Consider the following 57,178-nt stretch of genomic DNA (forward strand, 5'->3'; position numbering starts at 1 on the left):
AGGTGAGCTCGCCTTTTTCAATCTGCTCGACCAGTGCCAGTTTAAAAGTCAGCGAGTAATCGCGCTGTGTCCGTTTCACACCTTGTCCCATCGGGTTCTCCATTTATTGGGGGGAAAGGTGTAAACCATATTCAGGACGGGACAAACGCACAATAAAAAGCCCGGGATGAACCCGGGCTTTTTATTGCCTGCTGTGCGGAGAGTTACTTGCCGATGCAGAATGTAAATAATTTATTATCTTCAATATGTTAGTGACTTTTCGGGGGCCACTTGGGGTAAAAGTAACTAAAACAGCATATTGAGAGGCCGCTCACGGGTTTCTGCCATCGTGCAGCGTTCCCACATAGTCCATTCTCGATCGTGCAGCCTTCCCATATGAATCAACGCGATGCCACCACACGCAGTCAAAGCCGCCTTTTAAGTGAGTTTTGAACATATTTTGAACCGACTATAGCATCGTCCGGTGCCTGGAAAGCCGCTTTACTCTTCGAACCGTGCAAGTTTCCCATAGGTAGTTTGGCTAACCGTGCAGTCATCCCACATACCGCCAATTTAATCCCAACCCTTTATCAGCCTGGCTGAGCGGGCTTTTAGGCCCTCTAGAATGGTGCTGCTGATGGTATCGGGGAAGTCTGCTGGCAATTGCTGGGTAACGCGCTCAATAACATCATCAACAGAGTTGGCCAGTTCTGTCAGGATCTCTTCCATAGCAGAACGCTCAAATCCCACAGTTTTTGCCGTTTGGAAGAAATGACGCGGGAATATCTGCTCAATGGAGTACTTCTTTCCCTTGCTGCTTGCTAGGCCCATAGCGAGCTTGGCGTCCCTTCGGTTGAGGCCTCGGCCGCCAAACACTGGATAGACAGATAGGATGTCGTAAAAAGGGGTCAGGCGAAAACGCCCTTCCGGTTCAATAAAGACCGAGAAGTTCTTTGCATGGCCATCGGTGGCTGCCAGCAGCCAGAACAGGACCTGAGATTTCATGAACAGGTAGCGATCCTGTTCTGGTGTCGCAGAGCCCAGCAAGGTTTTCATGATGTCAGTGATCCCTGGTCCTCCATGGCTCTCGTATTTCCGTGCTGACGGAACATTCAATACCTGACAGAAATCTTCTTGGGGAAGGCGCATTATCCAACTGCGATCGGCAGCGTAACGTCTGTCGAAGCGTTCCACAGCCAGTGCTTTGACCTGGCCAACCTGCATCATGAAGCAGTGAGGTACGGGTAGACCAAACTCCTTGGCAATCAGAGTGCAGAGATATTCGTTTTCTACGCTCTGGGAGAGGTCTATCGAGTAGGAGTGGCTTTCAATCTTGCCGATAGGGAGTTTGATAATGTGGGTTGTCGGCGTTGCTTTGAGTGGCAAGTACCAACGGCCATCGATATAGAGCAGCGCAGTCTTTTCTTGCGCCCCGGCGATAGAGATCCGGAACTCCTCTTGCTCCCTGACCATCCCCAAAGGGATTCCTGATTTGTAGCTGGTCAGGATCTGCTCGAGCTCGTCATCGGAAAGTGCCTTGTAGTCGATTCGCCTGACATCTGGAACATCGTGCCCTTCGGTAACCAGCTGTAATGCCCCTACGCTATCCTGGCCAATGCAACGGAGCAGATCGAAGGGCTGGGTTGATGCCGCTTGATAGCGTGCTACAACCCTGTTTCTCACCTCCGTATTATCTGGCAGCAGGTTGTCGAAGAAGTTATAGGCTTCATCGCCCCGGTAGGCCTGATGGCGCAATGGCATGGAGAGTGAGATCGGACGGCTGCCCGGTTGTGCTAGCCATGACTCATGGTACTGAAACTGATGGGCGCCGCTGGTAGTTTTGGTGAATGTGCCTACCCGATAGCCGTTCATGTAGACAGCCAGATTGGCCATTACCACTCCTCCTTCCAGCCCGATGCCGGACTCTCGGATGACTCATTGCGGGGTTTGATATCCACTGACAATTCGAGTGCTGCGAGGATCTTGAACAGGGTTTCCAGCTTGGTGGACTCAGGATTGAGCTCGAAGCTGGAGACTGTGTCTTGCCTAATCCCCACTTTCTCGGCCACTTTGCCTTGAGAGAGCTTTTGAGAAAGCCTGGCATCCTTGATACAGGCGCTCAGCTGCTTGGCGCTGGTTACTTTCATGATTCGACAACCTGGTAGCGTGCCTTCTTCCAATTTACACGCTATGGCAGGTATATCAATATTTACCTGTTATAGGGGGTAAATGTAACTTACACGCTGTAGGCGGTATCTAACATTTATCCCCTATAGCGGGTAAGAGAACAGCAGACGGGGAGATTACCAAGCCATGGGGTAAAGAACTGCCGCGCTACGCTTGGCTGCTGGCTTGTTCAGTGAGTCGAAAAGATGACTCACCTCAAAGCCCAGCTTCTGTAGATTTCCTCCTTTGGCATCCCATTCAGCAGATCAGGAATGGTGAGCAACGTCGCTTAAATACTCAAATACAACTCAAAAGCGACTTTGTGATGACGGATCACACTTAAAGTTTGTGCTGTCAGATCAAAAGGCTATCGAAAGGTTGTGTTTCGATCGTCATGTGGTGGTTCTAAAAAGGTATACCCCATTAAAACCACTTAATACCCTCTCGAAAATCATATTGAAACCACTTATATTGAACCAATAATTAGGAACCACTTTAAACAGACTGATAGGGGTTTCAATGTTCATACGGGCGTATTTACGTGCATCGACTATGGAACAGGATGCTGAGCGGGCACGAGAGCTGCTGATTGGTTTTGCTGCTGAGCATGGCCATCAGATTGCCAGTTTCTATGTAGAGAATGAGTCGGGGGCGACGCTGGACAGGCCTGAGCTTATGAGGCTGATCCGCGACGCTGCAGATCGTGACATTGTGCTGGTAGAGCAGATTGATCGTCTGGCTCGCCTCAATCAGACGGATTGGCAAACACTGAAGCAGCTTTTGGCACAGAAACAGCTCTCCATCGTTTCTCCTGAGCTTCCGACTTCCTGGGTGGCATTACAGGGGGACAGCCGCTCCGAGTTCACCAGCGCCATCTTGCAGGCTGTAAATGGCATGCTGTTGGATATGCTCGCAGCCGTCGCTCGTAAAGACTATGAAGATCGCCGTCGCAGGCAGCAGCAGGGTATTGCCAAGGCCAGGGATGAAGGGAAATACCGTGGTAGGCAGAAGGATGAGAAGAAGCGTCAGCACATCGCTAGGCTGTTGGTGACAGGCCACAGTTATTCCGTGATTCAGGAGATGCTTGGTTGCTCAAGGTACCTTATCGCCAGTGTGGCCAAGGAGACACGCAGTTAGCTCCAGAAGTAGTAATTTTTGATGACCGGCCCACCCTTGCGCTGTGGGCGTGGGGTTGTCTTGAGGGTTTTCGCTGTCCAGATGAGTGCGATGCTCAGCGCAGTGAACAGCCCGGCGGGCCAGTGCCAGCAGGTGAGTGCAGCAAGAGCCATTAACTGCAACCTGGCCGTGATGGGGCGCCTGGTGGCCCAGGCCAGTATTGGCCAGCACCAGTAAACCGGTGGCAGGCAGATCAGCAGCCATGCAAACACCGTGTCGCCAAGTGCCATCAAGCCCAGCGCAACCACCGCCATGAGGGCGATATCAGCGATCGGTTTCATGGTGTCTCTCTTTTGCATGCGCCTTGTAGCTATACAGACTCCACACGAAGACAAGCGTGAAGAAGGCCAGCAAGCCTACCATTCCCCAACTGAACGCATCCATCGTGTTACTCCACCAATGAACATGATTTCAGCATGGCACTGAAGGTCTTGGTATTCAATCAACTTATTGAAAATGTTGACTTTGTTCGTTCGTGACAAAGTTGGAGTACTCGAATCCAGTGGCTTATTGACCAGTGGAATCAGCGCCCTTATCCCCGGCCAATCCCTGTCCAATTCCTTTCCACATAACTATCTATCTGGAATATTGGTGCGGATATTCCAGATAGTGGAATGTCGCTTCAGAACGAGCACCTGGAATATTGATAGGGGCCTTCCCATCTATCTGGAATGTTCGTGCTGTTTTTCGCTCTGGAATGTTGGCCACTCTGTCTGAGGTGAGTTGGAAAACCCGGTGTGCTGGAATTGATGGGGGCAGATTCCTATCTATCTGGAATCTTGGCCTCTGCATTCAGCGAGAGCCAAACCGGCTGACTTGCTATGGGACTAACTCAAGCGATGCCCTTCAACAATCATTCACTACGACCTAGTTACGCCATTGCCAGACGTTTCCTTGACCCGAAGGCATGCCATCAAGAGCTGCACCCATTTTGCTTTATGAGTCTGAAATCAATAATACCCGGCTGAATTTATGAGAGAATCTTGAGCAATATTGTCCCCTGACCGGAAGAGTGCTCATGGCCGAGATCAACAAAGCAACCCTCACCGAAGCCGACATCATCTCGAAATACCTGCTGCCTGCTATCAAGGCTGCGGGGTGGGATGACCTGACTCAGGTTCGCCAAGAGGTGAAGCTGCGGGATGGCAAGGTGGTGGTGCGCGGCCAGATGGCGGCACGCAAGAAGGTCAAATCGGCCGATATCGTGCTCTATCACAAGATGGGCTTGCCACTGGCGGTGATCGAGGCCAAAGCCAACAAGCATGAGATTGGCAAGGGGATGCAGCAGGGGCTCGATTATGCCCGTCTGCTGGATGTGCCGTTCGTATTTGCCAGCAACGGCGATGGTTTTGTATTTCATGACAAGACCAATCCGGCCAAGCTGGAATCCGAGATCGCGCTGGAGGACTTCCCCAGCCCCGGCCAGCTTTGGGACAAACTCTGCACCTGGAAGGGCTACACCCAGGCACAGCTGCCGGTCATCAGTCAGGACTATTACTCGGATGGCAGCGGCAAATCTCCCCGCTATTACCAGCTGCAGGCCATCAACAAGACCGTAGAAGCCATATCGAAAGGCGAGGATCGGGTATTGCTGGTGATGGCCACCGGCACCGGCAAGACCTACACCGCATTCCAGATCATTTGGCGTTTGTGGAAGGCGGGCGCCAAGAAGCGCATCCTGTTTTTGGCCGATCGGAATGCGCTGGTGGAACAAACCAAGCGTAATGATTTTCAGCCTTTTGGCTCGGCCATGGCCAAGGTCACCGGGCGTACTGTCGATCCTGCCTATGAGATCCACCTTGCCCTCTATCAGGCGCTCACCGGACCAGAAGAGTCACAGAAAGCCTTCAAGCAGGTCTCACCCGGTTTCTTCGACCTGATCGTGGTGGATGAGTGCCATCGGGGCAGCGCCGCCGAAGACAGCGCCTGGCGCGAGATCCTCGAATACTTCTCATCGGCCACCCAGATTGGTCTCACTGCCACGCCCAAAGAGACCGCAACCGTCTCCAGCACCGATTATTTCGGTGACCCTGTTTATACCTACTCCCTCAAAGAGGGGATCGAAGATGGTTTTCTTGCCCCCTACAAGGTGGTGCGGGTCGATATCGATGTCGATCTGCAGGGGTGGCGTCCCACCAAAGGGCAGATCGACAAACAGGGCAACCTGATTGAAGACCGTATCTATAACCAGAAGGATTTTGACCGCACTCTGGTGATCGATGAGCGTACCCAGCTGGTGGCCGAAACCATCACCAACTACCTCAAGAAAACCGACCCGATGGCCAAGACCATCGTGTTCTGCAACGACATCGATCATGCCGACCGGATGCGACGGGCGTTGGTCAACCTCAACCCGGAACAGATGGCCAAGGATGAGCGCTATGTGATGAAAATCACCGGCGATGATGAGTTGGGTAAGGGACAGCTTGAGAACTTCATTGAGCCGAAAAAGCCCTATCCGGTCATCGCTACTACCTCCGAGCTGATGACCACCGGCGTCGATGCCAAAACCTGCAAGTTGGTGGTGCTGGACCAAAACATCCAGTCCATGACCAAGTTCAAACAGATCATCGGCCGTGGCACCCGTATCGACGACAAGTACGGCAAGCTCTGGTTCACCATTCTCGACTTCAAGAAGGCCACCGAGCTGTTTGCCGATCCCCGTTTCGACGGTGAGCCGGAGCGCGTCATGGTGATCAAATCGGCAGACATCAACAATCCGGATGAAGGCTTGGGCGATATCATCGGCGATGCCGATCTGCTGCCAACCGATGAACCCGGCGACAATGACGATCCGTTTGCTCCCGGAGTCGATGAACAACCCGGCAGCTACACAACCGGTAGTGATGGTGGCCAGTGTGGCACTGAGTGCGGCGCAGGGGGGCAGAGCGCAGGCCCGCTGGGTGGCCCCGAGCCCGGGGTCAGCAAGTATTATGTCAACGGCGTGGCGGTCAGCGTCATCGCCGAGCGGGTGCAGTATTACGATGCCGATGGCAAGTTGGTGACCGAATCCTTCAAGGACTACACCAAAAAGACCCTGCTCAAAGAGTTTGCCACCCTCGATGCGTTCACCAAACGCTGGCAAGCCGCCGAACGCAAGCAAGCCATTATGGATGAATTGGCTCAGGCGGGCGTGCTGTGGGAGGTGTTGGAGCAGGAAGTGGGCAAGGAGCTCGACCCGTTCGACCTTATCTGCCATGTGGTATACGATCAGCCGCCACTGACCCGCCGCGAGCGGGCCAACAACGTCAAAAAGCGCAACTACTTCACCAAGTACAACGACACCGCCCAGCAGGTATTAACCCGCCTGCTCGACAAGTATGCCGATCAGGGGGTGACCGAGATTGAGACCAAGGATGCGCTAAAAGTCGCCCCCTTTACCGAGTTGGGGCGCCCGCTGGAGTTGGCCAAGAAGGGTTTTGGTGGCCCCAAACAGTTCGAGCAAGCCATCACCGAACTGGAACAAGAAATTTACCGTGAGCAGCAGAGCGCCTGACGACCTGACTGCTTCTGAACTACCATGCGGCCATTCCAATGATGGCCGCTTGTTTTATCGATACTCCTGACGTATTCGCCCCTGTATTCGTCACCATTTTTGTAAAAAGCAGAGAATCCCATGTCATCCATCAGCTCAGTCATCAAATCCATTCAGGACATCATGCGCAAGGACGCCGGTATCGACGGCGATGCCCAGCGCCTCGGCCAGCTATCCTGGCTGCTGTTTTTGAAAGTGTTCGACGCCCAGGAAGAGGAGTTGGAGTTTGAGCAGGATAACTACCGCTGCCCCATCCCCGAGCGCTTCCTGTGGCGCAACTGGGCGGCCGATAGCGAAGGGCTGACCGGCGATGCTCTGCTCGATTTCGTTAACAACGATCTGTTCGACAGCCTGAAAAACCAGCCTGCCAACATCGAATACAACCCCCGTGGCTACGTGGTAAAAGAGGCATTCAGCGATGCCTTCAATTACATGAAGAACGGCACCCTGCTCAAGCAGGTGATCAACAAGCTCAACGAGATCGACTTTACCGACAGCAGCGAGCGCCACCTGTTTGGTGATATCTACGAACAGATCCTGCGCGACCTGCAAAGTGCCGGTAATTCTGGCGAGTTCTACACCCCCCGCGCCGTCACCCGCTTTATGGTGAACCGCATCGACCCCAAGCTTGGCGAGCGGATCATGGACCCGGCCTGCGGCACCGGCGGCTTTCTCGCCTGCGCCTTCGATCATGTCAAAGAGCACTATGTCGAGACCTCAGCCGACCATCAGACCCTGCAACAGCAGATCCTGGGGGTCGAGAAGAAACAGCTGCCGCACCTCCTTTGCACCACCAATATGCTGCTTCACGGCATCGAGGTGCCGGTGCAGATCCGCCACGGCAACACCCTCGACAAGCCGCTGGCGAGCTGGGATAGCGATATCGATGTGATCCTCAGCAACCCGCCCTTTGGTGGCACCGAAGAGGATGGTATCGAGCAGAACTTCCCTGCCGATCTGCGCACCCGAGAAACCGCCGACCTGTTCCTGCAACTGATCATTGAAGTTCTGAAAAAGGGTGGTCGCGCTGCCGTGGTGCTGCCCGATGGCACTCTGTTTGGCGAAGGGGTCAAAACCAAGATAAAGCAACTGCTCACTGCTGAGTGCAACCTGCACACCATAGTGCGGCTGCCCAACGGCGTGTTTGCCCCCTATACCGGCATCAAGACCAATATCCTCTTCTTCACCAAGGGCCAGCCGACCAAGGATGTCTGGTTCTACGAGCACCCCTATCCGGCTGGGGTGAAGAGCTACAGCAAGACCAAGCCGATGAAGTTCGAGGAGTTTGAAGCCGAGATTGCCTGGTGGGGCGATGAGGCGGACGGCTTTGCTGCCCGGGTTGAGAACGAACAAGCCTGGAAGGTCAGTATCGACACCATTATTGAGCGCAACTTTAACCTCGATATCAAAAACCCCCATGTCGGCGAGCAGATAAGCCATGACCCCGACGAGCTGCTGGCGCGCTATGCCACAGAGCAGGCCGAGATCCAGACCCTGCGTGACCAGCTAAAAGCCATTCTGGGTGAAGCCTTGAGTAAGGACGCGGTCAAGCAAGGGGGGCAGGCATAATGGCGATCGAGAATCTGATTACCGACCATCTGGATCTCTGGACTGCGGCGGTGCGCCCGAAAAGCAGTGCCGGACGCGGAACGAGCAGCAAGCTGGAACTCACCGGTATCAAAAAGCTGCGTGAGCTGATCCTGGAGCTGGCCGTGCGCGGCAAACTGGTGCCGCAAGACCCGAGCGATGAACCCGCTTCCGTGCTGCTGGAACGGATTGCTGCCGAAAAGGCGCAGCTGATTAGAGAGGGAAAAATTAAAAGTGAGAAACAATATCCTGTCATTAGCGATACTGAGCTGCCCCATAGCAAGCCTGATGGTTGGGTCTTCGAACGGTTTGGAAATGTTTTAATTAACCGAGATTTCGAACGTATCCCTCTAGCTGTTTCTGAGAGGGAAAAAAGGAAAGGTGGTTATGATTATTATGGCGCATCAGGAGTCATCGATAAAATAGATGGCTACTTGTTTGATAAACCACTTCTATTGATTGGTGAGGATGGTGCCAATCTAATTAATAGGTCATCTCCAATTGCATTTATCGCCAGGGGGAAATACTGGGTAAATAATCATGCGCATGTTTTGGATGGACTTAATGAAGACCTTTTAAAATATGTTTGCTTGCATATCAACGCGATGTCATTGTTACCGTATATTACTGGTACTGCCCAACCAAAAATGAATCAAGCGAAGATGAATGCAATTGTTCTTGGCATTCCTCCTCTCGCTGAGCAAAAGAGGATTGTTGCCAAAGTGGCTGAGCTAATGGCCCTCTGCGACCAGCTGGAGCAGCGCAGCGAGTCGCAGCTGGCGGCGCACCAGACGCTGGTGGAAGCCCTGCTGGCGACCCTGACCGACAGCACCGACGCCGATGAACTGGCACAAAACTGGGCGCGGCTAAGCACTCACTTCGATACCCTCTTTACCACCGAGGCCAGTATCGACGCCCTGAAGCAGACCATCCTGCAACTGGCGGTAATGGGCAAGCTGGTACCGCAAGACCCGAGCGATGAACCTGCCTCCGTGCTGCTGGAACGTATTGCTGCCAAAAAGGCGCAGTTGGTCAAAGAGAAGAAAATCAAAAAAGAGAAACCGCTGCCTGCGATTAGTGAAAACGAAAAGCCATTTGAGCTACCACAAGGATGGGCGTGGTGCCGACTAAATGACTTAGCATTATCTTCAGAGGCAGGTTGGAGCCCACAATGTGAACCAACATCCCGAGAATGCAACAAATGGGGTGTATTAAAAGTTAGTGCGGTTACATGGGGGATATTTAAACCGGAAGAGAATAAAGAGCTGCCAGAATCTCTTGAGCCTAGACCTGAGTATGAAGTGAAACCTGGTGACTTTCTCATTTCCCGTGCAAATACAGCGGAGTTAGTTGCGAGAGCTGTTATTGTTCCTCATGATGCGCCGATTCATCTGATGATGAGTGATAAGCTTATTAGATTTAAATTTTCAAAATTAGTAGAGCCTCATTTCGTTAACATGGTTAACAACAGTGTGTTTTCTAGAACTTACTATGCAAAGGTCGCTGGTGGAACAAGTAGTTCTATGAAGAATGTCTCTAGGAGACAGATTCAAAATCTAGTTGTTGCACTTCCACCTAGATCTGAAGAACTAAAAATTATCGATAAAGTGAATGGACTGATGACTATCTGCGATCGACTTAAATCCCGCCTGCAAACCAGCCAGCAGACCCAGCTTGCCCTGGCCGAGTCGCTGGTGGAAGGAGCCCTTGCCTGAATGTTGGCAGGGCGTCCGCAATGGCGCCCTGCATCCTGCTTTACGCCATCAATTTCTCTCTCCCCAAACCCTATAACAGATCGATTTACCATGACCCTCTTTCATATCGCCAATCAACAGCTGACCCCGTTAACCCAAACCACTTTCGCTGCCGAAGGGCTGCAAGAGCGCCAGGATCTGCAGGAGGCGTTAAAGCGCAATATCGCTGCCATCGCCCCCGATTGCCTGGTGATTGCCGATGAGTTTTCCGACTGGGAAGATAGCCGCCGCCGTATCGATCTGTTGGCCATCGACCGTAATGCCAATCTGGTGGTGATCGAGCTAAAACGTGATGAAGTAGGCGCCCATATGGAGCTTCAGGCCCTGCGCTATGCCGCCATGATCGCCAATATGACCTTTGATAAAGCCTGTGAATACTTTGCGGCCTATATCGAGCAAGAAGGGCTACAAATCGATGCCCGCAACACCTTGCTGGAGTTTGTCGATCTGGACGAAAACCAGCTCGATGATTTCGGCAACGAGGTGCGCATTGTGCTGGCGTCGGCTGACTTTGGCAAAGAGCTGACCACCTCTGTGTTGTGGCTGCGGGACAAGGGCATCGATATTCGCTGTGTGCGGCTGACCCCGTTCCGCTATCAGGGAGAGGTGCTGATTAATGCTGCGCAGATCATCCCGTTAGAAGAGGCGGAGTCCTATCAGATCCAGTTTCGAGAAAAGCGTGCCGAGCAACGGGCCAGCCAGCAAGGTACCAGAGACTACAGCAAGTACCGCTTTAACGGCGGGGTTTACAACAAACGCCATTTTGCCTTGGCGGTACTCAGCCATTGGATAAAAGACCGGCAACTTGCCGATCTGGCCGGGATCACTGCCTATCTGGCGCAACTTGATCTGGCCAGAAAGGTAACGCCGGTTGACCAGATCCCGGAAAAAAACCTTAATCGCTGGCATGTAGGCGAGGGCAACCTGATTGAGCTGCCATCGGGTGAGCTGATCGCCATCTCCAACCAGTGGGGAACTGATACCGAACAGTTGCTGCAGGGGATGACACAGTTGGGCTACCAGATTGAAAAGCTCTAGCAATGTGAGGGGATATTGAGGTTTAACGGGCCATCCATCCGATGGTGGGCTGGCCGTGATATCGTCGATAAGCAAACCACGCTGGCAGGCCAAAAACCGTCAAACAACAACCCCGGCGTAAGTTGCAACGCAACCAAGCGGCCGGGGTCATGTTGCGGGCAACCTTAAAGAGACGCCCTCTTTCAGTCAAACATTTTTACCCCATTTTGTGACGGATAGGGTGGTAGTCGAGTGGGTATTGTCGCAGGATCTCGAAGGCTCTTCAGTTACGTGAGAGCCTGCTTGAAATATCAACATTACAAGGAGTTTCGATGTTACATGCCATTTTGCATGGCAAGGCTGGCCGGATCGAGCGGGAAGGGGAATCCCTGCGCTGGCGCGACCTGTTCAAAGGCAGCGAAGATCTGCTAACTGCTACTTTCTTTGGCCGTCTACCCCACCTCTCGGACGGTGCTCTGGGTGCCGTGCTGCGCTTTCTACTCGGTGACAATCCGCTAGACCCGGCCACCTTTCAACGGCTGGAGCTGTGGCCAAAACTGGCATCGCTGCAGGATCGCCGTTATGTTGAGCCCGATGTGCTGCTCCACTTTGACGACGCGCTGGTGGTTATCGAGGTGAAGCCCCCGTTCGGTGGCGACCAGTATCGGGAGCAGTGGCTGGCCCAGGTCAAGGCTGTGGTCAGCGAAGCCGAGTTTGATGACTATGAAGACCGGCTCTATTACGTTGCGCTTGGCAATATCCCTGTCGCCCCGCTGATTCGCCCAGAGCTGCCCGAACGCTTTGTCCAGATGACCTTGCGTGAATGGGAGCCACTGCGCCGCTATCTGCAAACTGCCTCCGAGTTTGAATCCTGCCGTCAGGATCGCGCCATCCGCGATGAGTGGCTGCAGGCGTTTGAGCTGTTTGGCATGGCCCCGGTGGTGCCTGAATGGGCGCCGTTGTTTGCCTACGCAGGGCAGCTGGACCTGGATTGCGGGGTGATGTCTGAGCGGGAAACTCCCCCACCGGCTGAACCTACTGGTTGGGCTGCTCTGCTCGACTATGCCGGGACATTGCACCTCTCTCGCCCCGATTTCTCTTTTTTGAATCACTGACTTTGGCTAAGGATGCCGCCATGCAACACGATCTTGAACAGACCACCCAGCTGGTGACCCAACTGCAACAAGCCCACCGACTCGCAGCCGGTTTTTATCAGCGTATCCTCCCACTATTCGATCAGATCGCCAGTCAGGCGCTTGACGCCGAGTTCTGGTATTGGGAGCCCAGCGAAAATAGCCGCCCCTGCCGCTCAGGAACCCGCCCTTCCAGCAGCTGGGCATGGGACTATCTGCCACTGTTTGCTTCTACCCATTGTTACCGTGATTGGGGTGGCGATACTGCCGAAAAGAACGATATCACTCTGGCTTTCCGCCTTTACATTGATAGCGATTTTCGCCATACCTCAGTGCTGCGGGCAGGGGTAAAAGGCCAGCCAGACCCTCTGCAACTTGATGGCCAAGCCATTGTTGAAGTGAGTCTGTTCCGTTGTCTGGAAGATAGCGACAAGCATTTCGATGAGCTGTGGCGCCCGGTGCCTTGGCCCCTTCATCAACCGAATTGGAAGCAAAGTGAGGAGTGCGGCCAGCTCGCCTTGTGCTCCAACCATCTGCCGCTCGCTCAGCTGCTTGCCGATCCTGATGGCGTTGGCCGTTGGATCGAAGAGATGAGCCATCGTTGATCCTGTGGTTGGCTTGGGATAGCCAACCTAGTGGAGCCTGATGACTTTACTGGCGGTCTCTCGCCAAAGTGTCATTTGCCCCCCCCCCCTTCCTGTTTCCATCTTAAATTTCACATCCGAAAATTTTCCAGAAAACGCTGTAAGTGCCCAAAACGGGCACTTACAGCGGTCTGGATTTCGTTAGGTCCCCGGTACGCTCTTGCATGCTGATGTTTGTAACTAGGAGACAATCTGCATGCGCGAACAAAATTCGTCAGTTTTCAGTGATCCGAATGGGGCAATCCTGAAAGAGCTTTATGAGCTTAAGCAGTTGGTAATCCAGCAAGGACAGGCGCAAAAAGAGGTGCTTTCTGCCGAGGAGTGCGCTGAGTTGCTGGGGGTTTCTGTCTGCTATGTGTACCGGCTGACCAGTGAAAAGCGTCTGCCGCATTACAAGCCACAAGGCAAAAAGATCTACTTCAAGCGCGTTGAGCTGCTGGACTGGCTGCTCTCCCACCGCATTTCACCGGACGCCGAACTCACTGAGCATGTAACCAAGCGTGTGCGGCAAGCTAGCCATGGGCGGTTGTGAGGTGGGTATGACACAGGATCTGATTACATCTCTCTGCCCCCAGGATCTCCGGTCGGCTTTTGTTGAGCCTCCAAAACCCCTCGATTTTGTCCTCCCGGGGCTGCCTGTTGGCTGCGTTGGTGCTTTGGTGTCACCGGGAGGGGTGGGCAAATCGATGTTGGCATTACAACTGGCAATGCAGATATCCGGTGGGCCGGATTGGATTGGGCTTGGCAATCTGGGCAGGGGAGCTGTGCTCTACCTGCCTGCCGAGGACCCTTGGCCTGTACTGCACCAGCGCTTGTTTGCCTTGGGCAGAGGTCTTGATGCTGAACTTCGTGCCAACGTTGAACGATACCTTCGTTTGATATCGCTTCAGGGTGCCAGCCCGAATGTGCTGGATAGCCATTGGTGGGAAGCGATTGCCATTTGGGCTGAGGGGGTCAGGTTGGTGGTTATCGATACACTGAGACGCTTTCACGATGCTGATGAGAATGCAGCCTGTGCTATGACACTGGTGCTGGGTCAGCTGGAACGGCTGGCCATGCTGAAGGGATGCGCTGTGTTGTTTGTACACCACACCAGTAAATCTGCGGTATTCCAAGAAGCTGGCGATCTGCAGCAGGCAAGCCGTGGTTCGTCGGTACTGGTGGACAACGTTCGCTGGCAGGCCTATCTCGCCACTATGACCAAGAAAGAGGCGCAGAAGCTGGGCGTATCGGCAGAGAAGAGCCAGCTTTACGTGCGGTTTGGGGTAAGCAAAAGCAATTATGGGCCGCCACTACCGGAGCGCTGGCTGGAGCGGAAGGAAGGTGGCGTGCTGTACCCCGCTGGTTTTGACGAAATACACTGGGCTGGGGGCAAACGTGCCTTGCTTTGAATTGACTCATGCCCGGCACGACCATATGCACTGCCTTGCTCCCGGGTTGTTTAGGGCGATCTCGAATGGCCAACGCCGCCGTGACAAGCTGGAGGTGATTTACCGTTTGGATAACGGTAATCAGATTGAGTTTTCTGGGCCAGAACCCTTGGGGGCTGACGATTTGCGCGTACTTCAAGGGTTGGTTGCCCTAGCTGGGCTTGAATCAGAAAGTGGCAAGATTGGGACTATTGCGAGTGGTGAAACCGGAGAGATATTACGAGACCTACTTCAGCTGCGTGGGATTGCCAACCAGCAGGATGTCTTGGTAGTCAAAAGCAGCTTGCGCAAACTGGCCAAGGAGATTGGTTACGCAAACCCTCGTGACACCAATACGGTGCGTCGCACTGTCGAGCGGTTGTGGAAGGTGTCGGTAATAGCACAGGTAGCAGGCTTGCGTAGTGGTTTTCGTCTGCTGGCGAACTATGCCAGCGATCCCCTGACCGATAGGCTCTTTGTGGCGCTTAATCCATTGCTGACCAATGCCATATTGGGTAATGGCCGATATACCTATATCGATCTGGCTGAGGTACGGCAACTGCGTAGTAGCACTGCCCGGATATTGCATCAGCGGCTTTGTGCCTGGATTGATTGTGGCCGCAGCAAGCCAGTAGGTTTAGATAAACTGGTCTCTTACGCTTTTCCTGATAAGTCCAGCGCGGCCACCAACCGAAAGCGGCAATCGCGAGTTCGCAAGGCACTGTATGAACTGGCTGAACTGGGTTGGTCAATCAGTGAACATGCCAAGGGGCGGTTTACCATCGGCCGGCCTGCACTATCACGATAACGGTCACAAACTATCACGAAAGTGGTCACAAAGTTCACGATAACGGTCACAAGCCAATTCAGTGAAACCCAGTTACCGCTTGGGCTGCAGGGCGATCCTGAAATCCGATCTATATTATCTAAGATAATCTAGGCCAGCGCATGGTTGCGCTGGCCTATTTGTTGGCTCTTCCTGGCCATGATCTTGTCGAGGGTGCTTCTATCACCCCAAGACATTGGGGAAATCGAGCATGGCATCTCGGCGCCGCGATTCAAGAATGTCGGCGTAGATCTCGGTGGTTCTCAGCTCACTGTGCCCCAGCAAGCGGGAAAGGGCATAGATATCGACGCCGCGGTTAAGCTGGATGACGGCGAAGGTATGACGCGCGCTGTGGAAGGTTACCTTCTTGGTTATACCCGCCTGCAACGCCCACCGGGTGAGCTCCATGTTGTGCCAAGCCGAGTACTTGAGGCCCTTGAAGATCCGCTCTGTTGCCTTGCCTGGGCGCCCCATCAGCTGCATCGCCATGTCATTCAAATCCAGGTATTGCAGGCCGCTGGTCTTTTTCTGGGTGAATACGATACGGTAATGGCCATAGAAGGGCTCCAGCTCTGCCCAGGTCAGCTTGTGAATGTCGGACCAGCGCAAGCCAGTGCAACAAGAGAACAGAAAGGCGCGCTTAAGAACGTCATAGCGGCACTCGGCCTGGGCCAGGGCTCGTACCTCGTCTTCGGTCAGGTAAACCCGTTTGTTCTTCTCACCCTGGATAGCTTTGACACGTCGTACCGGATTATCCGGTAGCAGCCGTTCCTGCTCAGCCTGGTTCAGGGCCGCCCTTAACTTGTTGAAATAGGCACTTTGGGTGTTGCGGCTCAGTGGTGTGCCGCTTTTGGTGCGGGCCTTGTGCATCAGGTAATGCCGAAACCCCTCGAGGAACAGCTGATCTACTTCCTCGAAAGTCAGTTCCGGCAGCTTATGGTACTGGCGTAAATGCTTGAGGGCTGATATCCAGATGGAGTGGTTGCTCTTGCTACCTGCCGCTTTTTGGTCTGTAACATCTTGGAAGTACTCGAAGAAGCTGGCCTTGTAGGCGTTCGAGAAATCCAGATGGTGTTTACCAGTCTCGTACTCTAAGAGTCGCTTGGCGCGGATGGCTTCGGCTGCTCGCTGGGTTTCTTTGTTGTGGAGCCGCTGTGCTGGGGTACGCGGCTTGTCGTACAGGAAGAGATCCAGGGTCTCTCTGCTGCGTTTGTGCTTGCGGATGCCCGTGGTTTGGTCAAGGTAGGAGCCGGCGTAGTAGGTTAAGCGCAGAGCGCGCTTGCCTTCGGCGTCCGGTGCGCGGTATTCGATGCTGATCTTCATAAGTGTCCCCCAAAAGTACCCCAAGAGGTTACTTTGGGGTACTCTCGGGGTAAATTCTCACGAAACAAGATCAGGCAAGAATAGCCAGTAAAAAACAAAGTCCAATATTTACAATGCCTTATGTTCTCACTGGCTGCTTTTTATTGCTGATTTTTCACCACATTACTTGCCGATGCAGAAGCTGGAGAAGATGCGGCCCAGCAGATCGTCGGAGCTGAATTCGCCGGTGATCTCGGAGAGGGACTCCTGCGCCAGGCGCAGCTCTTCGGCCACCAGCTCGCCAGCCACGAACACTTCCAACTGCTCTTTGGCCACCAGCAGGCGCTCGGCGGCGCGCTCCAGCGCATCCAGATGGCGGCGGCGAGCCATAAAGCCCCCTTCGGTGTTGCCCTGGAAACCCATGCAGGCTTTCAGGTGCTCGCGCAGGGCGGGCAGCCCCAGCTCGGTTTTGGCGGAGATGCGGTAGACGGCGTGGCCCTGCTCCTGGCTCGGTGCCAGATCCTCGCCTGTCAGATCGGCCTTGTTGCGAATGACGGTGAGGCCGATGTTTTTTGGCAACCGATCAACAAATTCCGGCCAGATCTCCCGCGGGTCAACCGCATCTGTGGTGGTGCCATCCACCATAAACAGCACCCGATCGGCCTGTTCAATCTCGGCCCAGGCGCGTTCGATACCGATCTGCTCCACCTTGTCCTGAGTGTCGCGCAGACCGGCGGTGTCGATGATGTGCAGCGGCATGCCATCGAGATGGATATGCTCGCGCAGCACATCGCGGGTGGTACCGGCAATCTCGGTGACGATGGCTGACTCGCGCCCAGCCAGGGCATTTAGCAGGCTCGATTTGCCGGCGTTGGGACGACCGGCGATAACCACCTTCATCCCTTCCCGCAGCAGGGCGCCCTGTTTGGCTTCCCCGCGCACGTCGTCCAGCTCGGACATGATGCTGTAGAGGTCGCCCGCCACCTTGCCGTCGGAGAGGAAGTCGATCTCCTCGTCCGGGAAGTCGATGGCCGCTTCCACATAGATGCGCAGCCGGATTAGGCTCTCCACCAGTTGCTGGATTTTGCTGGAGAACTGCCCCTGCAGGGAGTGCATGGCGCTGCGGGCGGCCTGTTCGCTGGAGGCTTCAATAAGGTCAGCGATAGCTTCGGCCTGGGCCAGATCCAGCTTGTCGTTGATGAAGGCGCGCTCGCTGAACTCGCCGGGGCGGGCAGGGCGGATGCCGTCGATTTTCAGAATGCGGCGGATCAGCATGTCCATGATGACGGGGCCGCCGTGGCCCTGCAGCTCCAGCACATCCTCGCCGGTGAAGCTGTTGGGGGCTTTGAACAGCAGGGCTATGCCCTGATCCAGTACCTGGCCTTGCTCATCCTTGAACGGCAGATATTCGGCGTAGCGCACCCGAGGGAGCTTGCCGAGCACTATCTCGGCGACCTGTTCGGCGGCGGGGCCGGAGACCCGGACTATGCCGACGCCACCACGGCCTGGCGCGGTGGCCTGGGCCACGATCGTATCTGTTGTCATCTTGCTTGGCTCGTTTGTTCGCTGATAGGAAAACGTCGTGGGAGACATTGTAATAAAAAAGGCGGCCCGAAGGCCGCCTCTTTTGTCATCACGGGAAGATTAGCTGCGTGAATGCAGTCCTTTCTTCTCCAGCTGACGATAGATGATGGTCTGCTGGATGATGGAGATGACGTTGCTCACCAGCCAGTAGAGAGTCAGGCCAGCCGGGAACCAGAGGAACATGAAAGTGAAGATGATCGGCATGAACTGCATCACTTTCTGCTGCATCGGGTCGGTTACGGTGGTCGGGCTCATCTTCTGCAGATACCACATGGAGGCACCCATGAGGATTGGCAGCACGAAGAAGGGGTCCTTCACTGACAGGTCAGTGATCCACAGGGCAAACGGCGCGTGACGCAGTTCGACGGACTCCATCAGTGCCCAGTAGAGGGCGATGAAGATCGGCATCTGAACCAGGATCGGCAGGCAGCCACCCAGCGGGTTGACCTTCTCCTTCTTGTACAGCTCCATCATGCCCTGAGACATCTTCTGGCGGTCATCGCCGAAGCGCTCACGCAGGGCCGCAATCTTGGGTTGCAGCATGCGCATCTTGGCCATGGAGGTGTACTGGGCCTTGGTCAGCGGGAACATGATGCCGCGTACCAGCAGGGTCAGCATGATGATGGCCAGACCCCAGTTCTGGACGAAACCGTGGAACACGGTCAGCAGCCAGTGCAGCGGTTGGGCGATGAACCACAGCCAGCCGTAGTCGACGGTCAGGTCGAGGTGGTTAGCCACCTTGGCCATCTGGTCTTGCAGCTTGGGACCGACCCACAGCTTGCTGGTCACTTCAGCCTGTTGGCCGGCAGCCACGTCAACCAGCGGCGCCTTGTAACCGATGATGGCCTGGCCTTTACCCGGGATCACACGGCTGTAGAAGCTGTTGGCATCGTCGGCATTCGGAGCCCAGGCAGAGACGAAGTAGTGTTGCAGCATGGCGACCCAACCACCCTTGGTGGTCTTGTTCAGGTCGGCATCCTTCATCTCGTCGAAGGTGTACTTCTTGTAGCGGGTATCTTCAGTGGAGAAGGCACCACCACGGTAAGCGCTGGCTACCATGGCATGACCTTCCTGATCCTTCGGCGTTGCTACGGTCTGCTTCAGCTGACCATAGAACTGCACCTGAACCGGCTCGGCAGATTTGTTGTCGATCTTGTAATCAACGCCAACGGCATAGTCGCCACGCTTGAGGATGAACTCCTTGGTGAAGACCACGCCCTTGCTGTCGGTCCAGGTCATCGGAACGACGACTTGATCCTGACCATCGGCCAGCTGATAGCTGGTCTGGGCGGCTTCATAGGTAGGACGACCTTCCGCCTGGCTGTCCGGACCGTTGCGACCCACCAGACCGCTCTGGGCGATATAGAGGTGCTCAGGCTTGCTGGTCAGCAGCACGAACGGTTGGTCCTTGCCCTCTTCCAGTTTGTGAGACAGCAGTTCGGCAGACACGACGTCACCACCCTGGGTATCCAGGGTCAGCTTGAGCACGTCAGAGGAGACGGTGATCAGCTTGCGTGCGGCAGTCGCGTTGGCTTGCTCGGAAACCTGAGGAATATCACCGGTCTGACCGGCTTCAGGTACGAAATGTTCGGTTTGGGCCACGGTAGTCGGGGCCGGCTTCGGAGCCTTGTCGGACTCCCACTGTTGCCAGAGCAGAAAGCTCACGAACAGCAAACCGATCAGGAGTAGATTGCGTTGTGATTCCATAGTCTTCAGTTTCTTCGCTTTGGTTGCGGAACCGGGTCATAACCACCCTCGGATAAGGGATGGCATTTTAATAGACGTTTGCTAGCTAACCAAACGCCTTTTATGAAACCGTGAAGTCGGATGGCTTCTATCGCAAATTGGGAACAAGTTGGAGTAAAACGGCAGCGCGGCCCGAGCAGAGGGCTAATGATTAGCTGATACAGGCGTATCAGTTTGATAGCTACCCATTGCAACGGCGTGACAGAGTGCGCCATAGCTTTTCCAGTAACTTGAACAGTTCCTCGTTATCCATCTCTTTCACACCGGCTTTGGCGATCACCACGATGTCGATAGCGGGCAGCTGATGTTGTTTGAGGCGGAAACTTTCCCGGACCACCCGTTTGACACGGTTACGCCAGACGGCACGCTTGAGTGCTTTTTTGGGCACAGCGAGACCAAGACGAGAGTGTTCGAGTGAATTGGGGCAGGCGAGAAGCGTAATTTGCGGGGAAGCAGCCCGGACAGGCTCGGCGAAAACGCGTTTGAAGTGTTCGGGAGTTAACAGACGTAACTCCCGAGAGAAGGTGTGCTGGGTAGGCATTAAACTACCAGACGGGCACGACCCTTGGCACGACGAGCGGCCAGAACTTTACGACCGTTGGCAGTTGCCATGCGGGCGCGGAAACCGTGAGAGCGCTTGCGCTTCAGGTTGGACGGTTGAAAAGTACGTTTCATGATTCGATTCCGTATTTCTGTACAGTTTTGATTGTCACACTTAGCCGACGCGCCAGCTATAGCGTGTGACGACTAGCAAAAGAGGCCGAATTCTAAACAGAGTTCGGCTTTTAGTCAATCCGCCGTTCCCTCTCATCCTGCCATGGTCTTGAAAAGGCCACTGCCGAGCGTGAGGATCCAGAGGATCAAGGGCTCCGGATTATACTGGCAACCCGGGGTTAAACAAGGGATCCCTCAATAAAAAAGGCGGCCAGGCCGCCAAAGAGAGAGCTATTTAAGGACTTTCCGCAAGAACTCCCGGGTACGGGGATCCTGGGGATCGACCAATATCTGATCCGGCGGGCCCTGCTCGACGATCCGCCCACCTTCCATGAAGATCACCCGATCGGCAACATCACGAGCAAATTCAATCTCATGGGTCACCACCACCATGGTCTGGTGCTGGCGGGCCAACTCTTTCATCAGTCCCAAAACCTCGTCGACCCACTCGGGATCGAGGGCCGAGGTGGGCTCGTCAAACAGGATCACCTTGGAGTGGGCCGCCATGGCGCGACCGATGCCGACCCGCTGCTGCTGGCCGCCGGAGAGGGAGGCTGGATAGGCATCCTGCTTGTCGGCAAGACCAATGTCCTTGAGGATGCCGAGCGCTGTGGCGCGGGCCTCAGCTTTTGGCTGCTTCCAGACGGTGATCAGCCCTTCGGCGATGTTGTCGAGCGCTGTTTTGTTGGCAAAAAGGGCGTAGTTCTGGAACACGAAGGAGGCCCGCTTGCGCAGCTCGATCGCCTGTTGTTCACTGGCCTTGGCCAGATTGAGCTCGAGATCGTCGATGGCCAGGGTGCCCGCATCCGGGGTCTCCAGAAGGTTCAGGCAGCGCAACAGGGTCGACTTGCCGGTGCCGGAGGGGCCGATGATGACGACAATTTCCCCCTTTTTGACCTCCAGATCGATACCGTTGAGCACCTGATTGCCGTGATATGCCTTGGAGAGGCCGGTTAGCTTGATCATGAACGCCCTCCTTTAATAGGCACGGTTGAGACGGACTTCCAGCAGATGCTGCAAGCGGGTAAAGAAGATCACCACCACCCAGTAGATCAGCGCCACCGCCATAAAGCTCTCGAAGAACTTGAAGGAGGAGGAGGCTTCCATTTGCGCCTTGCCCATTATCTCGGCCACTCCCAGGGTGAACGCCAGCGAGGTGCTCTTGATCATGTCGATGAAGTAGTTCATCAGCGACGGGGTGGCGATACGGGCCGCCTGCGGCAGGATGATCCGCTGCATCGCCTGATAACGGCTCATGCCGATACTGAGCGCCGCTTCCATCTGGCTTTTGTGAATGCCGAGGATGGCTGCGCGGATCGACTCGGCCATGTAGGCGGCGAAGTGCAGGGTCAGACCGACGATGGCGGCGGTAAAGGCATCCATTCCCACGAAGATCGGGAACAGTTGCGGCAGTCCGTAGTAGAGCAGGAACAGCTGAACGAGTAGCGGTGTACCCCGAAAGAACGAGATATAGAGCATCGCCAGCCAGTGAATCGCAGGGACGCGAAACACCCGTACTATCGCCAGGGCCAGCGAGAGTACGAGTGCCAGCACGAATCCCCACAGGGCCATCTCCATCGTGGTGCCCAGGTATTTGAGCAGGATGGGAAACAGCCCCAGCGTGTATTCGAGGTCAAATTCCATCATTTATTTGTCGGTGATGTCGGAAGCGAACCATTTCTCGGAGATCTGACGCAGGGAGCCATCCTTGCGCATTGCGGTCAGGGCCTCGTCGACCTTCTTCAGCAGCGCCTGTTTCTCCGGGGTCTTCAGGAAGGGCAGGGCGTTCTCGATAGTCTCGAACGGTGCGCCAGCCTGTTGCAGCGGCAGCTTGGACTCTTTGATCAGCTGGGCGGTGGAGACGCGGTCCATCACGAAGGCATCGATGCGACCCAGGGCGACATCCTGCTCGAAGGCGGAGTCATAGGTGCGGATGTCGATCTTCTTGTTCGGGTCGTTCTTGCGCAGCAGCTCTTCGAAGTTGGAACCCAGGTTCACGGCCACCTTCTTGCCTTCCAGATCCTTGATACCGTGAATGGTACTGTTGCCCTTGCGTACCACAATCTGGGCGCCGTCATAGACGTAAGGCTGGGAGAAGTCGTACTTCGCCTTGCGCTCGTCGGTGATGGTGATCTGGTTGGAGATGGTGTCGATGCGGCCGGTTTCCAGCATGCCGAACAGGCCGGAGAAGCTGGCGGTCACGAATTCGACCTTGTAGCCGGTGCGCTCGCCGATCTGGTTCCACATATCCACTTCAAAGCCCTGCAGCTTGTCCTGCTTGACGAAGGTGAACGGGAAATATTTGCCAGACATGCCGACCTTGATGGTCTCCTGGGCGATGGCCTGACCGGACAGGGTGGTGAGCAGGATGGCTGCGCCGGAAATCAGTTTGATGGATGTTTTCATGGTGTTTCTCTCTCTCAATGTCTTGTATTTGTAGTTGTAATAACTGGTTTGGCCCTGATGTTATTGGAATAAAATTTAAATAATAAATGACATTTGGTTATATGAAATAACAGGAGAGAAGCACGGGATCGACCAATCAGGACGGTGGATCAAGCTGTGGGTAACTTTGGGGATGAAATCCGATCCAAAGGCGCTGGATCCTTGAAAGTCAAGGATCTTATTTGCTGGATCCACCGGGCGATGGCTGGAGATCCGGCGGCTAAAAACGTAGAATAGCCGGTCTTTAGTTAATCAATCGACAGGAGTTTAGAGTGACTGCTTCGCTATGGCAGCAGTGCCTTAACCGGCTGCAAGATGAGTTGCCCTCGGCAGAATTCAGCATGTGGATCCGGCCGCTTCAAGCGGAGTTGAGTGACAATACTCTGACCCTGTATGCACCGAATCGCTTTGTTCTGGACTGGGTACGAGACAAGTATCTCATCCGGGTTAACGGCATCATCAACGAACTCTGCGGGGTCGACGGCCCCGCCCTGCGTTTTGATATAGGCAATCGTCCCCATCCTGTTGCTGTCGCCAGAGCGCCGGTACAGGGTGCCGCGCCTGTGAATAACTTGCAGAAGAGCTGGGAAAGCAAGGCTGAAGCCAAGCCCGAGCCGAACCACAAGAGCAACACCAACGTGAACTATACCTTCGAGAATTTCGTCGAGGGTAAGTCCAACCAGTTGGCGCGTGCGGCTGCCCGTCAGGTAGCGGACAATCCGGGTGGTGCTTACAACCCGCTGTTCCTCTATGGCGGCACCGGCCTGGGTAAAACCCACCTGCTGCACGCCGTTGGCAATGCCATCAAGGAGAGTAAAAAAGATGCCAAAGTCATCTATATGCACTCCGAGCGGTTTGTTCAGGACATGGTGAAAGCGCTGCAAAACAACGCCATTGAAGAGTTCAAGCGTTACTACCGCAGCGTCGATGCCCTGCTCATCGATGACATCCAGTTCTTCGCCAACAAGGAGCGCTCCCAGGAGGAGTTCTTCCATACCTTCAATGCCTTGCTGGAAGGTAACCAGCAGATCATCCTGACCTCGGATCGCTATCCGAAGGAGATCAACGGTGTCGAAGATCGCCTCAAGTCCCGCTTCGGCTGGGGCCTGACCGTGGCGATCGAACCGCCGGAGCTGGAGACCCGCGTCGCGATCCTGATGCGCAAAGCTGATGAGAACCAGATCCATCTGCCGGACGAAGTGGCCTTCTTCATTGCCAAACGTCTGCGATCCAACGTCCGTGAACTGGAAGGCGCCCTCAACCGGGTGATCGCCAACGCCAACTTCACCGGCCGTGCCATCAACATCGATTTCGTGCGCGAAGCGCTGCGCGACCTGTTGGCACTGCAGGAGAAGCTGGTCACCATCGACAATATCCAGAAGACGGTGGCGGAGTACTACAAGATCAAGCTGGCGGATCTGCTCTCCAAGCGTCGTTCCCGCTCCGTTGCCCGTCCGCGCCAGCTGGCGATGGCACTGGCCAAGGAGCTGACCAACCACAGTTTGCCGGAGATAGGTGATGCCTTTGGTGGCCGTGACCACACTACCGTTCTTCATGCCTGCCGCAAGATCGAGCAGCTGAAGGAGGAGAGTCACGACATCAAGGAGGACTATTCCAACCTGATCCGTACCCTTTCTTCCTGATAACGGAATCGAGTGGACAGATGCAGCGCGAATATTCCAACCTGATCCGAATCTTTTCCTCCTAATCATAACGGAGAGCACAGATGCAGCTCGAAATTAGCCGTGAGGCCCTGTTACGTCCTCTGCAACTGGTGTCCGGCGCCCTCGGCGGCCGACCGACCCTGCCGATCCTCGGCAACGTGCTGCTTGATGTCAGCAACGGTCTGTTGTCACTGACCGGTACCGATCTCGAAGTAGAGATGATCGGTCAGGTCTATCTGAACGGGGCCAGCGAAGATGGCCGCACCACAGTACCGGCGCGCAAGCTGCTGGATATCTGCCGTGGTCTGCCGGAAGGCGCCGAGATCCGTCTCAATACCGAAGGCGAGCGCCTGATCATCCGGTCCGGTCGCTCCCGCTTCAACCTCTCGACCCTGCCGGCGACCGAGTATCCGAACATCGAGGATTGGGAATCCGTGCTCGAGTTCGATATCAGCCAGCTGGAGCTGAAGAAGCTGATCGATGCGACCCAGTTCTCCATGGCCAGCCAGGATGTTCGTTACTACCTGAACGGTATGCTGTTCGAGAGCGAAGGTCACGGTCTGCGCACTGTGGCGACCGACGGTCACCGTCTGGCCACCTGCCGCCGCGAGGTAGTAGGGGAATCGCTGCCCGATCATCAAGTTATCCTGCCGCGCAAAGGGGTACTGGAGCTGGTGCGTCTGCTGGAAGCTGAAGACAAGCCGGTGCGGCTGCAGATCGGCCGCAGCAACCTGCGTGCTGCGCTGGACGGCTTCATCTTCACCTCCAAGCTGGTGGATGGCCGCTTCCCGGATTGGCGCCGCGTCATTCCGCGCAACAGCGACAAGGCCCTGATCGCCGGCCGTGAGGATCTGCGTCAGGCGTTTGCCCGCGCCGCCATCCTCTCCAACGAGAAATTCCGTGGGGTGCGTCTCAATCTGCAGGAAAACCTGCTGCGCATCACCGCCAACAACCCGGAACAGGAAGAAGCCGAAGAGCTGCTTGACGTACAATATGCCGCTGGCGAGATGGAGATCGGCTTTAACGTCTCTTATGTGCTCGACGTGCTGAATACGTTAAAATGTGACCAAATTCGGATTAGCCTGAGCGATTCCATCAGCAGTGCCATTATTGAGGATTTTGAACATCAGGATGCTCAGTACGTGGTGATGCCGATGCGGATCTAGTCGTGTCCCTGGTCAAACTCCAGCTCAGCGACTTTCGCAATATCCAGCAAGCCAGTCTCAAGCTGTCGCCCGGCCTCAACATTCTGGTCGGGTGTAATGGCAGCGGCAAGACCAGCGTGCTGGAAGCCATTCACTACCTTGGTCTGGGGCGCTCCTTTCGCACTCATTTGACCGGGCGGGTTATCCGCCAGGGGGAGAGGGCATTTACCCTGTTTGCCCAGTGCGAGCTGGAGGGGCGTCAGGTACCGATCGGTCTTGCCAAAGACAAGAGTGGCGAGACCCAGCTCAAGATTGCCGGGGCGCAGGCCCAGCGGCTGGCCGATTTGGCGGAGCTGTTGCCGGTGCAGTTGATCCATCCCGATGGCTTCAACCTGCTGACGGGCGGGCCTCAGGCTCGCCGCGCCTGGCTCGATTGGGGCGTTTTCCATCAGGAGCCGACCTTCTTTGCCCTCTGGGGACGAGTGCGGCGGCTGCTGAAACAGCGCAATGCGCTGCTGCGCCAGAGCACCCAGTACCGCCAGCTGGCGTTCTGGGATCAGGAGTTGGTGCGGCTGGGTGGTGAGCTGGCCGAGTTTCGCGCCAGTTATTGTCAGGCCATTACGCCCCTGATCAAGGAGATGACGGCGGATTTTCTGCCGGAATTCGATATCAGTCTCGGCTTTTACCGGGGCTGGGAGAAAGATACTCCCCTCGGCGATCTGCTGGAGGCGGGGTTTGAGCGGGATCGGGCGCTGGGCTATACCGGTGTCGGTCCACAGAAAGCCGATGTGCGCCTCAAGGCGAACGGGGTACCCGCTCAGGATATTTTGTCCCGGGGTCAGCTGAAGTTGCTGGTCTGCGCCATGCGACTGGCCCAAGGGCTCTATTTGAATCAACATAGCAGCCGTGGCTGTATTTTTTTAATTGACGATTTTGCCTCTGAACTGGATGTCGACAAGCGCCGCTTGCTGGCCGCAAGGCTGAAGCAGTGTGCGTCCCAGGTGTTTATCACCGCCATCGACACCGGTCAGCTCGCAGACATGATGGATGCGAATGACTGCAAGTTGTTCCACGTGGAACAGGGTAAAATCTCCGAAACGTTAGAGAAGGCAGAGAGTAAGCTATGAGTGAAAATACTTACGACTCCTCGAATATCAAGGTGCTGAAGGGCCTGGATGCGGTCCGCAAGCGCCCGGGGATGTATATCGGCGATACGGATGATGGCTCGGGTCTGCACCACATGGTGTTCGAGGTCGTCGATAACTCCATTGACGAGGCGCTCGCTGGCTACTGCTCCGATATTCTGGTCAAGATCCATTCCGACGGTTCTGTCTCTGTGCGTGACAATGGCCGGGGTATCCCGGTAGACATGCACGAGGAGGAGGGCCGCTCCGCCGCAGAGGTCATCATGACCGTGCTGCACGCTGGCGGTAAGTTTGATGACAACTCCTACAAGGTATCCGGCGGCCTGCATGGCGTGGGTGTCTCGGTAGTTAACGCCCTCTCTGACAAGCTGCTGCTGACCATTCGTCGTAACGGTCACGTCTACGAGCAGACCTATCATCTGGGTGAGCCACAGGCGCCGCTCAAGCAGATTGGCGACAGCACCGGCACCGGTACCGAAGTTCGCTTCTGGCCGAGCCCGGCCATTTTCAGCGATACCCTGTTCCATTACGAGATCCTGGCCAAGCGGCTGCGCGAGCTCTCCTTCCTCAACTCCGGTGTCTCCATCCGTCTGCAAGACGAGCGTGATGGCCGCGAGGCGCATTTCTGCTACGAGGGTGGCATCAAGGCGTTCGTTGAATACCTGAACCAGAACAAGACCCCGATCCACCCGAAGGTGTTCCATTTCACCACCGAGCAGGATGGTATCGGCGTTGAAGTGGCGATGCAGTGGAACGACGCCTATCAGGAAGGGGTCTACTGCTTCACCAACAACATCCCGCAGCGGGATGGTGGTACTCACCTCGTTGGTTTCCGTACCGCGCTGACCCGTACTCTGAACTCCTATATGGACAAAGAGGACTACAGCAAGAAGGCCAAGTCTGCCGCCAGTGGCGACGACGTGCGTGAAGGTCTGATTGCCGTTATCTCCGTCAAGGTGCCGGATCCCAAGTTCTCCTCCCAGACCAAAGACAAGCTGGTCTCTTCCGAAGTGAAGACTGCCGTTGAACAGGCGATGGGTGAGAAGCTGGCTGACTTCCTGCTGGAAAACCCGGGCGATGCCAAGATCGTGGTCAACAAGATCATCGATGCGGCCCGTGCCCGTGAAGCGGCCCGCAAAGCCCGCGAGCTGACCCGCCGCAAAGGCGCGCTGGATATCGCCGGTCTGCCCGGCAAGCTGGCTGACTGTCAGGAAAAAGACCCGGCTCTTTCCGAACTCTACATAGTGGAAGGGGACTCTGCTGGCGGTTCCGCCAAGCAGGGTCGCAACCGTAAAAACCAGGCCATCCTGCCGCTCAAGGGTAAAATCCTGAACGTAGAGAAGGCCCGTTTCGACAAGATGATCTCCTCGCAAGAGGTGGGCACCCTGATCACCGCACTGGGTTGCGGTATCGGTCGCGACGAGTACAACCCGGACAAGCTGCGTTATCACAACATCATCATCATGACCGATGCGGACGTTGATGGTGCGCACATCCGAACCCTACTGCTGACCTTCTTCTATCGTCAGATGCCGGAAATCATCGAACGTGGCTACGTCTACATCGCCCAGCCGCCGCTCTACAAGGTGAAGAAGGGCAAGCAGGAGCAGTACCTGAAAGACGAAGACGCGCTGCTGCAGTACCAGACCGCCATGGCGCTGGACGGTGCTACCCTGCACGTCAACGAGTCTGCCCCGGCCATCGGTGGCGAGGCGCTGGAGCGTCTGGTCAACCAGCACCGCTCGGTGACTCACCTGATTACCCGCATGTCTCGTCGTGCGCCGGAAGCCGTGCTGACCCAGCTGATCTATCAGCCGGAGTTGAACGAAGCTCTGCTGAACAGCGAGAGCGATCTGCTGGCCTGGTGTCAGGGTATGGAAGCCGTGCTCAACGAGAGCAACCACGGTATCCAGTATCAGATCCAGGTTCGTCGTGACGAAGAGCGCAGCCTGTACGTGCCGCACGCCGTGGTACGTCAGCACGGTGTCGACCGCGAATATCCGCTCAGCTACGACTTCCTGCAATCCGGTGAGTACCGTCAACTGGTCTCGCTGGGCAAGGAGATCGCCAACCTGATCGAGGAAGGTGGTTTCATCAAGCGTGGCGAGAAGGTGAAGCCGGTTGCCAACTTCGTGGAAGCCGTCGAGTGGTTGATGGGCGAAGGCAAACGCGGCATCTACATCCAGCGCTATAAAGGGCTGGGTGAGATGAACCCGGACCAGCTGTGGGAAACCACCATGGATCCGGAAGCCCGCCGCATGCTGCGCGTCACCATCGACGACGCCGTCGGTGCCGACCAGCTCTTCTCCACCCTGATGGGGGATGCAGTAGAGCCGCGTCGTGACTTTATCGAGACCAACGCCCTGCGCGTAGCCAACCTCGACGTCTAATCAGAATCGCTGATTGCAATAAAAAGCCGCTCACAAGAGCGGCTTTTTGTTTTTCTGTGGAGGACGTTGCTCGTTCCACGTGGAACATTGAACCCGATTAACCAAGCTCAGGTGCCAGGCAGTAGAGGCGCAGACGATGGCCATCCGGATCGAGGGCCATGCAGGTGTAGCCAAACTCCATCTTGGTCGGCGCCTGGATCAGGGTGAGCCCGCGCGCCAGCCACTCGGCAGACAGGCGATCGACGGCATCATCATCGGGGAGGGCGAAGGCCAGCTCCATCGCTCCGGCCGTTTGGGTCACGGCAGGTTCAACTGTGGCGCTGGACCAGAGTGCCAGTCTGGCGCCCGATTCGAACACGAACATGGCAAAGGTAGGTGAATCCTCCACCGGTTCACGCCCGAACAACTCGCGGTAGAAGAGCGCGCTGCGGGTCGGATTGGTAACGTAGAGGATGGTGAACTGGGGGACTAACATGGTGATGCTCCTTGCTGATGAGATGGCGCATCGGCGCCGACCCCGTCAGCATGGCGCTACCTGCTGTCAGTTTCTGTCAGCAATGAATTTCGGCTGCGGGATCTGCTGGGTGGCGCGCCACGCTTTCAGCAGGCTCTCTCTGCTTTTTGGATAGCGGCAATCTTGCGGCTGCATCCGGGTGATGCGATCGACCCGAAAGTGGCGAAAGCCCTGACGCAGTTCGCACCAGGCCACCAGTACCCGCACCTGTTCGAAGTAGCCGAGGGCAAAGGGCCAGACGGTGCGCTCAGAGGCCTCATCCTTGAGATCGCGATAGCCCAGGATCACCTTGCGTTGCTTGCGGATGGCGCAGCGCAGCGGGGCTTCATCGGTGAGGGGGTCGCTGCGGGAGGTGCCGATCAGCAGGGCATTGCTCTGGAGCTGCTGGCGATAGTCGGCGGGCAGCACGGCTTCTATCTTGGCCAGCGCACTGCTGGCCGATGCACTCAAGGCTTCGTCACCGTGGGCAACGACCCAACGCGACCCCAGCACCAGTGCATCCAGCTCCTCTTCACTGAACATCAATGGCGGCAGCATGAAGCCGGGACGCAGCACATAGCCGATCCCTGGTTCACCCTCGATATGGGCACCTTGCGCCTGCAGGGTGGCGATATCCCGATAGAGGGTGCGCAGGCTGATGCCAAGCTGGCTGGCCAGTTCTGTGCCAGTGATGGCGTAACGGTGGCCGCGCAGCAGCTGGAGCAGGGCCAGCAGGCGTTCGGAACGGGACATGGGATGACTCCTCGGGATTTCTGGTTAGCCTGCCATGGCGGAGTGAGCGGGTATAGAGGATGTCATCAGACATTGTTGCCACGAAAAGATCGTCGCCACTCGCTGGGGGAGATGGCAAAGCGCGCGCGGAAGTGATTGCGCAGGGAGGTGGCACTCTTGAAGCCGACCAGCTCGGCGATGCGATCGATGGAATGGCCGCTTACCTCCAGCAACTCCTGACTGCGCCTGAGCCGCTCCGCCAGCAGCCATTCACCCACCGAGAGGCCGGTAGCCTGATGAAAACGGCGGGTAAAGGTGCGTCGACTCATCAGGGTGTGGGCCGCCAGGGAATCCAGGGTGTGGGGTTCGGCCAGATGGGCACGCAGGTGATCGAGCAACTGGTTCATCCTGACATCGCGAGTGGAGGCGGGCACCGGCTGTTCGATAAACTGGGCTTGGCCCCCTTCTCGGTGAGGCGGGATCACCAGCCGCCGCGCCACCTTGTTGGCGATGGCCGAGCCGTGGTACTGGCGTACCAGATAGAGGCAGCAGTCCAGTCCGGCGGCGGTACCTGCCGAGGTGACCAGCCCATCGTCATCCACATAGAGGGCGTTGGTATCGAGCTGCACGCAAGGAAAGCGGCGGCAGAAATCCTGTTCGTACTCCCAGTGGGTCGATGCTTTGCGACCATTAAGTAGCCCGGCGTAGGCGAGCACATAGGTGCCAAGACAGAGCCCGACCAGCCGGGCACCTCTGGCTCTGGCGGCAATCAGGGCATCGAGCAGCGCTGCGGGTGGCTGTGCTGCCGGGTCGTGCCAGAAGGGGATGACGATGATCTCCGCCTCGGCCAGCATCTCCAGCCCATGGGGCGCCTGAATGGTGAAGCCTTGCGCCGAGTGTGAGTGGTGGTTGCCATCACCGCAGCAGATCTTGAGCTCGAACAGCGGCTGGCTCGGCAGGATATCGCCGAAGATGAGGCAGGGGACGGCGCAGTGAAAAGGGCTGAAGTGATCGAAGGTCACCACGGCAACGATCGGGGTGGGCATTATGTTGGCTCCTCTCTGCGCGCAGACCACTCATCATAAACGTCAGGATGTGAAAGCCGAAGGGCCATGTCTGGCATGGCCCTCCTGCGGGTCACAGTGATATCGCCTCGCCATCTTCCGGCACCCGTACCCGATCCATCATGCCCTGTACCGCCAGATAGTTGCGCAGCTCCTGGCGTGACAGCACGGCGTGGTTGACCGCCTCCATATGGCTGGCGATCAGCGTGGCTTGCGGTGCGGCCTGATATACGGCGGCGACATCTTCCTTGCCCATGATGATGGAACCGAGCCCGGGCACCTGTGCATCACCACAGTTGAGGATGATGACCTCGGGTTGATGCTGTTGCAGGGCTTGCTCGACCGAGGGATGCCAGATGGTATCACCGGCCAGATAGAGGCTCTGTTCATCGGGATGGGAGAAGATCACGCCGCACACTTCTCCCATGCGCTCGCCCAGTACCGCCATCAACTGGTCGCTGCCGTGCTGGCCACCAGTCTGCTGCAGGCGAATGCCGGCAAACTCGGGCTGGTCGCTCAGCAGGCGCACATCCTCAAAGCCACTGGCACGAATGGCATCGGCATCCTTCTGATGTTGCACCAAGAGCGGCAGATGCTTGGGGATCAGGGCTCTGGCTGCGTCATCCCAGTGGTCGGGATGGTCGTGGGTGACGATAACGGCGTCCACATCGACCAGCTCATCGATCGGTAGCGGCAGCTCGACCAGCGGATTGCGCAGATGGCTGTTGGCGGTGCCCTCAAAGCCGGGGAAGGCCCCCTTGGCAGAGAGCATGGGGTCGATCAGAAAGCGGGTGCCGGCATAGTCGAGCAGCAAGGTGGCGTTGCGAACCTGGGTAATCTTCATGGGATGGCTCCATGTTGGCTGGTGGATATGCAACCAATTATGGGGCGCTAAGCGAGTTGCCATCAGTGGCCCACGGGTCGATTATCGTCACTATCGGGCCAACAGGTTGATGTTCTACAGGTCGGTGCGGCCATTTAAAAAATTTGAAAAAATCCCCTTGAAAGGAAAAAGTGAGCCCCTATATAGGTAACAAGGCCGGAACGCTCGATAGAGGTTTCGACCGGGTGCCCGTCCATAAGGAGGGCAAACAATCCGTTATCGCTCATATGAGGGTAATACTATGCGTTCTATCGACTTTTCTCCGCTCTATCGTTCTGCCATCGGTTTCGATCGTCTGGCTAATCTCATCGAATCTGCGGCAAGCAATGGCAATGCCGGTTATCCCCCCTACAACATCGAGCAGTTGGGTGACAGCGACTACCGCATCAGCATGGCGGTGGCGGGCTTTACTCAGGAAGAGCTGGAGCTGAGCTTCCAGGAAAATCTGCTGACGGTGAAGGGCAACAAGCAGGCCGACACCGGGCGCAACTATCTCTATCAGGGGATCGCCGAACGTGGTTTCGAGCGCCGCTTCCAGCTGGCCGACTATGTGCGGGTGAAAGGGGCCGACCTGAAAAACGGCTTGCTGCACATCGAGCTGGTGCGTGAAGTGCCCGAGGCGATGAAGCCGCGCAAGATCGAGATCAACGGCTGATAGCTTGAATTCACTGAAATTTTAAAATTTCCCGGGTGCCGATGACGGGCCTGTGGAGAGTTGAACCTGTTGCTTATTAGAAGGATAGGATTATGCGTAACCTCGATTTTTCTCATCTCTATTCCAACGCCGTCGGCTTCGAGCGGATGGCCCGTGAGCTGGAAGGTCTGTTCGAGCAGAAGACCGCCGCTTACCCCCCGTACAACATTGAAAAGCGTGATCAGGATGGCTATCGCATCACGGTCGCCGTGGCTGGCTTCGAGCGCGAAGAGCTGGAGCTGGAGACCGAAAACGGCACCCTCAAGGTGAAGGGGCGCAAAGGGGCTGCGGCCGGTGAGCGTCAGTTCCTCCATCAGGGGATTGCCGAGCGTGACTTCGAGCTCGCCTTCAAGCTGAGCCAGCACGTGGAAGTGCAGGGCGCCAAGCTGGAGCATGGTCTGCTGACCATCGATCTGGCACGCGAACTGCCGGAGGCGCTCAAGCCCCGCGCCATCCCTATCGGCAAACCCGAGCAGCTGGCGCTGCCCGGCTAAGCAAACCGGATCGCGATAAATGACAAAGGCCTGCATCTGCAGGCCTTTCTGTTTTTGTATCGCCGGATTGGATTAACCAGCGTAGAGAGCGTTGATCTCGTCCGCCAGAATGGCGATACCGCGGCGCACCAGCTCCTCGCTCTGGGAGTAGTTGAGGCGGATGCACTCCTGGCTGTGGCGCCACTCTGGGTCGTCGATGCCGGGGAAGAAGTAGTGACCCGGCACGATCAGCAGGTTCTTCGCCTTCAGTCGCTCATAGAGTTCCTGACAGTGGATCGGCAAGCCTTCAAACCAGAGCCAGAGGAAGAGGGCGCCTTCCGGCTTGTGGATATGGAAGCGCGGGTCGGGGATCGCCTCGCGCAGCAGTTGCACCGCCAGCTCCGCCTTCTGCTGATAGAAGGGCTTCACCACCTGTTCGCTGAGGGTGATGATCTCGCCGCTCTCGATCATCGGGATGGTGATGGCAGGCCCCAGACTGCCCGGCGCCAGATTGATGATGCCGCTCAGGTTGGTGATGGCCTGAATGATCTTCTCGTCGGCGATGACGATGCCGCAGCGGGTGCCCGGCAAGCCGAGTTTGGAGAGGCTCATGCAGAGGATGGTGTTGGCGTTCCAGAACGGCTTGGCTTCGCTGAAGATGATGCCCGGGAAGGGAACGCCGTAGGCGTTGTCGATCAGCAGCGGGATTCCCTTGTCGCGGGCGATCTGGTCGAGGTGTTCGATCTCTTCGTCGGTCAGCACGTTGCCGGTCGGGTTGGTCGGGCGGGAGACGCAGATCACCCCGATATCGTCACCTACCTGCAGGCTCTCGAAATCCACGTGGTATTTGAACTGGCCATCGGGCAGCTTCTCGATGGTGGGTTTGTAGGCCACGAAGTAGTCGTCGGCCAGCGCCGAGTCGGCATAGCCGATGTATTCGGGGGCGAGCGGGAACAGCACCTTCTTCTTGCGGCCATCGGCAAATTCGCCGGCCAGCAGGTTGAACAGGTAGAAGAAGGCATTCTGGCTGCCGTTGGTCAGGGCGATATTGCGAGCCGAGATATCCCAGCCCAGCTCCTTGCTGAGCAGGGCTGCCAGCGCTTTGGTGAACCTGTCTTTGCCCTGTGGGCCGTCGTAGTTGGCCATCGCTTTGACCAGCTCGCCGTTGTCGAGCAGGCTCTTGGCCTCGGCCTGAAAGCGTTCCAGCATGGCGGGGATGGGGGCCGGATTGCCGCCACCCAGCATGATGGCGTCCGGATTGGTCAGCCCCTGATTGAGGTCATCCATGAGTTGGGTAATACCGGCGTGGCGAGTGAATTTCTCGCCGAACAAGGAAAATTCCATTCAGTGACAGATCCAGAATTGAGTTACGGGGATGTAGCACCATAGCTCAGTTTAAAAGCGGGTGTCGATCAAAAAGATGGGACGTTCCACGTGGAACATGGTGCAAAAATCAAGCGTGGTTAAAAGCACCAACTGTTGGTTTAAAAATGACCGTGCGGGATGCATTTTGCGACTCAATTTGGTATCGAGATATAGTTAATTTAAACAAAATCATAATGTTATGAATTGCGTGAGGATTGGCACAACTATTGGAATAGCTATCTGGTCATCTCAACCATACCGGAGCAAACCAGATGAAAAGCCTGATCGCTACCCTGATTGTGAGTGCCCTGAGCCTGAACGTGATGGCCAACGAAAACCCGCGGCCCGAGCTGGAGAGTGCCCAACTGGAGCAAGATGTGCAGAGCGAGTTGCAACAGGCATCTCATGCCGTGGTGCAGGATGCGTTGCACAATCTCAAGCCGCTGGCGCTGGATACCCTGGTGGTGGAGGCGAGTCAGGCTGTGGCGACTCACCCCGAGAGTTGAGGTAGCGCAGGGGGGTCTGTCCCGTATGTTGTTTGAAGAAGCTGATGAAGGCGCTGTCGCTGGAGAACTCCAGCGCAGCGGCAATCCGGCTGATGGGTTCGCTTTCGGCCAGCAGCTCCATGGCGCGCAACAGCCGCCACTGCTGACGCCACGCCTGATAGCTCATGCCGGTCTCCCGCATGAAGATGCGGCCAATGGTCTTGTCACTGGCACCCACCCGTTCGGCCAGCCGGTTGAGCCGATCGGGCAGGGCATCTCCCCGTTTCAACTGCTGTAGCCAGTCACCCAGTCTGGGATCGGTCGGTAGCGGCAACTGCCACGACTCCCGTGGCGCCTGCCCCAACTCCTCCATAAACAGTGCCACTGTCCGTTGCTGCTGCTCTTGCGGTTTGTCCCACGGCCAGAGCGCCATCCGCTCGATCAGTTCGTGCAGCAGCGGATTGACCGCCAGCACCTCCACCGTGCCGGGCAACTCGGGGTGCGGCTGGAAGTAGAGTGAGCGGTAGGCCACCACACCACGCATCAATACCCGGTGGGCAGTGCCCGCAGGTAGCCAGGCGGCACGGGTGGGCGGCAGCAGGCAAACCCGACCTTCCAGCTCCATGGTCATGCAGCCGGATTGGGCGAACAGCAGCTGATGGCGTTGATGTTGATGCAGGCCCGAGTCGTGCCAACCGAGGGCGGAGGCGATGCCGATCACGCTGCCCGTCAGCTGGTCGGGGTCAAAAGGGTGATCGGGAAGAATAAAGGCCATATGTCCTATTTTTGATGTTTATAGTCCTGCTTATTGTAATCAGACAATCTGAATCTCTCTAGAATGGCGACCTCTTGTGAAGGAGGTTTGTCATGAACAACAAGTTGCCACCGCTCTGGCTGGTGGTGGGGTTGATGATGTTTCCCCAAATTGTGGAGACCATCTACAGCCCGGTCCTGACCCACATCGCCACCCAGTTTCGGGTGAGCGAGGGGCAGGCATCCCAGACTCTGTCGGTCTATTTTCTGGCGTTTGCGGTGGGCGTGGTCTGCTGGGGACGGCTCTGCGATCTGATTGGGCGGCGTCCCGCCATGCTGGCCGGTCTGCTCACCTATGGTGTAGGCACCCTGCTGGCGCTGCTGGCCAATCAGTTTGAAACCCTGCTGCTGGCCCGGATTATCTCGGCCTTTGGCGCTGCGGTGGGCTCCGTGGTGACCCAGACCATGCTGCGTGACAGCTATCAGGGCAGCGATCTGGCGCGGGTCTTCTCGGTGATGGGAATTGCGCTCTCACTGAGCCCAGTGCTGGGGCTGCTCAGTGGTGGCCAGCTGGCGAGCGGGTTCGGCTATCTCGGAGTGTTCAGCGGTCTGCTGGTCCTGGCGGTAGGTTTGCTGCTGGTGACCTGCTGGCAGCTGCCGGAAACCCGTCCGGCCACCAGCCAGCGAGTCGCACTCTGGCCGCTGGCGTGCCGGATGATGAAGGATGGCGGACTCTGGCGCAGTGCCATGTTGGTCGCCCTGTTCAACACCATGCTGTTTGGCTACTACAGTCTGGCCCCGTTCCTGTTTGCCGGATTGGGATTGAGCACCGGCGAGTTTGGCTACTCGGGGATCTTGCTGGCACTGGCGACCCTGCTCGGCAGCCTGCTCAACAAGCATCTGCTGGGGAGAGGGTGGCTGCCGTCCTCTCTGGTCAGACTGGCTTGCGCTCTGGCGCTGGTCGCCGGGCTGCTGGTCTGCGCGACTCAGGCCAGCCTCTGGTTCCTGTTGCCCATGATGGGTGTAGTCATCGCTTTTGGGCTGGCGATTCCCAATGTGCTGAGTCAGGCGCTGCTGGCCTATCGCGAAGTTGCAGGCAGTGCTGGCGCCCTGTTCGGGCTTGGCTACTACCTGCTGCTCAGTCTGGGGTTGGCGGTGGCGGCCGGATTGCAGGATCTCGGCCTGTTGCTGAGTGGCTGCGGTCTGCTGGCGCTGATTTGCAGTGGGCGTCGTTCCACGTGAAACATCAGTTGCCGATAAAGCGGTAGCCGATACCTGATTCGGTCTCGATAAGCGTCGGTTGCTGGGGGTTATCCCCCAGCTTTTTGCGCAGGCTGGCGATGACGATGCGCAGGTAGTGGGTGTCCTCCTTGTGGCTCGGCCCCCAGATGTCATTGAGCAGCTGGGTCTGCATCACCAGCTTGCCGGGGTGGCACACCAGCGCCTGCAACAGGGCGAACTCCTTGCGGGAGAGGGGGATCTCCTCCTCCTTCATGGTCACCTTGTGGCTGCTGATATCGAGCGTCAGGCCACACTGGGGGAAGTGGCGCCGCTCGCCACTGCTGACACCAGCCCGCTGGCGCAAGAGCACGCGAATGCGGGCCATCATCTCGCCGATGCCAAACGGCTTGCTCATGTAGTCGTTGGCACCGGCATCCAGCAGTCGCACCTTCTCCTGCTCCGAATCACGGGCCGACAACACCAGCACAGGATTGGGGTGGTGTTCGCGAATGGCCTGCAACACCTGAATGCCATCGCCATCCGGCAGACCGAGATCGAGGATCACCAGATCGGGGTTGAGGTGGCGATACTGCTCCAGCCCTTCATTGACCCCCACCGCCTCACTCACCTGATGGCCCTCGGCAATCAGGCTGATCCGCAGAAAGCGACGGATCGCCGCTTCATCATCTATGACCAGAATGTGCGCCATCAGACCTCCGGTGAATTGAGCGCGAGCGGCAGGGAGATGCGCATGCAGGTTCCGTTGCCATTGGGGCCGGAGAAGGCCCAAATCTTGCCGCCGTGGGCCTCTATCATAGCGCGGGAAATGGCGAGGCCAAGCCCGGTGCCGCGGCTGCCGCAATCGCCAACTGGCTGGGTGTAGAAGAGATTGAAGATCTTCTCCCGATCCGACTCGGCGATACCGACCCCGATATCGATGATGTCGATGATGAGGTCGGGTTCGGCCACCATCACCTTGAACTCGATGGGGGTGCCAGCCGGCGAGTAACGGGAGGCGTTGTCGAGGATGTTGACCAGCACCTGCTCGATCAGGGCGCCATGGACATAGAGCTGGGGCACATGCTGATCGAAATGGACCAGCAGCTTGTGCTGGCGCCAGGAGGAGTCGAGCCGCTTGCGGGCGCTCTCCACCAGATCCGCCAGATCGACCCAGTCCCGTTTCAGCTGGAAGTCGGGGGAGCCGATGCGGGTCATATCCAGCAGATTCTGCACATAGCTGTGGAGGCGGCGCGCCTCCTCCTGCACCGAGTGGAGCAGTTCGTCACGGTCTTCGGCGGGGATCCGGTCACCATATTCCAGCAGGGTGCTGCCAGCCCCCATGATGGTCGCCAGCGGCGTTTTCAAATCGTGGGAGACCGAGGAGAGCAGGGCTGCGCGCATCCGGTCGGTCTCCGCCTGCAACTGGCTGTCGGCCAGCCGCTCGTTGAGGTCGATCCGCGCCAGCGCGGCGCGAATATCGGTGAGCAGAGCCTGCAGCTGGTGTTCGGCAGAGGAGGAGAGCGGATTGGCCAGCGTTATGCCGATCACCAGATCGTCGCTGAGGTGGTGATACTGGGCCTCGGCAGCATTGAGGGTGGCGGTGTGGGCTCCGGCGCTCTGCTTCTGGGCCAGACACCAGTCGATGGCCGCCTTGTCGGTCTGGCCGGGCCTGTGCTTCTCGTTGCCGAGCCTGTCGTTGAACTCCTTGTCGATCACCACGGTTGGCTGGCCGAGCGCCAGTGAAATGGCCTGGGCACCTTGTCTAAGCACCTCCTCCGGGCTGCTGGCGGTCGCCAGCCCCTGACTGAGGGAGAGCAGGGCATTGCCCAGCTGCTGGGTCTCGCGCAGACCGATCAGCTGTTGCCGCTGGCGGGAGGCGAGGCGCCCCGCCGTCATGCCGACGATAAGCAGCACAAACAGGGTGAGCAGGTCGCTGTGGTTGGCGACGCTCAGGGAGAAGTAGGGGGCGGTGAAGAGCAGATTGTGGGCGATAAAGCCCAGCACAGCCGCCAGCGTGGCGGGCACCAGACTGGTTGTGAGGGCAGTCGCCAGCACCCCCAGTACAAAGATGAGCGGCAACGCTGCGGGTGGCAGCCAGTAGGAGAGCCCCCAGGCAGCGGCCGAGGTGATCCCCATGATGGTCACCGCCAGCAGGCTGTGGTGAATATCCTTCGGGGTCGGGATGCGCATCCCCACTTCGGGATTTTGCTTCTCGGTATCGACCAGCGTGATTTCGAGCCCCTGCGCCTGCTTGAGCAGGTGTTGCACCAGCGAGCGACGCCACGGCGCCTTGTGAGGTTTGCCGAGCAGCAGCTGGGAGACCTGCTGTTGTTCGGCGGTCTCCAGCAGGGTGTTGGCGACCGCCGGACTGGAGAGGGTCAGCACCTTGGCACCGAGGTGAGAGGCGAGCGCCAGCGCTTGTTCCACATCGGCCGAGCGGCGGCCATTGCTGTCGACATGCACCACCAGCCAGGGGAGTTGGCGGCGCTGGGCAAAGCGGTGGCCGTAGCGCACCAGCGCCGAGCCGTGCAGGTCACCGAGGCAAACCATCAGCTTGCCCCGCAGCGGCAAGGTGCTCTTGCCTGCTGCCTGCCACTGCAGTTGCAGATCGCCCTCCACATGGCTGGCGGCAGTCTGCATCGCCAGCTCCCGCAATGCGGTGAGGTTGTTGAGGGAGAAGAAGGATTGCAGCGCCGCCTTGGCCTGATGGGGCACATAGACCTTGCCCTCCTTGAGGCGGCCGAGCAGCTCTTTGGGGGGCAGGTCGATCAGCACCAGACTGTCGGCTTCCAGCAGCACCTGATCGGGCAGGGTCTCTTTCACCCTGACCCCGGTCAGCTGCCACACCAGATCGTTGAGACTCTCCAGATGCTGCACGTTGAGGGTGGTGTAGACGTCGATCCCGGCGTTGAGCAGCTCCTCCACATCCTGCCAGCGCTTCTCGTGGCGGCTGCCGGGGGCGTTGCTGTGGGCCAGCTCGTCCACCACGGCGATGGCAGGTTTGCGGGCGAGCAGGCCGTCGAGATCCATCTCCTCCAGTCGCTGCTGGCGGTGCATGTGGATCTTGCGCGGCATGATGGCGAGCTTGTCGAGCAGAGCCAGCGTCTCCTGCCTGCCGTGGGTCTCCACCACGCCGATCAGGATGTCTACCCCCTCTTTGGCCTGCTCCCGCACCGCCTGCAGCATGGCGTAGGTCTTGCCCACGCCGGGAGCGGCGCCGAGAAACACCTTCAGCTTGCCCTTGTGCTCCTGTTCCAGGCTCGCCAGCAGGGCGTCGGCCCTTACCTCATCACGCATCCCCATGCTCCTGCATCAGACTCGTCAGCAGGGCATCAGCGCTTGCTACATCAGCCATTGTTATCCCTATCGAGCCAACCGCCCGTTTCGAAAATCGAGGTCATCACCAAACCGGAATGGGCGCCATCAGGCGCCCTTTTTATGATCCAGTTGCAGATTCAGCTGGAGAATGTTGACCACCTGCGGGCCAAGGATACCAGCTTGTGTGGCCGACTTGACCTGCTCCGTCAGTTGGGCGGGATCCAGTCCACGTTCTTTGGCGACGCGGTCGACCTGAGCCAGCACCGCATCCAGTGGCAGGTGGGGATCGAGGCCGGAGGCGGAGCGGGTCAGCATGGCGGGGGAACTGGTTCCCGGCTGTGCCTTGGCGGCCTGTTCGGCAAACTCGGCCCGCAGCGGTGAGCTCATCCCCAGATTGCTGGCGCTGCCGCCTATGGTGTTGAAGTCGCTGGCGGAGGGACGGGGATGGAAATAGTCAGCCCGCTCGAATTTCTGCCCCAGCAGGGCGCTACCGATGAGCTGTTGTTTGCTGTCGGTCAGCTGGCTGCCGTTGGCCTGCCAAGGGAACAGCAGTTGGGCCAGTCCGGTCACCGCCAGCGGATAACCCACTCCCAGCAGCAGGGTCAGGGTCAACAGGGTTCTGATTGCTATCATGATTCTCTTGCTCCAAAAGGATGGCTGGGGATGCGGGTCTGCCCCGCATCCCGGTTATGTCGTTACACCAGACCCAGGCCGGTAATGACCAGATCGATCAGCTTGATGCCGATAAACGGCACCAGCAGGCCGCCTACACCGTAGATCAGCAGGTTGCGGCGCAGCAGGCTGGCGGCCGAGCCTTTCAGGTCGACACCACGCAGTGCCAGCGGCACCAGCGCCACAATGATCAGGGCGTTGAAGATGATGGCCGACAGGATGGCGCTCTGCGGGCTGCCCAGCTGCATCAGGTTCAGTGCCCCCAGTTGCGGGTAGGCGGCGATGAACAGGGCTGGCAGGATGGCAAAGTACTTGGCCACGTCGTTGGCGATGGAGAAGGTGGTCAGGGCGCCACGGGTCACCAGCAGCTGTTTGCCGACCAGCACCACGTCCAGCAGCTTGGTGGGGTTGGAGTCGAGATCCACCAGGTTGCCCGCCTCCTTGGCGGCCTGGGTACCCTCGTTCATGGCCAGACCCACGTCAGCCTGCGCCAGTGCGGGCGCATCGTTGGCACCGTCGCCGCACATGGCGACCAGACGACCATCGGCCTGCTCCTGACGGATATAGGCGAGCTTCTTCTCCGGCGTTGCTTCGGCGATGAAGTCATCCACCCCGGCTTCGGCGGCGATGGCGGCGGCGGTTTTCGGGTTGTCTCCGGTGATCATCACGGTACGGATCCCCATATGGCGCAGGATCTGGAAGCGAGCCTTGATACCGGGCTTGATGATGTCCTTGAGGTAGACCACCCCCAGCAGTTTCTCCTGCGTGCAGACCAGCAGCGGAGTCCCACCCTGACGGGCGATGCTGTCGACTGACTTAAGCACCAGCTCAGGCACCGCCTTGCGGTCGAGGCTGAGGTAGTTCAACACGGCATCCACCGCACCCTTGCGATATTGATGACCGTTGCGATCCAGTCCGCTCAGGCGAGTCTCGGCGCTGAAAGGGATCACCTTGTCGCTCTCCAGCTGGCTCGGCTTGGCCATGCTCTTGCTGGCCAGAGTCAGGATGGATTTGCCCTCCGGGGTGTTGTCACCCAGCGAGGCCAGCATGGCGGCTTGTGCCAGCAGGGCGGGGTCGACACCCGGTGCCGGGATCAACTCGTCGGCCATCCGGTTGCCGAAGGTGATGGTGCCTGTCTTGTCCAGCAGCAGGGTACGCACGTCACCGGCCGCTTCCACGGCACGGCCAGACTTGGCGATGACGTTCAGCTTCACCAGTCGATCCATACCGGCAATGCCGATGGCGGAGAGCAGGCCGCCGATGGTGGTCGGGATCAGGGTGATAAAGAGAGCGATCAGGTAGAGACGCGGGACCTGGGTGCCGTTGTAGTCGAGGAACCAGGGCAGGGTGGCGACCACCAGCAGGAAGATCAGGGTCAAGCCTACCAGCAGGGCATCCAGCGCCATCTCGTTGGGGGTCTTCTGGCGCTTGGCCCCTTCCACCAGTGCAATCATCCGATCCAGCGTGCTCTCGCCCGGATTGTTGCTGACGCGCACCCAGATCTCGTCGGAGACGACCGTCGTGTTACCGGTCACGCCGCTGCGGTCGGTGCCCGACTCGCGGATGACGGGGGCGGATTCGCCGGTGATGGCGGCTTCGTTGACCGAGGCGATACCGGCGACCACTTCGCCGTCGGCCGGGATCATCTCGCCGCTGCGTACCAGCACCAGGTCCCCCTTCATCAGGCTGGTGGCGGGTACCCACTCGCCCTGACCATCTTTGGCATTCGCCACCCGACGGGCTTTGAGCTGGCTCATGCCCGCCTTCAGGCTGTCGGCGCGAGCCTTGCCGCGCCCCTCGGCCAGGGTTTCCGCGAAGTTGGCAAACCAGAGGGTGAGCCAGAGCCAGGCGGTCAGCTGCCAGGCCAGTGAGGGAGCAACGCCGGAGAAAGGCTGCCCCAGCAGGGACTCCACGGTCGCCATGACTGCGGCCAGCCAGAGGGTGAACAGGATGGGGCTGCCAAACAGCGCCTTGGGATTGAAGCGATAAAGGGCCTCAACCATTGCCTGGATGATCTGTGATTTCTGTTTTTTGCCCTTCACCAACATGGTGTCGGTGCTCATTGCAGTGGACTTGCTCATTGGAAAGCTCCCAGCATCAGATAGTTGGCCATTGGCATCCGGATGGTGATCGACAGGGTCAGGTTCATCAGAGTGCCCCTCCGATCAGGCTCAGATGTTCGGCCACCGGACCCAGTGCCAGCACCGGCAGGAAGGAGAGGCCACCTATCAGCAGGACGGTGATGATCAGCAGGGTAACGAACAGCGGGCCGCTGATGGGGAAGTCCCCTTCGCTCGTCTCCTGACGGGGCGCACGGGCCAGCTGACCGGCGATGGCCAGTACCGGAATGATGTAGCCGAAGCGACCGAGCAGCATGGCCAGACCGATGGCGATGCACTGCCAGTTGTCACCGGCGGCAAAACCGGCGAAGGCGGAGCCGTTGTTGCCGGCAGCCGAGGCGTAGGCATAGATGAGGCGTGACAGCCCGTGCGGGCCATCATGGCCGATGATGGTGCTGGCATCAGGCATCAGCAGGGTGACACCACCGATCACCAAAACCCCCACCGGCATCACCAGCATGCTGGCGACCACCCACTTCATCTCGGTGATGCCGAGGCGTTTGCCCAGATAGGTCGGGGTGCGTCCTACCATCAGGCCGCACAGGAACACGGTCAGCAGTACGAACAGCATCATGCCGTAGATACCGGAGCCGACCCCGCCGAAGATGACCTCACCCAGCAGCATGTTGATCATGCCCACCATGCCGCCGAGTGGAGTAAAGCTGTCGTGCATGGCGTTGACGGCACCGTTGGAGGCGGCAGTAGTCGCCACTTCCCAGATGCTGGAGAGCACAGGGCCGAAGCGGCTCTCCTTGCCTTCCCAGTTACCAGTCATGTTGCTGGCGTCAGTGGTGAGCTGGGCGAGGGCGTGATCCGGTTTCAGCTCCTGGGAGAGGGAGACGAAGAGCCCCAGCACCAGCATGAGGGTCATGGCACCGAGAATGGCGCGGCTGTGGGCCAGGTCCTTCACGTAGCGACCCAGAGTGCAGACCATGGAAGCGGCCAGCGTCAGCAGGGCGACCATCTCCAGCCAGTTGGAGAGGGCGGTCGGGTTCTCGAACGGATGGGCCGAGTTGACGCCGAAGAAGCCACCGCCGTTGGAGCCGAGCTGCTTGATGGCGATCTGCGAGGCGGCCGGGCCGAGCGGCAACAGTTGCTCCTGGCCTTCCAGCGCGTGGAACGGCAGGTAGGCCGACAGGCTCTGGGGTACCCCCTGCCAGACCAGCAGCAGCGCCAGGATCAATGCCATCGGCAGCAGCACGTAGAGGCAGAAGCGCACCAGATCCTGCCAGAAGTTGCCGAGGTGGGTGGTCTGCTGGCGGGCGATGCCGCGGAACAGGGCGATGGCAACGGCGGCGCCGGTGGCGGCGGAGACGAAGTTCTGGGTGGTCAGCCCCACCATCTGGCTGAAGTAGGAGAGGCTGGCCTCGCCGGAGTAGGCCTGCCAGTTGGTGTTGGTCATGAAGCTGACCGCGGTGTTGAAGGCGAGTTGCCAGTTCAGCCCGGGCAGCTGTTGCGGGTTGAGGGGCAGCAGCCCCTGTGCCAGCAGGATCAGGAACAGCAGGCCGAAGCCGGCGCCGTTGAAGGCCAGCAGGCTGAGGGCGTAGGACTTCCAGTCCTGCTCGCGCCCGTCCGTGCCGCAGCAGGCCAGGGTGGCGCGCTCGACGGGAGCCAGCCAGCGACTCTTGCCCTCAAATACCCGATACAGGTAGTTGCCAAGCAGAGGCGCCGGCAGCAGCACCAGCAGTACGAACGCGACGGGATAGATGATCTCTTGCCACATATCCGGTTCCTCACTCATGGGTGCGCGCAAGGGCGCGCAGCAGATAGCCCGCGAGGGCGAGGACCAGCAGCAGATATAGCCAATTCATATCGACTCCATTGGTGTAATTGACGACCAAATGGTAGGAATAACCGGCGTAAAGGCGCCATAAAGCCGGATTTGGCAGGCGTAAAATCGGCGTAAAAAAGCAGGTGTGGGTGCTATTTGAGGGAGGAGAAAGATCGAAAAACCCGGCCTGAGCCGGGTTTGGTTGCAAGTCGCTGAGGCTGACCTGATAGTGACAGGCCTGCTTCAAACATGCTTATCGCATGGTCACAAACTCTTCCGTGCTGGTGGGCTGGGGAGTGGGAACGCAGCGGTCGGTTTGACCTCTATGCCCTAGCTCCCTCAGCGCATGGTGACAAACTCTTCCGCACTGGTCGGATGGATGGCGACGCAGTTGTCGAAGTCCGCCTTGGTGGCGCCCATCTTCATGGCGACGCCGAAGCCCTGCAGGATCTCGTCCATCGCAAAACCGATGCCGTGCAGGCCGACCACCTTCTCTTCCGGCCCGACGCAGACCAGCTTCATCCGGGTGGGCTGGCGATGCTGGGTCAGCGCCGAGTACATGGCGGTGAACTGGCTGCGGTAGACCTTGACCTGATCTTCACCGTACTCGGCGACGGCTTCCGGCTCGGTCAGCCCTATGGTGCCGATGGGCGGGTGGCTGAACACCACTGTCGGCACCAGATCGTAGTTGAGGTGCTCGTTCGGCTTGTTGTTGAACAGCCTCTCCGAGAGACGACGGCCCGCCGCGACGGCCACCGGGGTGAGCTGGATCCGGCCGGTATTGTCACCCACCGCATAGAGGTTGGCGACGGCGGTATTCTGGAACTTGTCGGTCGGGATAAAGCCCTTCTCGTCAAGCGTGATGCCGGTGGCGGCCAGGTTGAGGTTATCGGTGGCGGGGACGCGGCCGATGGCCCAGATCAGGCAGTCGACGGTGAGGTGGCGACCATCTTCCAGCTGCAGGGTCAGGCTCTCATCGGCGTTCTTGACCACGGCTTTCGGAATGGCGTGGGTGTGCAGCTTGGGCCCTTCCTGCGCCATGATCTCCACCAGGGTCTCGTGGATCATGGGATCGAAGTTGCGCAGCGGCGCGTGCTTGCGCACCACCAGGTGGGTCTCGGAGCCGAGCGCCTGCATCACGCCGGCGATCTCCACCGCGATATAGCCGGCACCCACCACGGCAACCCGTTTGGGCTGTTCTTGCAACTCGAAGAAGCCATCGGAGTCTATGCCCAGTTCGGCACCCGGAATGGCCGGCACTTCTGGGCGGCCGCCGGTGGCGATCAGTATGTGATCGGCGCTGTACTGCTCGCCGTTCACCTCGATGGTGTTGCTGCTGACGAAGCGGGCGAAGCCCTTGATGACAGTGATCTGGTTCTTGCCCAGCACGTTCTGGTAGGACTGATGAATGCGGCCGATGTAGGCCTGGCGGGACTCGACCAGCTTGGCCCAGTTGAAGTGGTTGAGGGTGGTGTCAAAGCCGTAGTCGGCGCCATATTTCAGGGCATCGGCGATCTGGCCTGCATACCACATGGCCTTCTTCGGTACGCAGCCTACGTTGACGCAGGTTCCACCCAACTCTTTGGCTTCAATCAGGGCAACTTTCTTACCGTACATGGCAGCCCGGTTGGCAGAAGCAATACCGCCGCTGCCGCCGCCGATGGCGATATAGTCAAAATGCTGTGCCATTGCGAGGTTCTCCGCTCATTAAGAATGCAATCACAGCATGATGGGGATAAAGCGGCTGGCTCACAAGAGCCAGCGCTCAGTTATGTTGAATCGGCAGGCGAATATGGAACTGGGCGCCCTGGCCAGGTTCGCTGGCACAGCTGATACGGCCTTTCAGCAGTTGCACCACCAGGTTGTAGATGATGTGTGTACCCAGACCGCTGCCACCCTGACCCCGCTTGGAGGTGACGAAGGGATCGAAGATGCGCGGCAAGATTTCGGGCGGGATGCCGCGGCCGTTGTCTGAATAGTCGATCAACAGCTCTTCTCCCTGCTGTTCCACCTTGATGGTGATCTTCTTCGGTTTGTCCCAGTTGTCGAACCCGTGGTTGATGGAGTTGAGGATCAGGTTCGAGTAGATCTGGGTAAAACTGCCCGGGAAGGAGAAGATAGACAGCTTGGGATCGCACTGGATATCCACTTCGCACTGGCTCTTTTTCAGTTTGTGGCCGAGAGATACCACCACCTGATGAAGGTTGTCGGCGAGGCTGAAGTTGTAGCGAGCCTCCGATGACTGGTCGACCGCCACCTGCTTGAAGCTGGCAATCAGCTCCGAGGCGCGCCGCAGGTTGCTCTGCAGCAGCTGCATCGACTCGTCGAGGTTGACGGTGAACTCGTTGAGATAGGAGCGCGACAGCTGTTTTGACTCTATATGAGATTTGAAATCGGCAACCCGTTCCTGCAGGTAGGAGGAGGCGGTCACACTGATGCCTATGGGGGTATTGATCTCGTGTGCCACCCCGGCTACCAGCGAGCCGAGGGAGGCCATCTTCTCCGACTCCACCAGAGTTTGCTGGGCCTGTTTCAGGTCGTCGTACGCTTTGCCGAGCTGGTTGTTGGCTTCACTCAGGCTGCGGGTGCGTTCCACCACCTTGCCTTCCAGCTGTTCGTTGAGCTGGATTATCTCCCGCTCGACCTTTTTCAGCTGAGTGATGTCGTAGCCAAACCCGATCTGGTACTTGAGGTTGGGACCATCGTAGAAGGGGACGAAGGTCCATTGCAGTACCAGCTCATGAGCCTGCTGGTCATGCATGATGACCTCTTTGTCTGATAGTGAACCTTCCGCCGCCAGAATATCGTTCAGCTCTTCCCGTTGCGCCGGGCTGACAAAGAGATCCAGCCAGTTGTGTTGCAGCAGCTCCTGCTGGTGGTAGCCGGTCAGCAAGATGGCTGCCGGGTTGATGCTGGCGATGGTCAAATCCGGTTCCATGCAGCAGATGACCATGTTGGCGGAGTTGATCAGGGTGGCGGAGAAGTCCCGCTCCTTTTGCAGTTGTTCGACCGCCTGATGGCGTGCAACCAGCTCGTCACGCAGTCGGGTGCGCATCTGGTTGAGGGTGGAGACCAGGGTATCCAGCTCATCGGGTTTCTTGCGCGGCTGCGGGCGGCCTTCCAGCTCCAGCGCCATGTCGAGCCGATCGAGGTTGAACTTCTGGGCGTAGTTGGCGATGCGGTTGATGTGCCTGACCACCAGATAGTAAATGATGATCAGGATGCAAAATGAGACCACCAGGGTCTTGATGGTCTGGCTGACCATGATCAGCACCGATTTTTCGATGAGGCGCTGGTAGATCTGCTCGAGAGAGGCGGCAACGAACAGCTTGCCGACGATTTCACCCTGATAGGTGAGGTTGAATTCGCGGGAGATATCATAGCTTTCCCGCTCGACCCCCTGGGTCAGCAGCGGGACTTCGGAGTTGCCGAGCATCTCCTTGACCATCACGAACTGCATGTTGGGCAGGTTCATGATCCCTTCAATTTGCACTTTGACCTGCTCTTCATCCAGGTTCCACAAGCTGGCGGCGATGGGTTGCAGGAACGAGGCCTCGATCTGGCCGATGCTGTCTTCGATGACGGCAACATCCTTGCGGTAATCCCAGGCGAGTTGCAGCGCCGTAATGATCATCGCCAATACGGTACTGCAGACCAGAATGTAGGAGAGCAGGCGATATGAGAGTCCGTTGCGGCCTACGGCCCTGGCGGTCTTGGTGAAGAGTCCTGACATGGCGTCCTTGCGGTCTGGATGTGGTGTTTTTTAGTTTAACTGCTTCATGCACTTATGTCGTCTTTCCTGCGAAGCATAAAAAAGGCCCCGATACGGGGCCTTTGCATGTCATTGAAGATTAATGTCCGCCGCTTGCTTTGGGCGGAATGGTTTCATCGAATACCGGCAAGGGTTTGTGCTCGGAAGCCAAATAGGTGTAGATCACTGGCAGCACGAACAGGGTGAACAGGGTACCGATGGCAAGACCGGCCACGATGACGATACCAATGCTGAAACGCTGTGCCGCACCGGCACCAGCGGCGTAGAGCAGCGGGATCAGACCGGCAATCATGGCGGCGGTGGTCATCAGGATCGGACGCAGACGCACCTTGGCGGCTTGCATCACGGCTTCCATCCGGTTCATGCCGCGCAGCAGCTGCTCTTCCTTCGCTACTTCACAGATCAGGATACCGTGCTTGGTAATCAGACCCACCAGGGTGATGAGGCCCACCTGGGAATAGATGTTCATGGTCGCCATACCCCATGCCAGGGCAATCAAGGCCCCGCTGATGGCAAGCGGTACAGAGACCATGATGACCAGCGGGTCACGCACCGACTCGAACTGGATTGCCAGCACCAGGAAGATGATAGCCAGTGCCAGCGCGAAGGTGGCATAGAGCGCATTGCCTTCGGTGACGAACTGACGGGCTTCACCCATGAAGTCGTAACGATAGCCTTGCGGCAGCTTCTCGTCGGCGGTGGTCTGGAACCAGTTGATCGCATCACCCATGGCCACGCCCGGAGCCGGAACGGCGCCGATGGTGGCGGAGTTCAGCTGGTTGAAGTGGGGCAGGGCGCGGGGCTCGCCAACCACTTCAATGCTGATCAGGCTGCCGAGCGGGATCGACTTGCCGTCTGCGGCCCGCACGTAATAGCCCTTGATGGACTCCGGATTGAGACGGTATTTGCGCTCGACCTGCGGGATCACCTCGTAGGAGCGGCCATCCAGGTCGATACGGTTGACGTAACCGTCCGCCATCATGGTGCCCATGGTGATACCTATATCCTGCATGGTGATGCCGTAGGCACCCGCCTTGTCCTTGTCGATGCGGATCTTCATGGTGGCGGAGTCGTAGTTCAGATCGAGATCCGAATAGACGAACTGACCGTTACTCTGCGCCGCTGCCAGAATTTCACCGGCTACCAGGAACAGGCTTTCGAAGCTGTTCGGGGTGGTGATGACGAACTGGATAGGCAGACCACTCGATGCACCCGGCAGTTCCGGGAACTGGAAGGTGGTGATGGCCATACCCGGGATGTCTTTCACCAGATTGGCGACCCGATCCAGCACCTCTTTCTGGCTCGCTTCACGCTGGCTCCAGGGCACCATGGAGGCGATACCGAACGCCTGGTTGGCGTTGAACACCCCGGAGAAGACCTGGGAGAAGGCGATCTCGGGCTGGTCGTCCAGGATCTTGTTCACATCCGCCATGGTGTTTTCGATGTAGTCCAGGTTGGCGTTGGACGGTGCGGTACCCAGCACGGCCATTACCCCCTTGTCCTCTGACGGTGCCAGTTCGCTCGGGATGAACTTGAACAGCAGCGGCAGGCTGGCGAAGACGATGACGGCGAACACCACGATGACGGGGCGCTTTTTCATCACGGCGTGCAGCATGCTGTCGTAGCGATCGGTCATCCGCTCCAGCAGGTGGTGGACTGTGCTCTCGAACTTGCCCGGTTGCTCGTTGGCCTTGAGCATCTTGGAACACATCATCGGTGACAGAGTCAGGGCGATGATGCCCGAGACGAACACGGCACCGGCCAGCGTCAGGGCAAACTCTTTGAACAGAGAGCCGGTGATGCCCCCCATCAGGGCGATAGGCGCGTATACCGCCGCCAGGGTGACCGTCATGGCGATAACCGGTACCGCAATTTCACGGGTACCGATAATGGCAGCCCGGAACGGTTCTTCCCCCTCCTTGATATGACGGTCGACGTTCTCCAGCACCACGATGGCGTCATCCACCACCAGACCGATCGCCAGCACCATCGCCAGCAGGGTCATCAGGTTTATCGAGAAGCCGAACATATCCATCATCATCACTACGCCGATAAGACTGAGCGGAATGGTGATGATCGGGATGATGACCGCGCGGAACGAACCGAGGAACAGGGTGATGACCACCAGAACGATGGCGGCTGCCTCCAGGATGGTCTTGATAACCTCGTGGATGGACTCGTTGATCGCCACGGTGGAGTCATACATCACGTTGAGACGCATGGTGCTCGGCATGTTGCGCTCAAGGCTAGGCAGCAACGCCAGCACATCGTGGGCGATGTTGATGGGGTTGGCTGTCGGCGCGGCGTTGACCGCCATGACCACGGCTTCGCGTCCGTTGGCGCTGGCGCGATAGATGTCGTGGCTCTTCTCGAGGGTCACCTTGGCAATGTCGGAAAGGCGGATCACCTTGCCGTCACGGGTAGCAACCACCAGACGCTTCAGCTCGTCGACGTCCTTGACCTGGGTCTCGGCGTTGCCGTTGAACAGGGTAAAGTAACCGGTCGCCTGACCTGTCGCGGACTGATAGTTGTTGCTGTTGAGCACCGTCATCACGTCACTGGCAGTCAGGTTGAAGGCCGCCATCTTGGCCGGATCCAGCCATACCCGCAGGGCAAACTCGACACCACCGTAGAGATCAACCTTGGAGACCCCGCCCACGGTAAAGAGCTGCGGCTTGATAACCCGCTCCAGATAGTCGGTGATCTGGCTGGAATTGAGCTCCGGGCTGGTAAAGCCGAGGTAGAGCACCGCCGTGGTTGAACCGGTGGAGGAGGTGACCGACGGGTCTTCCGCCTCTTTCGGCAACTGGGATCGCACCGAGTTCACCTTCGCCAGGATGTCGGACAGCGCGGCGTTGGGGTCGGTGTTGAGCTTCATGTACGCAGTGATGGTGGAGCTGCCCAGCTGGCTGGAGGAGGTCATGAAGTCGATGTTGTCGGCTTGCGCGACCGCCTGTTCCAGCGGCTGGGTGATGAACCCCTGGATCAGATCAGAACTGGCGCCATAGTAGCCAGTGCTGACGGTGATCACCGTGTTGGTCACCTCGGGGTATTCCCGTACCTGCATCTTGAAGATGGCCTGAAAGCCCAGCAAGGCGATCAGGAAGCTGAGCGAGATCGCCAGCACAGGCCGTTTTATAAATATGTCAGTAAATCGCATCGCAGATCTCCGCGCTTACAGCATCGGGGTTTGTGCCGGAACGGCCAGGGCGTCGTTCTCGACCACATGCACCTTGGTGTCGTTGCTCAGGCGAACCTGACCCGACAGTACGATCTGGTCACCGGCCTGGATGCCGGAGAGCACATGCACATCGTTGCCACGGCGCTCACCGGCCTTGACCACAACCTGCTTGGCTCGCAGCACTTTCACCTTGTTACCCTCTTTGTCGGTCTCTTCGCCCTCTTTGAGCACGTAGACGTTCTGACCGTAAAGGGTGAAGGAGATAGCGCTCTGCGGGATCACGATCTGATCTTTCACCGTCGGCAGAATGATGCTGGCGCGGGCGAACATACCGGAACGCAGCTGACCGTCGTTGTTCGGAATGTCTGCCTGTACCTGGATCAGGCCGCTCTGGAAGTTGACCGCAGGTTCGATGGCGGTGATATGACCGTCAAACTGGGTTTGCGGATAGGCATCCACATTGATCTTGATGGTCTGGCCCAGCTTGATTTTGGAGATATCGGTCTGGGGCACGGTGAAGCGCAGGCGCATCACGCTGGTATCTTCCAGGCGCACGATATCTGTGCCCGGCTGCAGATACTGACCGAGGAACACATTGCGCAGGCCGACCACGCCGCTAAAGGGCGCACGGACTTCACGACGGGCAATGGTCGCCTTCAGACTCTCGATATCTGCTTCCAGCGAGCGATAGGCCGCTTCGGCTTCATCCAGCTGCTCTTTGGAGATGGAGCTGGTCTTGTAGAGGTTCTGGAAACGATCGAACTTGGCTTTTGCCGCTGGCAGCTTGGCCTGGGAGGCGCGCAGATTGGCCCGCTCCACGGTGGAGTCCAGGCTCAGCAGCAGCTGGTCAGCCTTGACCGGTTTGCCTGATTCGAAGGTGATGGCGTCAATGGTACCTGCCAGTTCGGTGGAGAGGGTCACCCCCTGATTCGGCTCGATGAAGCCGATCGCTTCGATGGTCGGTACCCAATCCTGCGCCTTGGTCACCATAGCGGTGACGGGGAATTCGGGTTCCGGCCGGTTGGCCATGTATTGGGCAATCATCTTCTGTTTGAACAAATTGAAGCCGATGACGCTGCCAAACAAGGCGATCGCTATCAGCAACATAATGGCCATCCACTTTTTCATGAACAGGCTCCTGAGGTGGAAAGAATGGGGGATAAAATGGCATTCCAGCTGGCCCGGATCGCGGTTTCCAACTGCGATTCGGTCAGCGTGATGTTGTGAACCCTGCACTGCAGGGCCAGATGCATGACACTGTCCAGACTCAACACCTGGAGTGCCCGTATCGGTAAATCAATAAACAATCCTTGTTCAACGCCCTGTTCAAAAAATCGGTCCAGAGGCTCCCAGGCAGCCAGAATGACAGGATTGGTCTCCAATTCTGCCCCTAGCGGAGAGCTCTCGTACTGCAATTTGCACCGGATAGCGTTGGGTTCGTTAACAAAAATGGCATGAATATTGAGCCATAATTGGCGAAATTGTTGAAATGAAACTTTATCGATTGCTACATCGGCCATGACCATGGGCACACACTGCAAGATAGTGTGCTGGTGCAGTTGCCGGATCAGATCATCCTTGTCGCCGAAGTAACGATAGATGGTGCCGGTGGCAACATTGGCCTTCTTGGCGACTTCCGCAATCGACAGACCATGAAAACCCCGTTCACCCAGCACCTCATGGGCCGCGTTGAAGATGCTCTCTTTTTTATCCAGAATCATCAGTGTGACTTTCGATTGAATGAACGTTCATTCATTCTAGATGGGCATCAAATCAAGTCAAGGCAGCAAGGTGATTTGCGACTGCGATCTGCCCCTTTTCGGCTGTCAGCAGGGGAATAGAGGAAGAAAAGTGCGCAATGTGCTTGAAAAAACAACGAACAGTGTTTCGGTGACAGAAAAGTGTAGACAAACCAGCAACCATCATTAATAATGCGCCCCGTTCGACAGCGTAGCGCCCGTAGCTCAGCTGGATAGAGCGCTGCCCTCCGGAGGCAGAGGTCACAGGTTCGAATCCTGTCGGGCGCACCATCAAAAGTGCGTCGGTTAAACGGGCGTTGTTGTGGAACGAAAACAGCTGTGGTGGCTGTAGCTCAGTTGGTAGAGTCCCGGATTGTGATTCCGGTTGTCGTGGGTTCGAGCCCCATCAGCCACCCCATTTTACAGCTTGTCAGGTACGCGAAGGTGGCGGAATTGGTAGACGCGCTAGCTTCAGGTGTTAGTGCCCCCCGGGTGTGAGGGTTCGAGTCCCTCTCTTCGCACCATACTTGCTGTATGACGAGGATGACCATCAGGTCGTCTTTGTTTTTTTGAAGTAAACTATTTTGAAAGAAATAGCCTCGGTGATTAGCGCAGTCCGGTAGCGCATCTGGTTTGGGACCAGAGGGTCAAAGGTTCGAATCCTTTATCACCGACCACATTTAGAAAAACCTCGCTTCGGCGGGGTTTTTTGCTTTCTGGCCTCCGCTGGGCCAGTACTCTCTCCCTGTTACGTCTGTTTACACTCTATTTGGGCAGCGCGCCCTGCCTTTCGGTTATGCTTCAGCCTCGAGTCACTGACAACCGGATGTCATCGGCCCATTTCAGGCATTTTTCCATGAATAACAAAATTTCCTTTGCTTGCTCTCCCGCCCTGCTGGCTGCCTTGCTGCTGGGTGGCTGTACCATCAAGCCGCCATCCACCGATGTGATGATGGGCTCCATTGCATCACAACCGCAGGAGGAGCGCTCTCTCTCCCCCTTGCTGACCAGCGGTGATTTTTGCGTTGCGGTGTCCCAACAGAAGGTGTTGGCACAACCTTGCAGCGGAAAAGACGATCAACTGTTCGAGTGGGATCTGGGTGAGTTGCGCCTGCAGGATCTCTGTTTGCAAGCCAAAAACGACAGCGAAGTGATGCTGGCACCCTGTGACGGTCAGGCGCAGTGGGAGTGGCAGAAAGACAGGCTGTTCAACAGCAAGGTCTCCCGCTGCCTCGATGTGGCTGGGAGACGCCATACCCCCGGCACGCCGCTGCGGCTGGCTGAATGCTACGGCGGAGCGAACCAGAGCTTCAGCTGGCAGCGGCCCAATCCCTGGCTGGAGACCCTGAAAAAACAAAGCCTCACATGGTGAGGCTTTGCTGAATCGGATGTCGGGATGAAGAGGATCAGGCGGCGCTGACGCTCTCCAGCTCGAACAGTTTCTCCAGATAGACGGCGACGCCATCTTCGTCAGAGGTGAGGGTCTGCTCATACTCCGGCAGCGCCATTTTCAGGCGATCATGGGCGTTGCCCATCACGATGCCGCGTCCCACCATGGTCAGCATCTCGAAGTCGTTCATGCCATCGCCGAAGGCGATCGCCTCCGACATGTCGAACCCGTTCTGCTCCAGCACGGCTCGCACAGCATTGCCCTTGTGTACCCCGGCGTGCATCACTTCGAGGCAGTCCGGCAGGGAGAAGGTGACGTTGAGCTGATCGCCATAGCGCTGGTTGAGGTGCGCCTCGATCTTCAGCAGCTTCTCGTGGTCGCCGATGTAGAACACCTTGTTGATCTGCTCTTTCGGTTCCTGTTTCAGGTCATCGACCAGGCGGTAGGTGAACCCTGACTCGTCGTGGAACTGCAGCAGCCAGGGCAGCTCTTCTTCCACCACCCAGTCATCACCCTGATAGACATTGAGGTGGATAGAGGGGTCGCGCTCCAGCGCAATCAGTTCGGCGGCAATCTCGGTCGGCAGCGGCTGGTTGAAAATCAGCTGGTCCTGTTTGTCATGGACCACGGCGCCATTGGAAGTAATGAGGTAGATGTCCATCCCCAGCGCATCGCGGAAGCTGCGTACGTCAACGTGATGACGGCCGGTGGCGACCACGAATTTCACACCTTGTTCTACCAGGCGGTGCAGGGTATCCCGGGTACGGGGAGAGATCTGGTGCTGCTTGTTGAGCAGAGTGCCATCGAGATCGGATACAACTACCTTGAACATCATTACCTCGGCATCGATTGAAAACAGGGGCAGTTTACCTTAGCCCGCACTGTCACCCCATTTATTTAGGGTTACAAAAAATAGCCAGCTCAGAAGCGGGCGAAAAAGTCGACCATCGCGGTCAGGGCGGGCTGGCGCTTGTCGTCGGATTCGATAAACAGCTCGTGCCAGGCCCCCTCGATGCGCAGTGGCTTGCCCCCTTCGCACTTGGCAATGGTGCAGAAGCGATCCTGCGCGGCATTGTCTACCACGCTGTCGTTGCCAGCTTGCAGCACCAGCAGCGGGGTTTTGATGGCGCCCGCATCGGCGATGGCGGCATCGGCACCGGTGATCCCCTGATAAATCCAGTGCGCGGTCGCGCCACCCAGCTTGATCTGCGGGTGCTGTTCGTAGATTTGGCGGAACGCCTGATAGCGGGACTGACTGTGAGTCAGCTCGTTGTCGGCAAAGCCGTGATCCTGATAGGCGCCCTGACCGGGGCCGTAGGGAGGCTCGCCAAGCCAGCCGCCGACCGTGCCTATGGTGCTCGCCAATCCCTTGGCCAGCCACTTGGGCAGACCGCCGAGATTGATGCCCAGCATAGGGGAGGAGAGTACGGCCGCCTTGATATCATCGGGCCAGCGCTCCAGATAGCGGGCCGAGATGGCACCGCCCATGGAGTGGGCCAGCAGGAACAGCTTGGCAGGCTGGTCCGCCATGATTATCTGGTCGTGAAACTGCTTCAGATCGAGCACATAATCGTCGAACTGGTCGACATATCCCTTCTGCGGGTCATCCAGCATCCGGTCGGACATCCCCTGACCGCGATGGTCGATGAGATAGAGGCTGTAGCCCTGACGCCAGAGATCCCACGCCAGCT

The 57,178-nt window shown here is 57.7% G+C and carries 50 protein-coding genes and 4 tRNA genes (1 of these 54 cut by a window edge); 23 read left to right on the top strand and 31 right to left on the bottom strand.

The annotated features are described in order from the left end of the window. Positions 1–552 precede the first annotated feature (552 nt). Positions 553–1,872, bottom strand: coding sequence for a type II toxin-antitoxin system HipA family toxin (locus ACB042_RS16955; RefSeq protein WP_371178778.1), 1,320 nt, complete (start codon positions 1,870–1,872; stop codon positions 553–555). Next, positions 1,872–2,126, bottom strand: a complete 255-nt coding sequence (locus ACB042_RS16960; protein ID WP_017410478.1) for a helix-turn-helix domain-containing protein — start codon at positions 2,124–2,126, stop codon at positions 1,872–1,874. Before ACB042_RS16960 ends, ACB042_RS16955 begins: the two co-directional genes overlap by 1 nt. A 538-nt stretch (positions 2,127–2,664) precedes the next feature. Here ACB042_RS16960 and ACB042_RS16965 point away from each other — a divergent pair. Next, complete coding sequence (locus tag ACB042_RS16965; protein ID WP_216956805.1) at positions 2,665–3,282, top strand: recombinase family protein; 618 nt, start codon at positions 2,665–2,667, stop codon at positions 3,280–3,282. Here the strand turns inward: ACB042_RS16965 and ACB042_RS16970 are convergent. Continuing rightward, positions 3,279–3,602: a hypothetical protein gene (locus tag ACB042_RS16970; protein WP_101778626.1), complete on the bottom strand. Its 324-nt coding sequence runs from the start codon at positions 3,600–3,602 to the stop codon at positions 3,279–3,281. The genes ACB042_RS16965 and ACB042_RS16970 overlap by 4 nt on opposite strands. A 737-nt stretch (positions 3,603–4,339) precedes the next feature. Here ACB042_RS16970 and hsdR point away from each other — a divergent pair. From hsdR to repC, 9 genes are all read left to right on the top strand, one after another. After that, positions 4,340–6,817, top strand: coding sequence for an EcoAI/FtnUII family type I restriction enzme subunit R (gene hsdR / locus ACB042_RS16975; protein WP_371178779.1), 2,478 nt, complete (start codon positions 4,340–4,342; stop codon positions 6,815–6,817). Between the two features lie 120 nt (positions 6,818–6,937). Then, positions 6,938–8,425: an N-6 DNA methylase gene (locus tag ACB042_RS16980; RefSeq protein WP_167557196.1), complete on the top strand. Its 1,488-nt coding sequence runs from the start codon at positions 6,938–6,940 to the stop codon at positions 8,423–8,425. Further along, on the top strand, positions 8,425–10,158 hold the full coding sequence (locus tag ACB042_RS16985) for a restriction endonuclease subunit S (protein WP_371178780.1): 1,734 nt from the start codon (positions 8,425–8,427) through the stop codon (positions 10,156–10,158). The genes ACB042_RS16980 and ACB042_RS16985 overlap by 1 nt, the downstream gene beginning before the upstream one ends. A gap of 90 nt (positions 10,159–10,248) precedes the next feature. Beyond that, complete coding sequence (locus ACB042_RS16990) at positions 10,249–11,235, top strand: hypothetical protein (RefSeq protein ID WP_371178781.1); 987 nt, start codon at positions 10,249–10,251, stop codon at positions 11,233–11,235. 311 nt (positions 11,236–11,546) lie between these two features. Continuing rightward, positions 11,547–12,329: a hypothetical protein gene (locus tag ACB042_RS16995; RefSeq protein ID WP_201959061.1), complete on the top strand. Its 783-nt coding sequence runs from the start codon at positions 11,547–11,549 to the stop codon at positions 12,327–12,329. A 20-nt stretch (positions 12,330–12,349) separates the two neighbouring features. Further along, a complete protein-coding gene (locus tag ACB042_RS17000) occupies positions 12,350–12,952 on the top strand; it encodes a hypothetical protein (protein ID WP_216952716.1) in 603 nt (200 codons plus the stop codon). A 235-nt stretch (positions 12,953–13,187) separates the two neighbouring features. Beyond that, positions 13,188–13,523, top strand: a complete 336-nt coding sequence (locus ACB042_RS17005; RefSeq protein WP_015848536.1) for a helix-turn-helix domain-containing protein — start codon at positions 13,188–13,190, stop codon at positions 13,521–13,523. 7 nt (positions 13,524–13,530) lie between these two features. Next, on the top strand, positions 13,531–14,382 hold the full coding sequence (locus ACB042_RS17010; protein WP_081043454.1) for a helicase RepA family protein: 852 nt from the start codon (positions 13,531–13,533) through the stop codon (positions 14,380–14,382). A gap of 25 nt (positions 14,383–14,407) precedes the next feature. After that, positions 14,408–15,208: a replication protein C, IncQ-type gene (gene repC / locus ACB042_RS17015; RefSeq protein WP_058056544.1), complete on the top strand. Its 801-nt coding sequence runs from the start codon at positions 14,408–14,410 to the stop codon at positions 15,206–15,208. Positions 15,209–15,409: 201 nt separating this feature from the next. Here the strand turns inward: repC and ACB042_RS17020 are convergent, their stop codons facing one another. From ACB042_RS17020 to ACB042_RS17060, 9 genes are all read right to left on the bottom strand, one after another. Beyond that, complete coding sequence (locus ACB042_RS17020) at positions 15,410–16,549, bottom strand: site-specific integrase (protein WP_371178782.1); 1,140 nt, start codon at positions 16,547–16,549, stop codon at positions 15,410–15,412. A gap of 162 nt (positions 16,550–16,711) precedes the next feature. Next, on the bottom strand, positions 16,712–18,073 hold the full coding sequence (gene mnmE / locus ACB042_RS17025) for a tRNA uridine-5-carboxymethylaminomethyl(34) synthesis GTPase MnmE (RefSeq protein ID WP_371178783.1): 1,362 nt from the start codon (positions 18,071–18,073) through the stop codon (positions 16,712–16,714). A gap of 99 nt (positions 18,074–18,172) precedes the next feature. Continuing rightward, complete coding sequence (gene yidC, locus ACB042_RS17030; protein WP_019445517.1) at positions 18,173–19,819, bottom strand: membrane protein insertase YidC; 1,647 nt, start codon at positions 19,817–19,819, stop codon at positions 18,173–18,175. A gap of 5 nt (positions 19,820–19,824) precedes the next feature. Next, positions 19,825–20,073, bottom strand: a complete 249-nt coding sequence (gene yidD, locus ACB042_RS17035; protein ID WP_010672280.1) for a membrane protein insertion efficiency factor YidD — start codon at positions 20,071–20,073, stop codon at positions 19,825–19,827. Further along, positions 20,040–20,399 (bottom strand): ribonuclease P protein component, encoded by a 360-nt coding sequence (rnpA, locus tag ACB042_RS17040; protein WP_005339313.1) that lies wholly within the window; start codon positions 20,397–20,399, stop codon positions 20,040–20,042. Before rnpA ends, yidD begins: the two co-directional genes overlap by 34 nt. Then, a complete protein-coding gene (gene rpmH, locus ACB042_RS17045; protein WP_005307156.1) occupies positions 20,399–20,533 on the bottom strand; it encodes a 50S ribosomal protein L34 in 135 nt (44 codons plus the stop codon). Before rpmH ends, rnpA begins: the two co-directional genes overlap by 1 nt. 270 nt (positions 20,534–20,803) lie before the next feature. Beyond that, positions 20,804–21,538 (bottom strand): amino acid ABC transporter ATP-binding protein, encoded by a 735-nt coding sequence (locus tag ACB042_RS17050; RefSeq protein ID WP_139495528.1) that lies wholly within the window; start codon positions 21,536–21,538, stop codon positions 20,804–20,806. A 12-nt stretch (positions 21,539–21,550) separates the two neighbouring features. Continuing rightward, positions 21,551–22,219: an amino acid ABC transporter permease gene (locus ACB042_RS17055; protein ID WP_019445518.1), complete on the bottom strand. Its 669-nt coding sequence runs from the start codon at positions 22,217–22,219 to the stop codon at positions 21,551–21,553. Continuing rightward, complete coding sequence (locus ACB042_RS17060; protein ID WP_144716038.1) at positions 22,220–22,978, bottom strand: amino acid ABC transporter substrate-binding protein; 759 nt, start codon at positions 22,976–22,978, stop codon at positions 22,220–22,222. A 311-nt stretch (positions 22,979–23,289) separates the two neighbouring features. Here ACB042_RS17060 and dnaA point away from each other — a divergent pair, with 311 nt between their 5' ends. The 4 genes from dnaA to gyrB all read left to right on the top strand — a co-directional run bounded on the left by dnaA (position 23,290) and on the right by gyrB (position 29,361). Continuing rightward, positions 23,290–24,660, top strand: a complete 1,371-nt coding sequence (gene dnaA / locus ACB042_RS17065) for a chromosomal replication initiator protein DnaA (RefSeq protein ID WP_005339307.1) — start codon at positions 23,290–23,292, stop codon at positions 24,658–24,660. A gap of 83 nt (positions 24,661–24,743) precedes the next feature. Continuing rightward, a complete protein-coding gene (gene dnaN, locus ACB042_RS17070; protein WP_005339306.1) occupies positions 24,744–25,847 on the top strand; it encodes a DNA polymerase III subunit beta in 1,104 nt (367 codons plus the stop codon). A 2-nt stretch (positions 25,848–25,849) separates the two neighbouring features. Continuing rightward, on the top strand, positions 25,850–26,953 hold the full coding sequence (gene recF, locus ACB042_RS17075) for a DNA replication/repair protein RecF (protein WP_005339305.1): 1,104 nt from the start codon (positions 25,850–25,852) through the stop codon (positions 26,951–26,953). Next, entirely contained in the window at positions 26,950–29,361 is a 2,412-nt protein-coding gene (gene gyrB / locus ACB042_RS17080) for a DNA topoisomerase (ATP-hydrolyzing) subunit B (protein ID WP_005357188.1), read from the top strand. Before recF ends, gyrB begins: the two co-directional genes overlap by 4 nt. Positions 29,362–29,458: 97 nt before the next feature. On the opposite strand, the gene ACB042_RS17085 is transcribed toward gyrB, so the two are convergent. The 4 genes from ACB042_RS17085 to ACB042_RS17100 all read right to left on the bottom strand — a co-directional run bounded on the left by ACB042_RS17085 (position 29,459) and on the right by ACB042_RS17100 (position 32,494). Then, on the bottom strand, positions 29,459–29,836 hold the full coding sequence (locus ACB042_RS17085; protein WP_323930591.1) for a VOC family protein: 378 nt from the start codon (positions 29,834–29,836) through the stop codon (positions 29,459–29,461). A 66-nt stretch (positions 29,837–29,902) separates the two neighbouring features. Next, the gene (locus ACB042_RS17090) at positions 29,903–30,607 is read right to left on the bottom strand and encodes a YafY family protein (RefSeq protein ID WP_323930592.1); all 705 of its coding nucleotides are present in this window, start codon (positions 30,605–30,607) and stop codon (positions 29,903–29,905) included. A 65-nt stretch (positions 30,608–30,672) separates the two neighbouring features. Continuing rightward, entirely contained in the window at positions 30,673–31,632 is a 960-nt protein-coding gene (locus ACB042_RS17095) for a helix-turn-helix domain-containing protein (protein WP_371178784.1), read from the bottom strand. 91 nt (positions 31,633–31,723) lie between these two features. Next, a complete protein-coding gene (locus ACB042_RS17100; RefSeq protein ID WP_371178785.1) occupies positions 31,724–32,494 on the bottom strand; it encodes an MBL fold metallo-hydrolase in 771 nt (256 codons plus the stop codon). A gap of 280 nt (positions 32,495–32,774) precedes the next feature. On the opposite strand from ACB042_RS17100, the gene ACB042_RS17105 reads away from it, so the two are divergent. Together ACB042_RS17105 and ACB042_RS17110 are read left to right on the top strand one after the other, a co-directional pair. Next, positions 32,775–33,188, top strand: a complete 414-nt coding sequence (locus ACB042_RS17105) for an Hsp20 family protein (protein ID WP_040098225.1) — start codon at positions 32,775–32,777, stop codon at positions 33,186–33,188. Positions 33,189–33,280: 92 nt separating this feature from the next. Next, positions 33,281–33,721 carry an Hsp20 family protein gene (locus tag ACB042_RS17110; RefSeq protein WP_005339297.1) on the top strand — a complete coding sequence of 147 codons (441 nt, stop codon included), beginning with the start codon at positions 33,281–33,283 and terminating at the stop codon, positions 33,719–33,721. Positions 33,722–33,793: 72 nt separating this feature from the next. Here ACB042_RS17110 and ACB042_RS17115 read toward each other — a convergent pair whose 3' ends face one another. Continuing rightward, a complete protein-coding gene (locus ACB042_RS17115) occupies positions 33,794–35,044 on the bottom strand; it encodes a valine--pyruvate transaminase (RefSeq protein WP_139462294.1) in 1,251 nt (416 codons plus the stop codon). A gap of 293 nt (positions 35,045–35,337) precedes the next feature. On the opposite strand from ACB042_RS17115, the gene ACB042_RS17120 reads away from it, so the two are divergent. After that, complete coding sequence (locus ACB042_RS17120; protein ID WP_005342304.1) at positions 35,338–35,571, top strand: hypothetical protein; 234 nt, start codon at positions 35,338–35,340, stop codon at positions 35,569–35,571. Here ACB042_RS17120 and ACB042_RS17125 read toward each other — a convergent pair. Then, positions 35,501–36,325 carry a helix-turn-helix domain-containing protein gene (locus ACB042_RS17125; RefSeq protein WP_199428001.1) on the bottom strand — a complete coding sequence of 275 codons (825 nt, stop codon included), beginning with the start codon at positions 36,323–36,325 and terminating at the stop codon, positions 35,501–35,503. The genes ACB042_RS17120 and ACB042_RS17125 overlap by 71 nt on opposite strands. Before the next feature lie 92 nt (positions 36,326–36,417). On the opposite strand from ACB042_RS17125, the gene ACB042_RS17130 reads away from it, so the two are divergent. Continuing rightward, positions 36,418–37,545 carry a multidrug effflux MFS transporter gene (locus ACB042_RS17130; protein WP_263718275.1) on the top strand — a complete coding sequence of 376 codons (1,128 nt, stop codon included), beginning with the start codon at positions 36,418–36,420 and terminating at the stop codon, positions 37,543–37,545. A gap of 4 nt (positions 37,546–37,549) precedes the next feature. Here ACB042_RS17130 and ACB042_RS17135 read toward each other — a convergent pair whose 3' ends face one another. The 11 genes from ACB042_RS17135 to ACB042_RS17185 all read right to left on the bottom strand — a co-directional run bounded on the left by ACB042_RS17135 (position 37,550) and on the right by ACB042_RS17185 (position 54,079). Continuing rightward, a complete protein-coding gene (locus ACB042_RS17135) occupies positions 37,550–38,233 on the bottom strand; it encodes a response regulator (RefSeq protein WP_005355774.1) in 684 nt (227 codons plus the stop codon). Continuing rightward, the gene (locus ACB042_RS17140) at positions 38,233–40,821 is read right to left on the bottom strand and encodes a sensor histidine kinase KdpD (RefSeq protein WP_100644739.1); all 2,589 of its coding nucleotides are present in this window, start codon (positions 40,819–40,821) and stop codon (positions 38,233–38,235) included. The genes ACB042_RS17135 and ACB042_RS17140 overlap by 1 nt, the downstream gene beginning before the upstream one ends. Before the next feature lie 126 nt (positions 40,822–40,947). Continuing rightward, entirely contained in the window at positions 40,948–41,475 is a 528-nt protein-coding gene (locus ACB042_RS17145) for a potassium-transporting ATPase subunit C (protein WP_005355772.1), read from the bottom strand. A gap of 62 nt (positions 41,476–41,537) precedes the next feature. Continuing rightward, positions 41,538–43,595, bottom strand: a complete 2,058-nt coding sequence (gene kdpB / locus ACB042_RS17150; protein ID WP_047439857.1) for a potassium-transporting ATPase subunit KdpB — start codon at positions 43,593–43,595, stop codon at positions 41,538–41,540. A 67-nt stretch (positions 43,596–43,662) separates the two neighbouring features. Continuing rightward, entirely contained in the window at positions 43,663–45,357 is a 1,695-nt protein-coding gene (gene kdpA, locus ACB042_RS17155) for a potassium-transporting ATPase subunit KdpA (protein ID WP_371178786.1), read from the bottom strand. A 10-nt stretch (positions 45,358–45,367) separates the two neighbouring features. Beyond that, positions 45,368–45,652, bottom strand: a complete 285-nt coding sequence (locus ACB042_RS17160) for a hypothetical protein (RefSeq protein WP_236660784.1) — start codon at positions 45,650–45,652, stop codon at positions 45,368–45,370. A 92-nt stretch (positions 45,653–45,744) separates the two neighbouring features. Then, positions 45,745–47,094, bottom strand: a complete 1,350-nt coding sequence (gene gorA, locus ACB042_RS17165) for a glutathione-disulfide reductase (RefSeq protein ID WP_139753498.1) — start codon at positions 47,092–47,094, stop codon at positions 45,745–45,747. Between the two features lie 76 nt (positions 47,095–47,170). Next, on the bottom strand, positions 47,171–49,138 hold the full coding sequence (locus tag ACB042_RS17170) for an ATP-binding protein (protein ID WP_371178787.1): 1,968 nt from the start codon (positions 49,136–49,138) through the stop codon (positions 47,171–47,173). 118 nt (positions 49,139–49,256) lie between these two features. After that, positions 49,257–52,337, bottom strand: coding sequence for a multidrug efflux RND transporter permease subunit (locus tag ACB042_RS17175; RefSeq protein ID WP_371178788.1), 3,081 nt, complete (start codon positions 52,335–52,337; stop codon positions 49,257–49,259). A gap of 15 nt (positions 52,338–52,352) precedes the next feature. Then, positions 52,353–53,486, bottom strand: a complete 1,134-nt coding sequence (locus tag ACB042_RS17180) for an efflux RND transporter periplasmic adaptor subunit (RefSeq protein ID WP_005339268.1) — start codon at positions 53,484–53,486, stop codon at positions 52,353–52,355. Beyond that, the gene (locus ACB042_RS17185; protein ID WP_201954387.1) at positions 53,483–54,079 is read right to left on the bottom strand and encodes a TetR/AcrR family transcriptional regulator; all 597 of its coding nucleotides are present in this window, start codon (positions 54,077–54,079) and stop codon (positions 53,483–53,485) included. Before ACB042_RS17185 ends, ACB042_RS17180 begins: the two co-directional genes overlap by 4 nt. A gap of 232 nt (positions 54,080–54,311) precedes the next feature. Here ACB042_RS17185 and ACB042_RS17190 point away from each other — a divergent pair. The 5 genes from ACB042_RS17190 to ACB042_RS17210 all read left to right on the top strand — a co-directional run bounded on the left by ACB042_RS17190 (position 54,312) and on the right by ACB042_RS17210 (position 55,469). After that, positions 54,312–54,388: transfer RNA gene (locus ACB042_RS17190), tRNA-Arg, on the top strand. Positions 54,389–54,439: 51 nt separating this feature from the next. Then, a tRNA-His gene (locus ACB042_RS17195) sits at positions 54,440–54,515 on the top strand. Positions 54,516–54,535: 20 nt separating this feature from the next. Beyond that, positions 54,536–54,621 (top strand) — tRNA-Leu (locus tag ACB042_RS17200). Positions 54,622–54,697: 76 nt separating this feature from the next. After that, positions 54,698–54,774: transfer RNA gene (locus tag ACB042_RS17205), tRNA-Pro, on the top strand. A gap of 179 nt (positions 54,775–54,953) precedes the next feature. Continuing rightward, complete coding sequence (locus ACB042_RS17210; protein ID WP_005339265.1) at positions 54,954–55,469, top strand: ricin-type beta-trefoil lectin domain protein; 516 nt, start codon at positions 54,954–54,956, stop codon at positions 55,467–55,469. Between the two features lie 34 nt (positions 55,470–55,503). Here ACB042_RS17210 and ACB042_RS17215 read toward each other — a convergent pair whose 3' ends face one another. Next, positions 55,504–56,319, bottom strand: coding sequence for a Cof-type HAD-IIB family hydrolase (locus ACB042_RS17215; protein ID WP_005339262.1), 816 nt, complete (start codon positions 56,317–56,319; stop codon positions 55,504–55,506). A gap of 89 nt (positions 56,320–56,408) precedes the next feature. Further along, a protein-coding gene (locus ACB042_RS17220; RefSeq protein WP_371178789.1) for an alpha/beta fold hydrolase crosses the window boundary here: on the bottom strand, positions 56,409–57,178 show its 3' portion. Its footprint extends 271 nt past the window's final position; 770 of the gene's 1,041 nt are visible here — the last part of the coding sequence; its start codon lies off the right edge, out of view — the gene reads right to left on this strand; it ends in the stop codon at positions 56,409–56,411.

Origin of the sequence: Aeromonas sp. S13(2024), from assembly GCF_041402405.1 — a bacterium.
Classification (GTDB): domain Bacteria; phylum Pseudomonadota; class Gammaproteobacteria; order Enterobacterales; family Aeromonadaceae; genus Aeromonas; species Aeromonas veronii.

What these genes read in the sequence shown, in the direction of transcription:
- ACB042_RS16955 (WP_371178778.1), bottom strand. Translation starts at nt 1,872, where the DNA reads ATGGCCAATCTGGCTGTCTACATGAACGGCTATCGGGTAGGCACATTC.
- ACB042_RS16960 (WP_017410478.1), bottom strand. Translation starts at nt 2,126, where the DNA reads ATGAAAGTAACCAGCGCCAAGCAGCTGAGCGCCTGTATCAAGGATGCC.
- ACB042_RS16965 (WP_216956805.1), top strand. Translation starts at nt 2,665, where the DNA reads ATGTTCATACGGGCGTATTTACGTGCATCGACTATGGAACAGGATGCT.
- ACB042_RS16970 (WP_101778626.1), bottom strand. Translation starts at nt 3,602, where the DNA reads ATGAAACCGATCGCTGATATCGCCCTCATGGCGGTGGTTGCGCTGGGC.
- hsdR (WP_371178779.1), top strand. Translation starts at nt 4,340, where the DNA reads ATGGCCGAGATCAACAAAGCAACCCTCACCGAAGCCGACATCATCTCG.
- ACB042_RS16980 (WP_167557196.1), top strand. Translation starts at nt 6,938, where the DNA reads ATGTCATCCATCAGCTCAGTCATCAAATCCATTCAGGACATCATGCGC.
- ACB042_RS16985 (WP_371178780.1), top strand. Translation starts at nt 8,425, where the DNA reads ATGGCGATCGAGAATCTGATTACCGACCATCTGGATCTCTGGACTGCG.
- ACB042_RS16990 (WP_371178781.1), top strand. Translation starts at nt 10,249, where the DNA reads ATGACCCTCTTTCATATCGCCAATCAACAGCTGACCCCGTTAACCCAA.
- ACB042_RS16995 (WP_201959061.1), top strand. Translation starts at nt 11,547, where the DNA reads ATGTTACATGCCATTTTGCATGGCAAGGCTGGCCGGATCGAGCGGGAA.
- ACB042_RS17000 (WP_216952716.1), top strand. Translation starts at nt 12,350, where the DNA reads ATGCAACACGATCTTGAACAGACCACCCAGCTGGTGACCCAACTGCAA.
- ACB042_RS17005 (WP_015848536.1), top strand. Translation starts at nt 13,188, where the DNA reads ATGCGCGAACAAAATTCGTCAGTTTTCAGTGATCCGAATGGGGCAATC.
- ACB042_RS17010 (WP_081043454.1), top strand. Translation starts at nt 13,531, where the DNA reads ATGACACAGGATCTGATTACATCTCTCTGCCCCCAGGATCTCCGGTCG.
- repC (WP_058056544.1), top strand. Translation starts at nt 14,408, where the DNA reads ATGCACTGCCTTGCTCCCGGGTTGTTTAGGGCGATCTCGAATGGCCAA.
- ACB042_RS17020 (WP_371178782.1), bottom strand. Translation starts at nt 16,549, where the DNA reads ATGAAGATCAGCATCGAATACCGCGCACCGGACGCCGAAGGCAAGCGC.
- mnmE (WP_371178783.1), bottom strand. Translation starts at nt 18,073, where the DNA reads ATGACAACAGATACGATCGTGGCCCAGGCCACCGCGCCAGGCCGTGGT.
- yidC (WP_019445517.1), bottom strand. Translation starts at nt 19,819, where the DNA reads ATGGAATCACAACGCAATCTACTCCTGATCGGTTTGCTGTTCGTGAGC.
- yidD (WP_010672280.1), bottom strand. Translation starts at nt 20,073, where the DNA reads ATGGCGCACTCTGTCACGCCGTTGCAATGGGTAGCTATCAAACTGATA.
- rnpA (WP_005339313.1), bottom strand. Translation starts at nt 20,399, where the DNA reads ATGCCTACCCAGCACACCTTCTCTCGGGAGTTACGTCTGTTAACTCCC.
- rpmH (WP_005307156.1), bottom strand. Translation starts at nt 20,533, where the DNA reads ATGAAACGTACTTTTCAACCGTCCAACCTGAAGCGCAAGCGCTCTCAC.
- ACB042_RS17050 (WP_139495528.1), bottom strand. Translation starts at nt 21,538, where the DNA reads ATGATCAAGCTAACCGGCCTCTCCAAGGCATATCACGGCAATCAGGTG.
- ACB042_RS17055 (WP_019445518.1), bottom strand. Translation starts at nt 22,219, where the DNA reads ATGATGGAATTTGACCTCGAATACACGCTGGGGCTGTTTCCCATCCTG.
- ACB042_RS17060 (WP_144716038.1), bottom strand. Translation starts at nt 22,978, where the DNA reads ATGAAAACATCCATCAAACTGATTTCCGGCGCAGCCATCCTGCTCACC.
- dnaN (WP_005339306.1), top strand. Translation starts at nt 24,744, where the DNA reads ATGCAGCTCGAAATTAGCCGTGAGGCCCTGTTACGTCCTCTGCAACTG.
- gyrB (WP_005357188.1), top strand. Translation starts at nt 26,950, where the DNA reads ATGAGTGAAAATACTTACGACTCCTCGAATATCAAGGTGCTGAAGGGC.
- ACB042_RS17085 (WP_323930591.1), bottom strand. Translation starts at nt 29,836, where the DNA reads ATGTTAGTCCCCCAGTTCACCATCCTCTACGTTACCAATCCGACCCGC.
- ACB042_RS17090 (WP_323930592.1), bottom strand. Translation starts at nt 30,607, where the DNA reads ATGTCCCGTTCCGAACGCCTGCTGGCCCTGCTCCAGCTGCTGCGCGGC.
- ACB042_RS17095 (WP_371178784.1), bottom strand. Translation starts at nt 31,632, where the DNA reads ATGCCCACCCCGATCGTTGCCGTGGTGACCTTCGATCACTTCAGCCCT.
- ACB042_RS17100 (WP_371178785.1), bottom strand. Translation starts at nt 32,494, where the DNA reads ATGAAGATTACCCAGGTTCGCAACGCCACCTTGCTGCTCGACTATGCC.
- ACB042_RS17105 (WP_040098225.1), top strand. Translation starts at nt 32,775, where the DNA reads ATGCGTTCTATCGACTTTTCTCCGCTCTATCGTTCTGCCATCGGTTTC.
- ACB042_RS17110 (WP_005339297.1), top strand. Translation starts at nt 33,281, where the DNA reads ATGCGTAACCTCGATTTTTCTCATCTCTATTCCAACGCCGTCGGCTTC.
- ACB042_RS17115 (WP_139462294.1), bottom strand. Translation starts at nt 35,044, where the DNA reads ATGGAATTTTCCTTGTTCGGCGAGAAATTCACTCGCCACGCCGGTATT.
- ACB042_RS17120 (WP_005342304.1), top strand. Translation starts at nt 35,338, where the DNA reads ATGAAAAGCCTGATCGCTACCCTGATTGTGAGTGCCCTGAGCCTGAAC.
- ACB042_RS17125 (WP_199428001.1), bottom strand. Translation starts at nt 36,325, where the DNA reads ATGGCCTTTATTCTTCCCGATCACCCTTTTGACCCCGACCAGCTGACG.
- ACB042_RS17130 (WP_263718275.1), top strand. Translation starts at nt 36,418, where the DNA reads ATGAACAACAAGTTGCCACCGCTCTGGCTGGTGGTGGGGTTGATGATG.
- ACB042_RS17135 (WP_005355774.1), bottom strand. Translation starts at nt 38,233, where the DNA reads ATGGCGCACATTCTGGTCATAGATGATGAAGCGGCGATCCGTCGCTTT.
- ACB042_RS17140 (WP_100644739.1), bottom strand. Translation starts at nt 40,821, where the DNA reads ATGCGTGATGAGGTAAGGGCCGACGCCCTGCTGGCGAGCCTGGAACAG.
- ACB042_RS17145 (WP_005355772.1), bottom strand. Translation starts at nt 41,475, where the DNA reads ATGATAGCAATCAGAACCCTGTTGACCCTGACCCTGCTGCTGGGAGTG.
- kdpB (WP_047439857.1), bottom strand. Translation starts at nt 43,595, where the DNA reads ATGAGCAAGTCCACTGCAATGAGCACCGACACCATGTTGGTGAAGGGC.
- kdpA (WP_371178786.1), bottom strand. Translation starts at nt 45,357, where the DNA reads ATGTGGCAAGAGATCATCTATCCCGTCGCGTTCGTACTGCTGGTGCTG.
- gorA (WP_139753498.1), bottom strand. Translation starts at nt 47,094, where the DNA reads ATGGCACAGCATTTTGACTATATCGCCATCGGCGGCGGCAGCGGCGGT.
- ACB042_RS17170 (WP_371178787.1), bottom strand. Translation starts at nt 49,138, where the DNA reads ATGTCAGGACTCTTCACCAAGACCGCCAGGGCCGTAGGCCGCAACGGA.
- ACB042_RS17175 (WP_371178788.1), bottom strand. Translation starts at nt 52,337, where the DNA reads ATGCGATTTACTGACATATTTATAAAACGGCCTGTGCTGGCGATCTCG.
- ACB042_RS17180 (WP_005339268.1), bottom strand. Translation starts at nt 53,486, where the DNA reads ATGAAAAAGTGGATGGCCATTATGTTGCTGATAGCGATCGCCTTGTTT.
- ACB042_RS17185 (WP_201954387.1), bottom strand. Translation starts at nt 54,079, where the DNA reads ATGATTCTGGATAAAAAAGAGAGCATCTTCAACGCGGCCCATGAGGTG.
- ACB042_RS17210 (WP_005339265.1), top strand. Translation starts at nt 54,954, where the DNA reads ATGAATAACAAAATTTCCTTTGCTTGCTCTCCCGCCCTGCTGGCTGCC.
- ACB042_RS17215 (WP_005339262.1), bottom strand. Translation starts at nt 56,319, where the DNA reads ATGTTCAAGGTAGTTGTATCCGATCTCGATGGCACTCTGCTCAACAAG.